Source organism: Thermophagus xiamenensis (genome assembly GCF_900112795.1).
Taxonomy (GTDB): Bacteria; Bacteroidota; Bacteroidia; order Bacteroidales; family Marinilabiliaceae; genus Thermophagus; species Thermophagus xiamenensis.
Genome location: NZ_FONA01000007.1, coordinates 1 through 57,671 on the forward strand (window position 1 = coordinate 1; position 57,671 = coordinate 57,671).

General features: G+C 41.2%; 31 protein-coding genes and 1 riboswitch (1 of these 32 running past the window's edge). Of the genes, 10 read left to right on the forward strand and 21 right to left on the reverse strand.

Going from position 1 to position 57,671, the window contains the following annotated elements:
- Window positions 1-330 precede the first annotated feature (330 nt).
- From BM130_RS05280 to aroB, 4 genes are all read right to left on the reverse strand, one after another.
- Window positions 331-1,395, reverse strand: coding sequence for a PorP/SprF family type IX secretion system membrane protein (locus tag BM130_RS05280; RefSeq protein WP_044138347.1), 1,065 nt, complete (start codon window positions 1,393-1,395; stop codon window positions 331-333).
- A 46-nt stretch (window positions 1,396-1,441) separates the two neighbouring features.
- Complete coding sequence (locus tag BM130_RS05285; RefSeq protein ID WP_010526278.1) at window positions 1,442-19,240, reverse strand: PKD domain-containing protein; 17,799 nt, start codon at window positions 19,238-19,240, stop codon at window positions 1,442-1,444.
- 560 nt (window positions 19,241-19,800) lie between these two features.
- Entirely contained in the window at window positions 19,801-21,036 is a 1,236-nt protein-coding gene (locus BM130_RS05295) for a 3-phosphoshikimate 1-carboxyvinyltransferase (protein WP_010526277.1), read from the reverse strand.
- Window positions 21,037-21,158: 122 nt separating this feature from the next.
- Window positions 21,159-22,214 (reverse strand): 3-dehydroquinate synthase, encoded by a 1,056-nt coding sequence (gene aroB, locus BM130_RS05300; protein ID WP_052298946.1) that lies wholly within the window; start codon window positions 22,212-22,214, stop codon window positions 21,159-21,161.
- A gap of 106 nt (window positions 22,215-22,320) precedes the next feature.
- Between aroB and BM130_RS05305 the strand changes: the two genes are divergently transcribed.
- From BM130_RS05305 to folE, 4 genes are all read left to right on the forward strand, one after another.
- Window positions 22,321-22,776: a hypothetical protein gene (locus BM130_RS05305; protein WP_010526275.1), complete on the forward strand. Its 456-nt coding sequence runs from the start codon at window positions 22,321-22,323 to the stop codon at window positions 22,774-22,776.
- Between the two features lie 202 nt (window positions 22,777-22,978).
- Entirely contained in the window at window positions 22,979-23,587 is a 609-nt protein-coding gene (locus BM130_RS05310) for a hypothetical protein (protein WP_010526274.1), read from the forward strand.
- 42 nt (window positions 23,588-23,629) lie between these two features.
- A complete protein-coding gene (dprA, locus tag BM130_RS05315) occupies window positions 23,630-24,760 on the forward strand; it encodes a DNA-processing protein DprA (protein WP_010526273.1) in 1,131 nt (376 codons plus the stop codon).
- 753 nt (window positions 24,761-25,513) lie between these two features.
- Window positions 25,514-26,137: a GTP cyclohydrolase I FolE gene (gene folE, locus BM130_RS05320; RefSeq protein ID WP_010526272.1), complete on the forward strand. Its 624-nt coding sequence runs from the start codon at window positions 25,514-25,516 to the stop codon at window positions 26,135-26,137.
- Here the strand turns inward: folE and BM130_RS05325 are convergent.
- Together BM130_RS05325 and BM130_RS05330 are read right to left on the reverse strand one after the other, a co-directional pair.
- Window positions 26,126-26,956 carry a DUF4249 domain-containing protein gene (locus tag BM130_RS05325; RefSeq protein ID WP_237706075.1) on the reverse strand — a complete coding sequence of 277 codons (831 nt, stop codon included), beginning with the start codon at window positions 26,954-26,956 and terminating at the stop codon, window positions 26,126-26,128. The two genes, folE and BM130_RS05325, sit on opposite strands and share 12 nt — an antisense overlap.
- Before the next feature lie 119 nt (window positions 26,957-27,075).
- A complete protein-coding gene (locus BM130_RS05330; RefSeq protein WP_010526270.1) occupies window positions 27,076-29,412 on the reverse strand; it encodes a TonB-dependent receptor in 2,337 nt (778 codons plus the stop codon).
- Window positions 29,413-29,958: 546 nt separating this feature from the next.
- On the opposite strand from BM130_RS05330, the gene BM130_RS15635 reads away from it, so the two are divergent.
- Both BM130_RS15635 and BM130_RS15640 read left to right on the forward strand, forming a co-directional pair.
- On the forward strand, window positions 29,959-30,345 hold the full coding sequence (locus tag BM130_RS15635) for an outer membrane beta-barrel protein (protein ID WP_010526269.1): 387 nt from the start codon (window positions 29,959-29,961) through the stop codon (window positions 30,343-30,345).
- Entirely contained in the window at window positions 30,303-30,617 is a 315-nt protein-coding gene (locus BM130_RS15640) for an outer membrane beta-barrel protein (protein ID WP_010526268.1), read from the forward strand. The genes BM130_RS15635 and BM130_RS15640 overlap by 43 nt, the downstream gene beginning before the upstream one ends.
- 151 nt (window positions 30,618-30,768) lie before the next feature.
- Here the strand turns inward: BM130_RS15640 and BM130_RS05340 are convergent, their stop codons facing one another.
- From BM130_RS05340 to BM130_RS05385, 10 genes are all read right to left on the reverse strand, one after another.
- Complete coding sequence (locus BM130_RS05340; RefSeq protein WP_010526267.1) at window positions 30,769-33,714, reverse strand: PEP/pyruvate-binding domain-containing protein; 2,946 nt, start codon at window positions 33,712-33,714, stop codon at window positions 30,769-30,771.
- 145 nt (window positions 33,715-33,859) lie between these two features.
- Window positions 33,860-34,336, reverse strand: coding sequence for an ExbD/TolR family protein (locus tag BM130_RS05345; RefSeq protein WP_010526266.1), 477 nt, complete (start codon window positions 34,334-34,336; stop codon window positions 33,860-33,862).
- Between the two features lies 1 nt (window position 34,337).
- Complete coding sequence (locus BM130_RS05350) at window positions 34,338-34,913, reverse strand: ExbD/TolR family protein (RefSeq protein WP_010526265.1); 576 nt, start codon at window positions 34,911-34,913, stop codon at window positions 34,338-34,340.
- A gap of 61 nt (window positions 34,914-34,974) precedes the next feature.
- Window positions 34,975-35,421, reverse strand: a complete 447-nt coding sequence (locus BM130_RS05355) for a hypothetical protein (RefSeq protein ID WP_010526264.1) — start codon at window positions 35,419-35,421, stop codon at window positions 34,975-34,977.
- 8 nt (window positions 35,422-35,429) lie between these two features.
- Window positions 35,430-36,260, reverse strand: coding sequence for a MotA/TolQ/ExbB proton channel family protein (locus tag BM130_RS05360; RefSeq protein ID WP_010526263.1), 831 nt, complete (start codon window positions 36,258-36,260; stop codon window positions 35,430-35,432).
- A 304-nt stretch (window positions 36,261-36,564) separates the two neighbouring features.
- On the reverse strand, window positions 36,565-37,599 hold the full coding sequence (locus BM130_RS05365; RefSeq protein ID WP_138956823.1) for an asparaginase: 1,035 nt from the start codon (window positions 37,597-37,599) through the stop codon (window positions 36,565-36,567).
- A gap of 8 nt (window positions 37,600-37,607) precedes the next feature.
- The gene (locus BM130_RS05370; RefSeq protein WP_010526261.1) at window positions 37,608-38,378 is read right to left on the reverse strand and encodes a TatD family hydrolase; all 771 of its coding nucleotides are present in this window, start codon (window positions 38,376-38,378) and stop codon (window positions 37,608-37,610) included.
- 107 nt (window positions 38,379-38,485) lie between these two features.
- Window positions 38,486-39,823, reverse strand: coding sequence for an NADP-specific glutamate dehydrogenase (gdhA, locus tag BM130_RS05375; protein WP_010526260.1), 1,338 nt, complete (start codon window positions 39,821-39,823; stop codon window positions 38,486-38,488).
- Between the two features lie 263 nt (window positions 39,824-40,086).
- Entirely contained in the window at window positions 40,087-40,590 is a 504-nt protein-coding gene (locus BM130_RS05380) for a YfiR family protein (protein WP_010526259.1), read from the reverse strand.
- Window positions 40,591-40,595: 5 nt separating this feature from the next.
- Window positions 40,596-42,413 (reverse strand): OmpL47-type beta-barrel domain-containing protein, encoded by a 1,818-nt coding sequence (locus BM130_RS05385; protein WP_010526258.1) that lies wholly within the window; start codon window positions 42,411-42,413, stop codon window positions 40,596-40,598.
- Window positions 42,414-42,657: 244 nt separating this feature from the next.
- On the opposite strand from BM130_RS05385, the gene BM130_RS05390 reads away from it, so the two are divergent.
- Window positions 42,658-43,578 carry a LacI family DNA-binding transcriptional regulator gene (locus BM130_RS05390; RefSeq protein WP_010526257.1) on the forward strand — a complete coding sequence of 307 codons (921 nt, stop codon included), beginning with the start codon at window positions 42,658-42,660 and terminating at the stop codon, window positions 43,576-43,578.
- Window positions 43,579-43,745: 167 nt separating this feature from the next.
- On the opposite strand, the gene BM130_RS05395 is transcribed toward BM130_RS05390, so the two are convergent.
- The 3 genes from BM130_RS05395 to BM130_RS05405 form a co-directional block, all read right to left on the reverse strand.
- Window positions 43,746-44,873, reverse strand: a complete 1,128-nt coding sequence (locus BM130_RS05395; protein ID WP_010526256.1) for a YncE family protein — start codon at window positions 44,871-44,873, stop codon at window positions 43,746-43,748.
- A 14-nt stretch (window positions 44,874-44,887) separates the two neighbouring features.
- Window positions 44,888-46,795 carry a TonB-dependent receptor gene (locus BM130_RS05400; protein ID WP_010526255.1) on the reverse strand — a complete coding sequence of 636 codons (1,908 nt, stop codon included), beginning with the start codon at window positions 46,793-46,795 and terminating at the stop codon, window positions 44,888-44,890.
- Window positions 46,796-46,896: 101 nt separating this feature from the next.
- Window positions 46,897-47,122, reverse strand: a riboswitch (cobalamin riboswitch).
- 422 nt (window positions 47,123-47,544) lie between these two features.
- Window positions 47,545-48,984 carry a carbon starvation CstA family protein gene (locus tag BM130_RS05405; protein WP_010526254.1) on the reverse strand — a complete coding sequence of 480 codons (1,440 nt, stop codon included), beginning with the start codon at window positions 48,982-48,984 and terminating at the stop codon, window positions 47,545-47,547.
- Between the two features lie 541 nt (window positions 48,985-49,525).
- Between BM130_RS05405 and BM130_RS05410 the strand changes: the two genes are divergently transcribed.
- The 3 genes from BM130_RS05410 to BM130_RS05420 all read left to right on the forward strand — a co-directional run bounded on the left by BM130_RS05410 (window position 49,526) and on the right by BM130_RS05420 (window position 54,957).
- Complete coding sequence (locus BM130_RS05410) at window positions 49,526-51,880, forward strand: TonB-dependent siderophore receptor (RefSeq protein ID WP_010526253.1); 2,355 nt, start codon at window positions 49,526-49,528, stop codon at window positions 51,878-51,880.
- Between the two features lie 138 nt (window positions 51,881-52,018).
- On the forward strand, window positions 52,019-53,167 hold the full coding sequence (locus tag BM130_RS05415) for a PepSY-associated TM helix domain-containing protein (protein ID WP_044138335.1): 1,149 nt from the start codon (window positions 52,019-52,021) through the stop codon (window positions 53,165-53,167).
- Between the two features lie 86 nt (window positions 53,168-53,253).
- Window positions 53,254-54,957 (forward strand): diflavin oxidoreductase, encoded by a 1,704-nt coding sequence (locus tag BM130_RS05420; protein ID WP_010526251.1) that lies wholly within the window; start codon window positions 53,254-53,256, stop codon window positions 54,955-54,957.
- A 113-nt stretch (window positions 54,958-55,070) separates the two neighbouring features.
- On the opposite strand, the gene BM130_RS05425 is transcribed toward BM130_RS05420, so the two are convergent.
- Complete coding sequence (locus tag BM130_RS05425) at window positions 55,071-56,636, reverse strand: RagB/SusD family nutrient uptake outer membrane protein (RefSeq protein ID WP_010526250.1); 1,566 nt, start codon at window positions 56,634-56,636, stop codon at window positions 55,071-55,073.
- 20 nt (window positions 56,637-56,656) lie between these two features.
- A protein-coding gene (locus BM130_RS05430) for a SusC/RagA family TonB-linked outer membrane protein (protein WP_010526249.1) crosses the window boundary here: on the reverse strand, window positions 56,657-57,671 show its end. Its footprint extends 2,063 nt past the window's final position; only the last 1,015 of its 3,078 coding nucleotides appear in the window; its start codon lies off the right edge, out of view; the stop codon is at window positions 56,657-56,659.

Consider the following 57,671-nt stretch of genomic DNA (forward strand, 5'->3'; position numbering starts at 1 on the left):
CCAAATCCAGATTGCTACAAATGGACCAGCAGCAATCTGAATTATTTGAAATTGTCAATAAACATTTTTAGGGTGTCCCAACGCTGAAAACAGGAGAGGTAGAAAAAAGAGATAATACAATTATCATCGATTAAATTGATTAAACCCAAACTTGCAGGCCGGCACAAGCCATTTCGTATGGGTTACCGGCACAGGCGGGTATTCTGCCACAGGTGCAAAAACAGAGGAAAATCTCAGGCAAAGATTATATTATTCGGACACAATTTTCAATACCCTTCCGGAAGACTACCGTAACAAAAGAACAAATACCGCACCTCACGATTTTTCCCGTCAAAAGATGGTTCTTCTATAGCGGCGTGTGGATTTTTTATTACGCATCCAACTGCTGCCAGAATCCGAACAAGGTATGGCACCGCGAGGCGATTTATTGACACCTGAAGTAGAAAAACGATATATAAGCGAAAATTCATTAGCCCCTCCGCTATGACCGGCAAGTTCCGATAATGTAAGGTCATAGCTATAGGCCAATCTCACACTTCCGATATTAAAGCCCACAATAAAGATCAAAGCATCGTTATTGGAAAGTTCGTCACTGCTGCCTATAGGTAACCCACGATACCACAATCCAAGTTCAAAAGGATTAATATACCAGTAACTCCCCATGTCCAGTTGTTGAAAATTGTCCTGCATACGATACATAAAAGCCAAGGTACCACTCACCTCATCTTTGTTTCTGGTTCTTTGTCTAAACCGAAATTTCCCGCCCCCATAAACAGTGGTTCGCAATGGCATGGAAGACTCTATATCGGTAAAACCCAAATCACTCTTAATAAGGTGGTCAACCACCACCCCTGCCCAGAAATCGTTACTGTAAACCATTGCAGAAGCGGCAGCATCGAATTTATTATAACTCTCCTTCTCAAAATCGCCGATGGCACTGGCCAAAATATCCCCTTCCGGTCCTATTTGATCGCGCCACAACAGCGATGCCGGATCAATCTTTCGCTCAAAATATTTAAAGTTAAGTCCCGGCCTTACATAAATGGAATGGGTTACAGGGAATTCATAGGCATAAACCATCCCTATATTTTGGGTAATAAGCTGTCCGCCACCCTGATCATCGCGCACAAAAACCAACCCGATACCACTATTATACTTATCAAAAAAATGATCGGCAGAGAAGGAAATAGTGCGATAAGTATTGGGTATACCGGGCCACTGATCCCGATAACTTAAAGCCACGCGACTTCCGTCGGTGAGCCCGGCAAACGACGGGCTCAAATACACAGGCGCGGCATATACCTGCGAAAAGGTGGGATCCTGGGCATTAAGAGGGCCAACAATTAGAAGGCAAAAACTTAATAAGCTAATTATATGTTTGAATTCTTGTTTCATTAGCATTTGCATCAATCAGGTTGTTGGTTAAAGTTAAAAATTGGCCTTACCTTACCAAAAGTACTGTACCCGTTTCTCTAAATTCTTTTCCGTTCATAAAAGTACCGCTGACTTTCCAGACATAAACGGCTTGCGGGGCCAGTTGTCCTTGATAAAAGCCATTCCATCCTTCTTCGATATCACGCGATTCAAAAATCAGCTGTCCCCATCGGTTAAATATCTGAAGATGGTAGGTATCAACATCTCTGTATACGGGTTTAAAGATATTATTGGTTTCATTAGGCCGGTTTTCAGAGCCACCATCGGGTCGCGGCTTAAAGGCATTGGGGAACTTAATGAAACCGTTGGCAATAGCTGTCACTGCCCCTTCAATGGTAATACTATCGGTACAATTGTATTCATTGGTAACATGAAGAGTCACATCATAAACGCCGGTTTCGGCATATTCATGCACCGGATGAGCCTCGGTAGAGGTATTACCATCGCCGAAGTCCCACAGATAATCGACGGCACCTACCGATAGGTCAAAGAAACGCACCTCATCACCGGGGACATACACCTGTTCAGGCGTAACACTAAAGGCGGCTTCAGGATGGTCGTACACCTTAATAATTTTTTGATAATATCCCTCGGTACCATCAGGACCGGGAACAGTTAATACAACAGGGAAATTACCGGCATATTCAAAGGTATGCACTGGATTCTGATCACCACTGCTATTTCCATCGCCAAAGTCCCAATGGTAATTACGTTCCTGCACACCAACCGAATAATTGGTAAAGTGAACGGTTAGTGGCCAACAACCTGAGTCCACATCGGTAATAAATCCGGCATCGGGCGTAGGACGATACTCAACACTGACATCATCATAAGAATCGCATTCATCAACAGTAATAATCCAGCGGAAGGTGTTGATGCCTTCACTTAATCCGGTAACCAGGGTGTTAAAGAAGGTTGGATCTTCGAACTCGCCGGTTCCTCCAACGATTTCCCAGTGAGCATCCAGTTCTCCCACATTATTGGCATTCAACAGCACTTCGGGGTCGTAAACCACAACATCCTCACCGGCGTAGGCATCGGTCTTGTTACTGCGAATGGTTACCGTACTTTCGGTTTCACATTCGTCGTATGAAATGGTCCATTTAAAGACATTATCACCAAAACCAATATCTCTTACGATAGAACTGGGTGAATTGGGATCGTCGAAAGTACCGGCACCACTCACAACCGTCCAGGTACCAATGGCGGGACTTGGTGGTGTATTACCGTTCAGCGTGGTATAGTTTTCACAGATGGTTTTATCATTTCCGGCATCGCTTTGTTCGGGTACTTTATTAAATATCTTAACAGTATCTCGGGAGAAACATTTAGATCCATTCCAAATTTCCCACATAAGAATGTTTTCACCAAAGCCAAGATCTTCGATGATGGTGGCTTCATCAGCAGGATTTTGGAAAGTTCCGGTACCCGAAACAATATACCATTCACCGGTACCATATACGGCCGGGTTGGCATCTAACTGCGCCCAGTCTTTACAGTCGGACACATCGGGCCCGGCATTGGCCTGAGTAGGTGTATTGTTTTCGATAACGAGGGTATCGGAAACACTACACTGTCCCATGCTAACGGTCCATTTAAGGCGTGTAATGCCAGGCACCAGATTGGAAATGGATGCCCGCGGATCAGTGACATCAGAGATATTACCACCGCCCTCGATAATGGACCATAGTCCTTCGCCATATTCGGGGGTTGCAGCCCTCAGGTCATGGTTGGGTTCACACACCTCAATATCACTTCCGGCAAAGGGCGTAGAAGGCAAATTGTTTACAATTAACACTTCATCCGAGGTACTGCAAATTCCGTTTTCCACCACCCAACGTAATACATTATCGCCTTTTGCCAGACCGGTAACAGTAGCTTTGGGATTATTAATGTCAGAACCAGCAATAGTAGCCGATCCAGCCACCACTTCCCAACGTCCTGTACCTATCTCGGGCTCAATAGCATCCAATACCGTCTCATCGTCACAAAGACGCTGGGTGTTACCGGCATAGGCGGTACTGGGCAAGGCATTAGTAATAGAGACCTCTGCATAAGTCTCACATCCCTTGTAATTAATGGTCCAGCGAAGGCGATTTGTTCCTTTTCTCAGATCTCTGACAGTGGTATTGGGATTGTTAATATCATCGAAATAGGCCTGACTGGTTCCTCCCACAACGGTCCAGGTACCGGTACCCGGCGAAGGATTATTTCCTTGCAAAATTTCAGAATCGGAACAGATGGTACGGTCGTCTCCCACCGTCGCCTGAATGGTATTATAATCAATTTGAACATCATCAAAAGATTTACATCCTTCGTGTTCAATGGTCCAACGGAATATGTTGGCACCAAATTTCAGGGAATCGACTCTGGCCGATGGGTCAGAAAGAGAAGAGAAATTGCCACCACCGTTTCTAATGGTCCAACTACCGGTTCCCACAACGGGATTATTGGCCGTAAGATAGATAAAATTGTCACAGGTAGCCATATTATCTCCGGCATCGGCAGTAGTAGGCTGATTATTAATAATGCGTACCGTATCCACATCGGTACATTCGCCATTGGTAATGGTCCAGGTCAAAAGATTTTCGCCCTGCTGCAGATTGCGAACCACAGTATAAGGATCCTCGGGATCTACAAATTCTGCGGATCCACTGCCGCCAATGACTCCCCATGTTCCTACGCCAGGCAAAGGATTATTGGCCTCCAATACAGTAGTATCAACACACAATGGCGTAGAAGCATCATACCGTATAACAGCTTCTTTAAAGTCGTTGCGGATAATAACATCATCAAAATCACTACAATTACCATTGGTAATGGTCCACCGGAATTTGTTTTCGCCCTGGCCCAGATTGGTAACTTTTGTATCGGGCTTAGTGGGATCTTCAATAGTACCGGAACCGGAGATCAATGACCACTCTCCGGTGTGATATACATCCAGGCTACCGGAAAGGGTCACACTGTCAACACAAACTGCGATATCCCGACCGGCATTGGGTATGGACGGCATATTGTTAACAATAGTGACCGTGTCATATGAAGAGCAGTACTCAGTAGAAACAACCCACATAAAACGATTAGTTCCACGTGCAATTTTACGGGCCATATTATCTTCAAATTCGGCAGCGCCTTCCAAAATTCTCCATTCACCGGTGCCATGATTGGGTACATTGGGTTCCAGTTTAACACTGTCGGTACAGATAGTCTGATCTTCTCCGGCATAGGCCTGCGTGGCAGTTCCATTAATTATTGTTACCGTATCTGTAGAATAACAAACATTTACACCGGAACCTTTTTCAATGGTATAAACAAATTTATTCTCTCCCTGTGACAATCCCACTACCTGGGTTTCAGGCTGGTCGGGAGTAACCAACGTACCACTTCCGGAGACAATAGTCCAGGAAACAGTACCCATATCGGGATCGGGAGTATTTCCCAACAAAGTATATGTATCACTACAGGTATAATCATCCAAACCGGCACGGGCTTCATCCGGACTGTTATTGATAACGATAATGGTATCGCTGGAGAAGGAAGTTCCCTGACCGTAGGAGATAGTCCAAACAAATTCATTTTCACCGGGCCCAATATCATAAACGCGTGTTTTTGGATCTCGTTCATTTTCAAATTTACCGGACCCAAAGCGCCCAAGTGTCCATTTCCCGATAGCATTATCGGGATCATTGGCATTCATATAGGTCTCATCCGAACAGATATAGATATCGGGCCCCGTTTCGGCTTCAATAACATCTCCATTGGTAATCTGAACCTCGTCATAAGCAGAACAATTCCCAATAGTCACAGTCCACCTGAAAATATTAGGCCCTCTCACCAGGTTCGTAATAAGGGTATTAGGATCGGAAGGATCCACAATATCTCCTCCTCCGGAAATAATGGACCACTCACCGGTAGCCCTATCGGGCAACTCAGCCTGCATAATAGCTTGACCACTGCCGTCCGAGATAATTTGATCACCACCGGCATCCACGTTATCAACGGCATTAACCAAAATGCTAACCTCGTCGGATGAGGAACATCCGGATTGATTGTGAACCACATTCCAACGTAAAATATTCTCACCTTTCGAGAGTTGGACTCCTACATTTGGGTTACTGGCATCGCCATCAAATACGGCGCCGCCACTACCCGATACAATGGTCCATAAACCTGAATAACCATCGGGGACCGGATCGGCCTTAAGATAAACAAAGCGGCTACAGGAAACAGTATCGCGTCCGGCAAATGCCTCAACCTGCTGATTAACAACTATCAGATCGGCAGAGGTAGAACAATTACCGTTATAAATAGTCCAACGATAAATATTGGTGCCTAAGCCAACGTTCTTCACTCTGGTCTTAGGATCATTTTCATCTACAAATTCACCACTACCTTGTACTACACTCCAACGTCCCACTTCATAGGGTGCGGGGTCATTTCCCGAAAGAATGGTATCGTTTTTACATATGCGCTGCTGGCTACCCACCGAGGCTTGAGTTGGGGTATTGCTGGTTATAACAATTTCATCAGAGCTTTCACAGCCATTTTTATATAGCGTCCATCTTAACCGGTTTTCACCATTCACCAAGCCACTAACCACGGCTTGATAAGAAGTACCATCTGAGAAGGTAGCAGACCCGGCAGCAGCATCCAGTGCTGTCCAATATCCGACAGCCCCTGTTGGTGGTTCAGTAGCCATCAGCTGAACGGTGTTATCGCATGTGGTAAAGTCATCACCGGCATCTACATCCAGCTGATTATTTCTTATAACAACCTCATCAAAAGTAGAACAATGACCATTTTTAGTGATAGTCCAGCGGATTACATTCTCGCCACGTGCAAGATTGGTAATCCTTACTTCGAAAGAATTCCCACCAATAGGCGTTATAGTAGCCCTACCTTTCTCAACAGACCAGACACCGCCCCCCTCGACGGGTTCATTGGCCAGAAGCATGGTATCGGTACCACACACATCAATAAGATCTTCAGCATATATTACGGCCTGGTCGGGTTCATCATTAATAATTTCTATTTCGGCATAATTCTCACAGCCGTTTTGAGTAATGGTCCAACGCAGAATGTTAGAACCTGGCGCTAAATCATACACAGTAGTAGAAGCAGAAGTGGCATCATCAAACACTCCACTTCCCGATTCTACTGACCACCGTCCACTGGTATTGTCATAGGCAGGGATAGGCGTACCATAAAGATTGCTTGAAGCGTCACAAGTAAGGGTTTGCTCAGCATCGGCAATAACCGTAATTGTATTATTACGTAAGGTTACTTCATCACTAATACTACATCCGTTGCCCCCTGTTGCCATATTAGTCACGGTCCACCGCAGAACCACATCCCCGCGACTAATGTTATTCACAACAGTATTCGGATCATGAGGTGAAACAATATCGGCATAGCCGGATACCAGTTCCCACGTACCCTGCCAGTTGGGATCAATAACAGAAGGATCAGCGGCATTCATGGTGGTTGAATTGCCACACAGCTGTTGATCGGTTCCGGCATCGGCCTGAGGTAAAGGATGTACTTCTACCTCAAGAGTGGAAGTGCTGGAAGAAACACCACAGTAGTTTTCCGGTGTGACGGTTATATCCCCAACAGTTGAATTCAACGCGGGATCAAGATCAACAATAATTTTTGCTGTCCCCTGGCCCGACACAATAGTAAAGCCTGTTGGTACCGTCCAGTTATAGGTGGAAGCATCTGTCACGGGTGTTACACTATAACTAATGCCTGTAGTACCCTGACATAGGTCTTCCGGACCGGAAATGGGGCCAATCGACTGAGGCAGCTCATCAACATTTATTTGCAAGGTTATATTTGGACCGGCACCACAACTATTTTCTGCATAGACCGAGATATTACCGGTTTGAGCTGTAGTAGAAAACTGAACCTCAATTTCCCGGGTACCATCACCGGAAATGATGGTGGCTCCGGTAGGTAATGACCATACGTAACTGGTAGCATTAGGAACAGGATCTACCGAGTAGGCATGGGTACTTCCCTGACAAACGATGTCATCGCCCACAATAGCGGTGGGCTGGTCGGGATATTCACGTACGGTAACCCTTACCAGTCCGGAAGCGGGTTGTGAGCATCCGTTGGCATCCTGAACGCTTACCAATTCATAATCTGTGGTTACTACAGGCGTCACAGACAATGTATAAAGGCTGGTGGTAATAGGCCCTACGGTACGCGACACACCATTTTCTGTGAAGGTTACCGTCCAGGGTCCTGTTCCGGCGGTAAAATCAAATGTAAGGTCGGTACTTTCTCCTTCGCATATTTCTGCATTACCTGTAAGGGTAACTGTCGGAAGTTCGTGAACAGTAATATTTGCAGTACCCGTTCCGGTATTGGAACAATAAGCATCGGACACACTTAACACCTGATAGGAGGAGTTTTCAACAGGTGAAACGGTAAAGAAATTTAGCGTTGTGGTATAGGTTTCATTCCAGGTGTTCGTGCCATCGGAAATGGTAACATTCCATGGGGCGGTACCGGTCAGTTCAATCCCTAAATCTCTGCTTTCGCCCAGGCAGAGTTCTCCATCCCCAAAGATAGTAGCCGTGGGCAAGGGATGTACTTCAACAGTGGCCGTACCCGAAGCGGTACCTTTATTACAGGTAGTACCTTGTTGAACAAATCCGGTAATAGTGTATTGCGTAATTCCGACACTTGGAATATTATTAGGTTGAAACTGGAAGGGCGAGCTATTAACCAGATAGGTCTCACCATCACTCAGTTGAACTTCGAGGGGACTAGCTGCCGGATCCCAATTGGATGTTACAATTTGGAGCCAGGGCAACTCACCTTCGCACAACTCTTCACTTCCGGTCATGGTACTCAATACCAACTGAGCTTCGGGCTGTTCAACTACTAATTGTTGTTCAATATAACAATCGGTATTGATATTAAATGTTCCGTCGCCGTATCCATCGGCAAAAGAGTCATTGTCATAATTAACCTCATTGACATTGCTGTCGTCAATCAGTCGAACGGTATAAGTTCCGGCAGGAAGATTGCTGAAAGTGAAGACTTCACCCGACAAAGGCGAATAGTTAGCAGCCGTACCGGAAGGCCCACCACTGAGCGTCACATAATAATTTCCGCCAATCTCTTTAGCAACGCCGCCATCCACAGATACTTCAATAATTCCTGTAGCGTCGCTGTAGCATTCCACATGTTGCGTAACAGCGGCATTCAACTGCAGAGCGGTAGGCTCCAGCAAGGTAACCGCTTTTCGTACTTCCACACCTTTGGCATCGATTCCGGAAACCTCATAATCACCTGCCGGCAGGTTATCGAAAACAGCATTATTCTGATTGGTTACCTGAGCTACCGTTCCAGCACCATTATATAAAGTAATGGATTGGTATGGCAAGGTTCCACCGGTCATGTCAACTTTAATTTGTCCGTTGGCGGAACCGCTACATACCCCAATACTGCGTTTGCTGATTTTCAGATCAAGCACGGCGTTGGGTTCTGAAACTACGATGTTTAATATTTCATCGGAACAACCGTTTTCGTCTTCCACATATACCCTATAAGTACCGGCGGTTAAATTCTCTACCACCTCAAGACCATCGGTGCCCGGGACAGGACTACCTAAGTCATCAAACCACAATATGGTATAGGAGCCGGTACCACCGGTAACATCTACTTCAATAGCTCCGTCGTTGCCGCCAGTAGAAGTAACATCATCCACATTTACCAGGACAACTTCTAAGGCTTCGGCCGGCTGTGGTATATTAATAGTACTTCCGTAAGTGGCTGCATAATCCAGAACGCATCCATTAGCATCTGTAATAACCACATTATAAACACCGGAACGAACATTACTTAAATCTTCAAGCGTAGGATCAGGAATACTGGCCGGACCTGTCCATTGGAAAGAATAGGGTGCCGTTCCCCCTGCCACGGTAATATCTATCGAACCGGTAGCATTGCCGCGACAGTCTACTCCACCAACAGTAACATCTGTTACCTCAATAGCAGAAGTGGGTTCCTCAACCACAAAAGTTCTGGTAACAGAACAAGAGGTACCCGCAATAACATCCGAAACCACCAAGGTATAGCTGCCGGCTTTAAGGCCGGTTATGTTGGCGTCATTGGAAGAAAAGCCGTCCGGACCACTCCACAGATAATGATATGTTCCGGAACCACCTGTAACATTAACACTTATAGCCCCTGTGGCCGCACCAAAACAACGAACATGCGTAATGTTGCTTCCCACAGAAATGGTATTGGCAACATTCACCGTAATATCGGAAATGGTAAATGTACAGGGTCCGTCAGGATTACTATCGGTAACAATAACCTGATAGGTACCGGCAGACAGTCCACTTTGATCTTCTTCAGAAACGGATAAACCACTACCATCAACAGTAGACCAGCTATAGGAATAAGGTGCCACCCCGCCAGAAACGGTAATATCAACAGAACCATTGTTAGCACCGGGACAGGTTTCGGACTCAACCGAATAAGTAACGGCCAAAGGTTTTGAAAGGGTTACCGATTTACTGATATTGCAGTTATGAGCATTCCCCACATCCACCATAGTAACGGTGTATTCACCACCTGGTAAATTAGTCTGTGTGGTAATAGTAGGTGAAGAGGTATCGACACCAGGCCCTGCCCAAATGAATTCATAACTTCCTGTTCCACCTGTAGGTGAAACAATAGAAATAGAATTTTCCTGCAAACAATTGGAAGGATCCACATCAAGTGCAAAATCCAGAGGATCGGGTTCATTCACCGTAAAGCTCCTGGTAACAGAACAACCATCGGCATCAGAGATAACCACAGTATATTCACCCCCCGGCAAACCTGTTTGATGCCATGCCCCCTGAGTAATATAGGGTGATGCATCCCACGTGAGGGTATAACTTCCTGAACCTCCCGTAATGGAAGTAATATTAATTTCACCGTCAGGCGTTCCACCACCACAATCTATGTGCGAGATATAGCTGTCGATCACAAAGGGATCAGGTTCGGAAACTTCAACCTCCAATGTAGTTGAATAAGGATTTCCACTAACAGAACATATTTGCGAGAGATCTGTAACAACTACATGATAGGTTCCAGCTGCCAGACCACTCAAATCCTGAGAAGTAGAAGTAGCAGGGTCATCCCAGCTATAACTGAAATTATCACTTCCCCCCGTAACCGTCAAATCAATAATACCATTGCTTCCACCATTACATTGAACGGCAGAAACATCGGCCGAAAGAACCGGCTTCCCATAAAGAGTTATACTTTTGGTTATTGAACAATTCCGATGATCGGTAACCGTTACGCTATATGTACCTCCAACGGTAATGTCAGTAATTTCTGTATCCGAGACTTGAGTAAATCCTCCCGGCCCACTCCAGCTAAAGGTATATGGTGCCGTTCCCCCTGTAAGGCCACTCAAAGTAATCGAACGGGAATAATCGGAAGAACAATCAAGAGAAGTACTCAAGGTGAAATCAATGCCCAATGGTTGAGCCACATAAAAGCTTTCGGTTACTTCGCACCCATCAGCATCAATGGCGGTTACCATATATGTGCCGGCAGTCAAACCGGTCCATTGACCATCGTTGTCTACATCGGCAACACCATCCAGATAATACGTTACAGGAGGTACTGCCCCAACCACATCATCTACAATGATAGCACCGTTGGCACCACCATTACAACTAACCTGTACAACAGAAGCATCTAAATAGAGTACTTTTCCATTATTTACCTGATAATTACGAACCAAAGAGCACCCACCTCGATCCAAATCGGTCAGCGTTAACGTGTAATTACCACTGGTTAAACCACTTAAATCTTGTGTGATAGCATACACGCCCGGTCCGCCATCCTTAATCCATTGGTAAGCGTAGTTACCGGATCCCCCTTCAATAGTAATATCTATTGCACCATCAGCAGCTCCCGAACAGGAAACATCCGTAACAACAGCCTGAATATCGATATATGACAGGCTCACAACATCGGAATAACTACATGCTGAAGGGTCAGAAGAGTTTGCATCCGAAATTATCAAATCATAATTTCCTGCCGGAATACCGGTAATATCATTGATAACATAAGGTTGCGCCGAAGAGGTACGCATCCAAACCAAACTGTTTCCGGTATCTTGATTAATAAGTTCTATGCGATACGCATATTCACTCGTGGCATTTTGCAACCCTCCGGAAACTTCTATTTCCAGCTCACCACCCGAACCATCAGACTCACATTCTATTTGAGCAGCGATATTGTCAACCACCAGTTGCCCGGGTTCATTAATAGTAGCCGAAGCAGATGCCGTACATCCATTAGCATCCTGTACATTAAAGGAATTAACTCCAGCTGAAAGGCCTGATACAACGAAAGTGCCTGAGCCCGACCAATTAAGATAGGTAGCGCTACCGGTAAGATCATAAGGTCCTGTTCCACCTTCAACCCGCAGGGTTACCTCTCCGGAATTATCTCCATAGCAAGTAGTAATATCTTTTTGTCCGGATAAGATGAGTTCAAGTTCTTCTGGCTGAGTAATAACAATTTCGGACGAAGTGGCAGTACATCCATACAGATTACCGGTAACAGTTACCCGATAAGTTCCAACGGGAAGATTATTTACAGTTGGTGTTGTTGCCGGACCGGAAGAAGGATAAGGATCCCAACCGCTACCATTGAATACTTCCCAGGCATAACTATAATTGCTACCCCAGCCACCGGTTACATTCGTAACGGTAATCTCACCATCGTCGCTGCCAAAACAGGAAAGATTTTTTGAATCGATATCAAAAGTTATGGGATCGGGTTCGTCAATATCAAATGAAGTCTCAACGTTACAACCCAAATCATCAATAACCATTAACCGATAACCCGTACCAGCAGTAAGAGAAGCAACCGTTTCAGCACTACCTGCATTCACCGTTCCGGAAATAACACCTCCTCCGGGCGGAATAATAAAGTAGTCATAAGTATTGGGTGAAACAGAAGCATCAGGAGTACCTCCTGAAACACTGAAAGTTATAGTACCATCGGCAGCCCCGACACAAGTAGCGTCATGGATGATGGAAAAGTTAAGATCAAGTTGATCAGGAAGATCAAAGATTATGGTTTCCGTATAGGATGTACCTACATTATCCACAACTTCAGCCAGATAGGTTCCTTCACCCAGGTTGTTAAAGGTGGCATTGTCGGCACCAGAAGCAGCTGGGGGAATAAGGACACCGGCCCTACTTAACGTAATAGAAGCGTAAGGAGTGACGCCTCCAACAGCAGTTAAATTAATAGTACCGTTTGTTGCACCGAAACAAGGTCCTGGCGCACTGGTTGAAATACTCAGCCCCAAAGGAGAATCAGGATCGGTAACAACTATGGGATCGGAAACAACTGTGCAACCCAGGTCATCGGTCACCTCAACGGAATAAGTTCCGGCAACAAGATTGGGCTGAACATAAACATTATTGGCCAGTCCGGTTACAGGATTTCCAGTACCCTCTTCAATACCACTCCAGACGATAGAAACAAAGGAACCACTACCACCGGTGATTTCAATTTCAATAGAACCATCGCTTCCCCCGGTGGTGGTGACATGATGAATGTTTATCGGATTAATCTCAATCTCGGCAGTTGGTTGGTTAACCGTTACTTCCACAAAATCAAAACAATAGTCACTATTCAAAGACCCACTGTTATCCCAGGCTTCAATCCGGTAATCACCGGCCGAAAGCGACGTAAAAGTATAGGGCGCACCTGTAATATTGGAATGGGAAGCCTGAGCTACCCAAGATCCTGCAACATCTTTATATAAAACATAATTAACCCCTGAAGAGGACAATCCTCCGGATGCCGTTGCAGTTATCTCAGCGTCATTGCCATCAAAGCAAGTAACATGATTGTCAACTATAGCACTCAAAGAGAAAGCAGTGGCAGGTTGAGTAATAGTTACAGAAGTATTGGCAGTACAACCATTAATGTCACGGACATCAATAGTGTAGGTGCCTGCTACCAGATTATCAAAAGTATAGTCATTAGTATGGTTAGTTACCCAAGTAGTTCCACCATCAATACTAAATTCATAATTTCCCGAACCACCAGAAGCGGTAACAGCAAGGCTTCCACTATTTCCACCTCGACACAAAACATTTTGTATAACGGTCCCTGACAGGGAAAGAGCAGAGGCTGGCTCTGTAACAACAATCCCTGAATACATTGCAACACAACCACTTCCATCAGTTACCCTGACTTCATAAGTTCCGGCAGGAAGATTGTCAAATGTATTAGAGGTCTGATCAGGTCTTGTTTCTGGCCCGGAGACGATGGAATAAACATAATTACCATCTCCTCCTGAAGCTGTAATGCTAATGCTTCCATCATTACCCGCCAAACAAGAAACAGGGGATGTTGAAGTATTGGAAATAGTCAGTTGAGAAGGTTGAGTAATTTCGACGGGGCTAGCCAACGAAGCGGTACACCCATTTCCATCCCTAACCGTTACACTATAGGAACCGGCAACAAGTCCGGAAAAGATTTTGTCAGAATCAAACGCCCCTCCATTTAAAGAATATTCGAAAGTACCACTTCCACCGGAAGCCACCACCTCAAACTGACCGGTAGCATTTCCATAGCAATCAACATCAATATGAGATCCCGGCACTTCAGATATGGTTAACTCCGAAGGCTCGGAAAGTACAATGGCCGAAGCTAACTGATACTCACATCTGGGATAATGAGCGTCCCGAACATAAACATTATAAGAGCCGGCCGTCAATGCGGAAAAAGTTCGTTGACTTCCACCCGGAGCATCCGGACTTAACCAGTTAACCCGATCAATAGAAAATTGATATTCGGCCGAAGGATCCCCACCGGTAGCTTCAACCACGAACTGTCCGCTGGCAGCCCCGTGGCAGTCAACATGTGTCCGGCTGATCTCCGTCAAAGAGATAGCAGGTACGGTTTCAATTTCTATGGTTTCCTCTATCCAACATCCATTGGCATCGGTAACCCGAACAGTGTAGAAGCCCGCCGGCATTTTTTCAATAATGGTCCCATCACCCGAAGGCGTAACGGTACTTCCGCTGGCATCTGTCCATTGCACATCATAACCAGAAGGATAAGTTACTAAATCGGCAAAGGCCGTCCCATCGGAGATAGTCACCCATGCCTCACCTTCACAATCTACCCCGGCAGTGCAACCAGCACATCCAGTGGGTGAACTACCAGTAACAACGGAGAGTCCGGAAGCGGGCTCAGAAATGTTCACTTCCACAGGTACCGGAAGCGTACAACCGATGGCATCTTCTACTTGAACATAATAAACGTGAGCTCCCAGCCCTGTAAATATTCCCGAATTATTATCATCGACGAGCGTAGAAAGAGAAGCATTCTGGTAAAGGAAGAACCTATAGGGACCACTACCACCCGAAGCGGTGACAACAATTTCGCCATTGGTGTCGCCAGTACAGGATACATTTTGTTTGGTGAAAGAGGCGGTAACATTATTTTCCCGCACCTCGACAGTTCCATTCATCCACTGAGAACAACCAGAAGGTGAAGGCCATATGGCAAGCACGGTGTAGTCACCGGGTACTGTCACCGGTGGAAAAGTAATAGCACCGGCACTGGCATTACCTGGAATGGTTTCAACAGGTGAAGAGACATCACCATTGCGGATCAGAAGATAATCTACTCCATCCTGAGAATCATCCACCCCAATCACCACATTATCACCCGGACAAAAGTGGCCGGGATAAGCAGATGTGGAACTATTGGGAGTAATATTATAAACCGCAGGAGTTTCTTTCACCGTAAATATTTTGGTACGTTCCGAGTTACACCCTGTGGCGGGATCGGTATACACATATTGGATAGGATGATCTCCGGGGATGACGGAAGAAGGATCAAACTCAGCCACACCATCGTCGGAAGTAAGATTATTAATGCCTGCACCAAAGAAATTACCAAGGCCGGTCAATCCACCACTCACAAAACTGCCTTCCAACGTTACCGGGGCATCGGACTGACAATATTCCACCGGATCTGTCATTCCGGCAAAGGTTACACCAGGCGTCTCATGCACCGTAACAACCTTTGACACTGATGTTACACAACCGGTATTGGCAGTATTGTCAAAGGTATAAGTAATGGTATAGGTACCATATCCGACCTGTACAGGGTCAAAATAGAGAGGGTCACCGGATGTACCTGTGTATGTGTAAGATGTCACATGGGTGGTATCAGCACCATCATTAAAATAGAGAGGTGAGCGGCCAACGGCATTGAGCGTAGCAGAAAAGGTATAAACAGCACCGGCAATACCTCCATTATTGGGCTCTATTAAAAAGGGTCCGGCATCATTGTCGCAATACTCGTCACTCAATCCGGAAATATCAAGAGTCGGTACAGGAATTACATTGACATCAATGGAATAAGAATCAGAACATGAACCCGTATTGATAGTATAAGTAATAGTATAAGTTTTGCCCGGTACCACATCCGGATGAGAGGGATTAAAATAATACCCGGACACGCCAAGTCCGGAAGAAGTATTAATGGTAAAAATACCCCCCGGCTGACTGGGTATTAGTTGAACAGGACTTTGAGTTTCACAAAACTGGGTAGATGGAGCATCAATGGTAAAGGTAGCATCAACCACATCAGCAACAGTTACCTCTTGTTCAATCACATTATCACATACCCCATCATTATAGGTAAATCGGAAGAGATAGTCACCCGGTCCCAGTCCTTCGGTTGATGGATCGAAAGAAAAAGGATTAGAACTTGAATTGCTGGAATGAGTATATAGTAATGACGGGCTGGCAGGATTATTATTGTTAAATATTTCCAAAGTACCGCTTACTCCGGTTGAGGGAACTTCATCACCATACACATTAATAGGACCATCGGAAGCACAATAAAGAGCATTTAATCCCGGGAACTCAAGGGTAGTACCAATTTGAATCGAATGGGTAACCACCCCTGTACACGTGGTAGAGGGATCGGTATAAGTATAGGTAATGGTATGATTACCATTTCCAGCAACCGAAGGGTCAAACTGAGCTGTTCCCGCACCGGTATTAGTCACACCAGGACCTGAAAAAGATCCATCGCCAATAGGGAGACCAGTATCATCAAAAATACCGCGCAAATCAATAGGGTCATTCGATTGGCAGAAGAGCAGGTCTCCCGCAGGGAAAGCTTTCCATGAATAGGTGGCAGCAGCACTAGAACGGTATTCAAAATCAATCTCATCGGCAAGGTCTGGATGTAAATCGACCGTAAGCATGTCTTCACCGATGCAACCTGTATTAGGATCAGTGTAATGGTAAACCAAATCAAAGGTACCACCTCCTGTTAAATCAATGGCATTATCCACTTCTAATGTTGCAGTACCATCACCATTGTCACGGAACCAAGACCTGGTACCACCTACTATTTCCCAGGAGCCATTACTGTTTTGAGGGATACTATTCAAAGTAGTGGAACCATCACCATAACAATAATCTGTTTGATTTATATGGATATTAACATTTGGTTCGGGGTTAACATCCAGAGGTTTGGTAATACTATTCTCACACCCGGTGGTGGTATTGGTAAAAGTATAGGTAACATCATGTCGACCGACACCGGCCGTGATAGGATCGAAGAAATTACCGGTCACCCCGGTTCCGGTAAAGTTACCACCGGTATTGGGAGAAGCCGGAATCAACTCGACAGTACCGCCGTTTATACAAATGTCGTAATCCCCACCATCAGGTTCAAAATCAATCGTTGGGAGCGGATTAACAACAACTTCGATTTCTTTGGTGGCAACACAACCATATTCATTTTCAACAGTAACAGAATAAGTTCTGGTTTCATTAGGATTAAAAGATACCGACTTAGTGGTTCCCAAAGAGTTACTCCAAACATAATCAAATGGTCCGGAGGTATTGGAAACATTAACATCCAAAGTAACCTCACTTCCGACACATACACTGGTAGTTGAATTCCCCGAAACAGTAGAAACAGGATTGGGACTTGCATCAAAAGTAAAGACGGGATTGGGACGAACATAAAACTGAACCCGGCCCACATCCATTACCGGGTCACATCCCGAAGCATCGGTCAGGTTGGTCAATGTGTATGTAACATCGGTTGAAGGATCAACAGAAATCGTATAGGTATTGGAATAAAGGTCATTTACTACAATTGGGGGATCTCCCGCATTATTGGTAATCTCAAAAGAGAAAGGTTGAGTACCTGTTAGTGTAACATTAATATTGAAATCCACAGAAGCTCCTTCACAACGGCTATTGGGTGTAGAAGTAGTGATAACAGCCGAAGGTGGAGTAGCCTCCTCAATGGTTGGTCTGCCGTTCATTATTATTGAACAGCCTGCGGTAGTTGAAGCTACCACCCGGTAGGTTCCTTCGGTTACATTAACCCAGGTTAAAGGCCCACCATCGCCAGTTACCGGAGACCCCACATCCGTATACCCGGAGCCAAGATCTCTCTGAAGCTGATATTGAATACCGGATTCAGAACCATCAAGAGTAAGTTCTACACCGGTAGGTACCGTTCCGGCACAATAAGAAAATTTATTGGCAGAAAGCTCAAAAAAAGCTGGCAGAGCCTGAATTTCCAAAGAACCGGGGATGGTAACAACACAATCATGCCGTTCGGCTTCTATAGTGTAAGTCCCGGGCGTGGTTAAATTACCAAAAGTGATGGTGCCATTGTTTCCATTCCTATAAGCACCTGTTCGCACCCCATTACGCAATAAATAATATTGCACATCGGAACCTTCGGTATTATCAATAGTCAGATCAGAACCCGGACAGGCAGGACTGGACGAACTAATAGTTGGTGTCGTTGCCGGCGGTGTACTAATGTAAAACGAACCGCCCATCTTCTCTTCGCCATGACATCCCAATGCAACAACATAATACTCGCCGGGACCTTCATTTATTCCCGTAAAGATATGATCACCGCCGTCACCGGTCCATCGGGTACCCGAAACTTCAGAGGTGGTGCTGCCATCATTGTATACAATGTAATATTCCACACCGCTGTCAGAATTAAATAAAGTAATATCATTAAGCGATGCCGGATCACATACACTGGTCCCTGTAACTGTTTTGGACGAAGGATCGGGTAAAACCGTAAAAGATATGGGGCTCGGCAAATCAGCCGGATCCATGGCACAACCACCACCATTAGCCTCAACGGAGGTAATTTCAATCGTGGCATCAGAATCAAGGGTGTAAGTGACCGTATTCGGACTTCCGGAAACGGCATTCACAGTATATGTAATTGTTGAGGTTCCATCCTCCAATTGGACTTCCCAGTCACCGGTAGCTCCGGAAAGAGTAAAATTAATATCTACCTGCTCTCCCTCACAAATGGTAGAAGGGTCGGGCGTTGAAAGCGTCACTGCAGGAGCAGTCCCTGACACAAAGTAGGTAATAGAATTGCTTTTAGGAGTATTATTATATTGTATGGTATATGAAGTGTAAAAAGAGTCAAAACCCGTAAAGATATCATCTTCATTAGTACTGGTAGAACCATCATCAATGGTTATTGTAGATTGGCCACCATCCGGCACCGTAGAAGTTACAACAAAAGTTCCACCTGACCGCACGCCCCCTCCCCCGGGTAATCCCATGGCATCCAATACCTCTTTACCGGTAAGATACCCTTTGGCACAAACGGTGTTTTGCCCGGAAGTCATATGAACAGAAAAAACAGCAAGGCCTAGAAAGAGTAATACTCTCTTAAAAAACAAAAATGGAATTTGTTTAATATTTTTTGGTAAACCTTTCCTCATCCGCGTAAATATTTTGATCCCGGCAAACTGGGGTTAGTAATTAGTTAAGATCATTTATTAAACAACAGAGCATCCTTAACGATACCTCAAATCGGAAAAATAATTTATCAGAAATGGATCATCCACGGACCATAATAGGGTCTCAATAAATCTTTTTTTAATTAATAGCCATATTCTTTAAAAAGGAAAAATTTAAAAACACTTTCAATCTTCTTTGCTATTGCATATATATTTCAACAATGCTTCTACGGCATGTACACTATGCAAAATCATTGCAAAAAAGCATCAAAAGTTTTTACGTAGAAAGTATAAAAAGGTTGGGGAAAAAGAATGATAAGAAAAAAAGAAAAGTTATTTTAACCACCAAAGGGATTATTTATCAGGCCCCAATATCATTAAATATGAATAAAATCTATCCAAGCCATAGGCCAAATATTAACTAACTATAAAAATGGCCGCGTTGGGGTTACTTGGCAACTTTAAAAGTCAAACTTAGAAAAGAGTTCCGCAAAAGAGACTATTACATTCAGAATATTATCAAACAAAAAAGGCCTTTTCAGCTAAGAAGAGATCAAGGAAAAACCTCCCTTTTTTAAATCTTCCCAATAACTTGGATACGATTTAGAAACTACTGAAGGATTTTGAATTTTCATCTTACCAATTATTAAAGAAGCCGGAGCAAAAGCCATGGCCATTCGGTGATCCTGATAAGTTTGAATATGTGGCGGTTCTGTTATTTCTTCTTTCGCACCATTCCATACTAGATTGTCAACATTATTGGTTGAAAAAACAAAGCCTAGTTTTCGTGCCTCCTTAATCATGGCATTAATTCGGTCTGTCTCCTTGATCTTCAACGTATGAAGACCCTTCAAGTGAAAAGGAACATCCAAACAGGCACAGGTCACAGCAAATGTTTGGGCCAGATCGGGTTGGTCGGTAAAATCATATTCAAACCGTTCCACCGATTTACCTGACTTAGTGAGCTCTATACCACCGTCAATAAATTTATGATTAACCCCCAACGGCACAAAAAGGTCAGCCACTCTGGCGTCGCCCTGTAAACTGTTTTGTTTTAGTCCTTTTAAAATAATCTTTGTGCCAAGCTTACTCAAAGCTGCTATCTGGAACCAATAAGAAGCGGCACTCCAATCGGCTTCGACCGTGACCTGTTCCGGAGGTATCATGGTTTGCTCAGGAACAGAAATAACGTTCGCATTCCATTCTGCCTTTACTCCATATTGTTCCAATAATTTAAGAGTAAGTAAAATGTAAGGTTTGGAAGTAATATCGCCAATAAGCTTCAAAATGATACCGTCTTTTACAACAGGAGCAATCATCAACAAAGCAGAGATATATTGACTGCTGATATTGCCGGGTAATTCAATGGTTTTACCTTGCAATGCACTGCCAAAGATCCGAAGAGGGGGATATCCCTCCTTTTCCATATATTCAATTTTAGCACCCAATTGTCGCAAAGCATCCACCAAAACGCCGATAGGTCTTTCTTTCATACGCTCACTTCCGGTAATCACCCATTCACCAACGATACGAGATAAAAAAGCCGTTAAAAAGCGCATAGTAGTTCCTGCGGCACCCACATTGAAAAAAGAAGCATTAGAATGGAGCGAAGTATAAAGAGCCCGCGTATCATCACTATCGGAAAGATTTTTAATTGGCCGGGCACTGTATGATATAGCATTAAGAATCAATAATCGATTACTAATGCTTTTGGATGAAGGCAATTCTATGGTTACTGTTTTCTTTTCTTTTGGGGGTATAATTACTAATGATTCCATCGTTTTTTAGTTTCGAGTATCAAGCCCTAATATTACAAACAGTTCTTATCATGTTAGTTATTGTAAGGATATTTCCATAATTTTCCTGGAAATCATCAACTATCCACAATCTATTCCACCAATTAAAGACTTAGCGCTGTTTTTATTTCTTCTTTACTGCAATCTACGTTAATGACCGGCTCGCCCACCTTATCCAAAAGGGTAAAGTTAATTCTTTCGCCTATATTCTTTTTGTCATGAAGCATCAACGCGTAAAGGTCTTCAAAATCAGATTCTCCAAAAGGGTGGAAACCATAGAGCTTGTTAATATAATCTTCGACCTTTTTGCGCACCGAGGACGGAAATCCCAATTTATTTTCGGCCATACGAAGTTCAACGATCATTCCCCATGCAACAGCAAAACCATGAAGAACAGGCCTTCCTTTTTTCATTGATAAACTTTCAAAGGCATGCCCCACAGTATGTCCTAAATTTAAGGCCTTTCTAATACCACCTTCCAGAGGATCACTATCAACGTAACGGTCTTTGACCAATACCGATTCAGCAACCAATGCCGAAAGTTTGTCCGAAGAGATATCAGACAAAGTAATTTTAAGCAATCTGTCAAGAGCTTCAGGTTTATCAATAAGAGCATGCTTAATCATCTCTGCATATCCTGAAAGAAGGTTATGCTGATCAAGCGTGTTAAGAAAAGGTGTATAAATTAAGACCATTTCAGCTTGTCGAAATGCACCAATCTCATTTTTAAAACCATTAAAATTTATTCCCGTTTTACCACCTACCGAGGCATCCACCATAGAGAGCAAAGTGGTAGGTATGTTAATAAAAGGAATTCCTCTTTTATAAGTAGCGGCAGCAAAGCCTCCCAAGTCGCAAGGCATACCTCCCCCCAAATTTATAAGAAGCGAATGTCGAGTTGCACCTCTCTCTGAGAGAAACCGCCATACCGAAGATAGGGATTCAATATTTTTAAAGTCATCGCCGGCATTAATCCTACAAGTGCGCTCAGCCGAAACACCCTTAACATCCTTAATGAAGTTAAAACAATGACGAAAAGTATGCTCATCGGCAAGGACAAAAATTTTGTCGGGAGCAATATTCTTAATAAGCTGTTCCAGATCGGACTTAGGATCGTCACAAAGAGAAACAGAGGCCGATTTTGAAGGTATTGGTCGCATGCTCAAAATAATATTAATTAGTAAGATTGTTGCAAAAATAAGGTTTTTTTTGTGTCTGAACTTTTTATCTTTGTTCAGCACAAAGACAATTTAAAGTTATTTGGAAATGATCTCGAATAAAAAAGAATCAAACAAGGCCTTGATAATTTTTACCGGAACATGGACGCTGCTAATAATAATATTTGCTCTTTCATTTTCGGAAGTTATCACCATTCCAATGTGGTCACAACTTTTAATCCTCGGCTTAATAGCACTTTCGGGTCTTTTCTTTTATTTAGGAGGCTTTTTCTTTATTCAAATTGAAGTTGAAAACAATAAAAATTTACTGGTAAAACATTATAATCTTTTTCCAATAGGGAGAAAATTTAAAGCATTTAAAATTCCGTTGCATCAAATTTATCGACATGAGATAAAATCAAAAATGGCAGGCCTTTTTTACTGGTTAACCATTTACCAAAGAATGCAAGGTGGGATAGCCAAATATCCTCCAGTAGGTCTATCGGCTACAAACAAAAAGAACAGACTCAAAATAGACCAATACCTTTCTAAATTAGAGAAATAATGCTCAACATAATCATTAAGTATTGTCAGAGAATTTACAACCGAAATTTATATGCTTTATTGTACCAACAAAGGGGCATGACCAGAAAAGTTAGCCTTAAATATTAGTTCAGCCAAGCGAGTTACTTTGGACCAATTGGTAAAAAATTAACTAGTAAGAAACTAAAATATTAAACGCCCAGCGCGAAAATGTCAGGTTAAATATGGGAAAACGTTGTTTTATTGCTCTGTTTATTTTATTGTTAGGCATAAAATCAAACTCTTTTGCCCAATATAATAAGCAACGATGGATTATCAGCCCCAAAATTTCTTTTGCCGATTATTCAGACAAGAATAACTATGAAAACTATTCAATTAGCAAAATACCACCCTTATCTTTTTTTGTGGAAAAAGGACTCAATTCTTTTTTTAGTGCAGGAGGATTTATAGGATACAAAAGAGACAAATATGTTAATGATACTATATCAACCAATGTTTTAAAATATCGCACATATACAACGGGGGCAGTAGCCACCATACATTATGCCAAATGGATTGAAAGATTAAGCGGTTATTCCATATTTTTAGGTGATTTTGATCTATATATCTCAGGGGCCATGCAAATGGCCTTTAACAAGACGGAAGAGAAACATGTTTGGGATTCAGAAACCGGGCAATACAAAGACCTCCCCATAAAGAAGGATATAGATTTTAGAATTCGCCCGATATTTGGCATTCGCTATTTTTTAACCGATCGATTTTGCATGTTATTGGAAGTGGGTCGAGGAAATCCGGGAATGGTTACTACCGGTGTTTCCTGGTTCATTGAGTAAAATTTTGTTTTACTTTATCGCAACCAATCCAGGCAAAATATCGTGGATCAAAGTTTGTTAAAATACCGGATTGCCTTAAGCCTAATCAAAGGGATAGGCCCAAAGCTGGCTCGTAATTTAATAGCTTACCTAAAATCAGAAGCCGCTTTTTTCGAAGAAAAATTACCCACTCTTCGAAAAGTACCGGGTATTGGGCCCACATTGGAACAATTGCTTCGCAACATTGATCGAAAAAGCTTATTAAATCAAGCTGAGGAAGAATGTCTTTTTATACAAAAGCACCACATAACTCCGATATTTTTTTCAGATCAAGACTATCCACGTCGCCTTTCTTATTGTGATGATGCCCCACTGATGCTTTATATCAAGGGGAAAAAATGCTACGATGCTGCACGAACTATCGCCATAGTTGGGACGCGGACACCAACAGACGAAGGGTTGGAGTTATGTGAAAAATTAGTAAGTGACCTTGCCGAACGACATCCCGGAACCGTTATTGTCAGCGGTTTGGCATACGGAATTGATGTATGTGCCCATAAAACTGCCCTTAAAAAACATTTACCTACTATTGGTGTATTAGGTCACGGACTAGACCGCATATATCCATTTATGCATCGACAAATAGCTCGTGAAATGTTAGGAGAAGGGGCGCTGATAACCGAATTTAGAAGCAAAACTAAGCCGGATCGCCATAACTTTGTTCAACGCAACCGCATTATTGCCGGACTCTCGGATGCAGTAGTGGTGGTTCAATCGGCCGTTAAAGGCGGAGCTTTAATAACCGCACAATTGGCTTCAGATTATAATAGAGACGTTTTGGCCTTTCCCGGACGGCCCAGTGATACTTACTCTAAAGGGTGCAATTATTTAATTAAATCAAATGTTGCAGCCTTAATTGAGTCAGCCGAAGACCTTGAATATATTTTAGGATGGGAGCCAGGAGTCCAACATCCTGAATCAGTACAAGGCAACTTATTTACCACTTTAGATAGTGAAGAACAACAAAAGGTTATGGAAACCTTAATGGCCGAAAAAGAATTAAACATGAATATCTTAAGCCTTAAATGCGGCATCCCTGTAAGCAAATTATCTTCTATTCTACTTGAATTGGAATTTAAAGGATTAGTAAAAAGTAAGCCCGGTGGTATTTACCGAGCGATTTTGTCTTCCTGACCAGAAATAATCAATAGCAAGGACAGGTAATCTGAAGAACTAAAAAAAACGGGCATAACCAAATAAGTTTGTCGAAACAAGAACATGTATAAATAGGCAGAAGTGCCCAGGCAGAAGGCAGAAGAAGTCAATAGTCATTAGTAAACAGTCATTAGTGTTGGTTTCACTTGAGATATTGACCAATCACAAAAATAAATTATTTTAAATGCCACTCTCCCAATAAATTAGATTAAAATTATACAAATAAACGACAAGGTTCAAAAAATCCTTATTTGGAATAAACCAAAATAATGTGGTATGACCCTCTTTTTTCTCGCATCTCTTTTGTACTTTTGTTCATTAATCACACAATTTGCTGAGGTTCCATTTGCTTATAATGAAATGGGCATGACCAAAAAGGTTTGTCACGACAAGAACATGTATAAATAGGCAGAAGTGCACAGGCAGAAGGCAGAAGAAGTGGTTAGTCATTAGTCAACAAGTGGTTAGTATTCAATAACCAATGACTAACTTTAAAAACTAATAATTCAATAAAATAAGTAAATTTTATACGAATGAAACGAGCATGGCGACTTTTTGCCACAAAAGTACATGTATAAAAACTAAGGCAGAAGTGCACAGGCAGAAGGCAGAAGAAGTGATTAGTCATTAGTCAACAAGTGGTTAGTGTTGAATAACTAATGACTAACGACTAATCACTAATGACTAATTTTAAGCACCAATAGTTCAATGAAATAAGTAAATTTTATAAGGATGAAACAAACACTTAATGGTGAAAACGGATACGCTAAAATTGAATCGTTCGATGATAAAATAACGTCCCAGCTCAGTTATCATTATTCGGAAATTCTCAAACTTATAGGTGAAGATATAACACGCGAGGGTTTGGAAAAAACTCCATTACGGGTAGCCAAAGCACTTCAGTTTCTTACTCAGGGTTATAATATGGATCCAGAGAAAATTATCCGCTCAGCCATGTTTAAAGAAGACTACCAACAAATGGTAGTTGTAAAGGATATAGAACTATACAGCATGTGCGAGCACCATATGCTACCCTTTTTTGGCAAAGCTCATGTTGCATATATACCCAGACATCACATCACAGGCCTGAGCAAAATTGCCCGAGTAGTAGAAGCCTACGCTCGTCGGTTGCAAGTACAAGAACGATTAACGACCCAAATTAAAGAATGTATTCACAAAACGCTTAATCCGCTAGGCGTGGCTGTAGTCATTGAAGCCCAGCATATGTGCATGCAAATGAGGGGCGTACAAAAACAACATTCAGTAACCACTACATCTGATTTTACAGGTGCTTTTCTGAAGAATATGGCCACGCGCGAAGAGTTCTTCAATATAATAGGCTCTTCACTTCACTAGATTTGTTTCATCAAATTCAAAAGTAGCGTATTTGGCAGAAAAAGCTGCAAAAAAACCCAACCCACCATTTGTTATATTCCCTTCAGCATTAGCAGGAGGGCCACTAAACAAAGGATATCTGAATCGATTCTCCTCCTGAACGGCCTCAATGAATTCAAAATACTCTTTAGTTATTCCACACATTTGAAGAGTTATAACATCACCCACAGAAAACACTTCGTGATCTTCACTATCAGCGATCGATTGAACCCAAACACCATTGGCTACTCCTCCATCAAAAAACTGGTCGCTTACTACACTATATTCTCCTAACCGATCCGAAATTAAAGTACGGTTTTTAAAAATCCGAAATAAATAATAATCATCAGTATCAGGATTATCTTTAGCATAAAGCAATACTTTCCATACCTCCCATGAGTCATCATATACAATTCTAATTGAATCGGGCTGAGTTACCGAAGGCATATAACAGGAAGCTGAATATACTTCATCCTCGCCATCTCCATTAATGTCAACCTCTGAAATAAAAAGGCTATAAGTTTTTCCCGGTTGTCCAACAATACCTCCCAAAGAAATGTAATAGCCGGGATACTCATCTGATTCGGAGAGATACTCGTTTCGATCGCCATCGGAAAGCATAACTGTTGCACCCGAAACCGGAGGAGAAATGGTGTCTGACAAAAAAGGAATCGACTGGGTAAGCCTTACATAATGATATTCCTGGTCGCTCATAACCATGCCTTCTACAACTAGTCGTTTCGAAGTGGTTTCCAGTTCAATATCAATATATTCGGTACAGGAACTAAAAAATAGCAACAAACAAAAAGACAAGTTTTTTAAAAATAACATCACCCCGATACTACAATCTGTAAATTTATTTTTAAAATCGAGTCGATGTCTAACAATATATGCATTTTTGCTTCCGTCCATAACAATAATTAAAATTCAAATTTATAAGAAACAGAAGGAACTACAGAGAAAAGATAGGTTTTCTCTGCCCTAATTTTATAAGGATTCTCTTCGTCACTCACAAAATTAATTGCCCAGGCATTTTTTCGCCCATAAACGTTATAAATAGAAAAAATCCATTCTCCGCCTTTTTTGCCTCCCTTTTTGCTACGGAGAGTTAAAGATAAATCGAGTCGATGATAATCAGGCATTCGTTCACCATTTCTTTCAGAATATAAAGGGACCGATTCGCCGCTAACTTCATATCTTCCGACAGGCATTGTTACCGGTGCACCGGTATAATATACCCAATTACCTGAAACTGAAACACGCGAAGAAATACGGTAATTCATAAAAGCAGACAAATCATGAGTATGGTCATAATGTGAAAGATAAGGTCTTCCCTGATTGATATCGGGTGCAACGCGTTCCGATTTTAAAAAGGTATAACCTACCCAACCGTTAAAACGGATTGTATTCCATCTCGACATAATTTCAAATCCTCTAGCCCAGGCTTTACCCTGCCTTACCTCACTCTCGATAGTTTCGTTGAGAATTAGATCAGGATGATCTTTAAAATCGATAGTATTTTCCATCCACTTATTAAAAAATTCCACACTATTTTCGAAAACCCTATTTCTTGAAGAATGAAACAACCCCAGTGAGACTTGATCGGCTACTTGAGGTTTAACATTGGGTGAAGAAGGGAACCATACATCCAAAGGAGTAGATGATGTGGAATTGCTGGCTAGCTGGATATATTGGCGAGTACGGCTATAACTAAGTTTAGCCGACCATCGGGATGAGAACAGTATCGAAACCCCGGCCCGAGGTTCCAAACCATGGTATTCATTAAATATTTCTCCTGAAGAATAGTAAATAGTATCAACGACATTATAACTGTCATCAAATTTAAAAAGTTTCCCTTTACCAATATTCTGAAACAAAGAGTAGCGTAAGCCGAGTCTCAAAACAAGCCATGGGACCACTTCACTGGTATGACTAATATAAATACCATGTTCGAGCGAATTATTTCGAGGAAGTTTAATACTTTGGATCAAAGAATTTTCATCCATTGCGGAAACATCTCCCGGATCAATACGGTGATAAATGGTTCTGTTACCAAATCGAAAGGTTTGAGATGGATTAATATACCAGGAAAAATCAGCCCCCAACATATAATCATTAAACTGGGACACCCATTCCAAATCATCAATATCATTTTCGGTAGTCCCCAAAAAATAATCATATCTGCTCCTTACCAAAGTAAAATTGGCAAATAATGAAGGCGAAAAAACATGATTCCAGCGGAAAGTGAACGTAGTGTTTCCATAATCGAGTTGTGCCAATTTATCAGAGAACACATCTCGCCCGATATAACTACTCAAAAAAATTCTGTTTTTCTCGTTTACAATCCAATTAAATTTCAGATTAGCATCATAGAAATAGAGTTTATTATCATGAATTTCCTCATCAGGCGCAAGGGGTAAAAACAAATCCAAATAAGAACGTCTTCCACTCACAAAAAAAGATGATTTATCTTTAACCACAGGCCCCTCCAAGTTCAATCTACTGGAAATAAGTCCTATTCCTGCCGAACCTTTAACCTTTTTCATATTTCCTTCCTTGGTATGAACATCTAAAACGGATGATAACCGTCCCCCTTCCGACGCAGGGAAATCACCCTTGTATAAATCAATACTTTTCACTGCATCGTTATTAAAAACAGAGAAAAAACCCAACAAATGTCCGGCATTATACACAATAGCCTCATCCATAAGCAGTAAATTCTGATCAGGATTCCCTCCTCTAACGGTGAAATTACTTGAGCCCTCACTGGTAGCCGAAACTCCTGGTAACATTTGAATGGCTTTCATAGGATCGGTTTCCCCCATTAAAACAGGTATGGTACGTATAGAAGACGATTCCATTTTTTCGAGACCTATTAAAGGATAACGGGAAGAATGTACATTGCCTTCTCCTTTAATTTTCACTTCACCCAGCTCTTGTGTAATTGGTTCCAATTCAACAGTAATTACTGAACTCTCACCAACTTCCTTTTCAAGATTTTTGTATCCCAGAAAGCCAAATTGCAAAATTTGGTTTTCCCCCTCTATTTCTATAGAAAAATAACCATAAACATTAGTAACAGTTCCTTTTCCCGTCCCTTTAATAACAATTGTAGCACCAACCAACATTTCACCAGTCTCTCTATCTTTTACATACCCACTTACGGTCACCTTTTTTTGAAATGACCTATTTCCAAAAACATCAGCTATTGGGAAATACATGTAGAACCATGCAATTAAAAAAATATAATATCGCATATTCCGTTCATTCAATTGTAAATAATCTATTTCAGGGAGAATTACTCAACCATTTCGGATTGGGCTACAAAAGAAACTTAAATTTGTCATACCATACAAGTTCCATTAGGCCAATAAATTCAACAATCTTAACACCAACAGGCAAGAAAATCAAACTAATGAATTCACAATTTACGAATTACTTTTCTTTATACCCCTTAAAATTAAGATACAATAGGGGTAAATGTACAAAATATGGAAAGAATAACATTCATTAATTTAATATCCTAACAAAAGCAATGGCATAATTTTTGTTAAAATATCCTAACGTTTTTCATCTATAGCTACTTGTTTTTAAAGATAGCCTCCTGAAGTAATGATAAAAAAAACCACATGAAATAAGCCTAAAAATAAGTTTATCACATAAAGGTGTGCTTAAGCCTAAGCACTGTATTAAATATTAAGCCAGGAACAATATATAAGATAGCATCTTGCTGTCAGTGTAAAAAATAAATTCTTTAGATACCCCGAAAATAATTCTATCAATCCAACCTAAAAATAAAAACTATGAAAAAGAAACTATTTTACATCTCGGTAATTCTAATAACAAGCGTAATGATTTCGAGCCATACCTTAGCTCAAGATCGTTTTGCCTTGGGAATAAAAGCAGGCTACAATTCCTCCAAATTCCGGACCGACAATGCAGAAGACATAATAAAAGGTTCAGAAAATTATACTTTTCAGGATGCCAAAGAGGAAGCCAAAGCTGGACTTATGCTCGGTGCTTTCGCCCGCATCAGACTTATTAACAATTTATCATTTCAACCTGAAGTGCTATACGTGAAAAAAGGTGGGAAAACAACCACAACCACTACTTTGGGAAATGCCACCATCAATTCAACTTATCACACATGGGATATTCCATTGTTAGCTCACTTAAAATTATTGATTTAAAAATCTTTAATATTTACGGTCTTGGCGGTCCCGTAGCATCATTTACGTCCAAAGAGAAAAACAACTGGAACTCAAGCATTACAGATATTGAAGAATTTTCCGATAACATGAAAACAGCCCAGTGGAGTTTTCAGGCCGGCGGGGGTATTGAAATTGGAAAATTTAATCTGGACGTAAGATACTCTTGGGGTATAAATGATTCTTCCACAAAACTTGAAAGGGTAAACAATAACCTTACTTTTTCAATAGCCTATAAAATTTTAAACTTATAGGCAAATATTGATATTTAGAACTTAAACAAATTATTTAAAAACGGACCGGCCCTTATTTAATCCGGCCGGTCATATTTTATAAAAGACACTTTTTCGTGGTAATTAAACACACCAACATTTATAATACAACCAGACTAATCTGCCAAATAACTTAATCAAAGACTATTACACCAATATTATTTTTTCCATCTATCAGAGTAGAAAATGGCTTTGGGAACCTTACATGCCTAACCAAACCGGTATCTTCTTCTGCGGGATGACTATCCAAAAGTTCAAGATTAATATAACCTTCTCCAATGGAAGGATTTACAGTAAGATAACCCACTTTTAGAGAGGTTAAATTCTGAAAGAAATGAGTTCCCTGACTGGGTTCCACATGATAATCTTCCAATCCCATTTCCACAATAGTTCTTGCTCCGGCAATTTGTCCCCATCTAACCGGCACTCCGAGCCACGGGTCTTGAGATCCCCATCTACCAGGGCCTATCAACAAATAAGATCTGCCTTTATTTTGTAACTTATCATTAATTTTTTCAATATGGTTGGCTATTTCTCTATTAAGAGAAGGTTTAAAGGTATCAGTTTTAACATAAACAACATCAGTTATATCATGAATTTCGCCATTTCCCAGCGCCGACTGAGAATAAAGAAAGCAATCCTTAGGATCAAAATTTGACAGATCGGGGCCGATAGGGTTTTTGGTGCTAACTACCGGCCTAATTTGTAACAAATAAAAAATGGGTTTTCCATCCGGAGTCTGAAGATCGACGGCAAATTCTATTTCAACAGGCTGTTTCATTTCATCCTGTCCTATTTCCAAAATTTTTCTGCAAATATCAGCCAACGGGAAAGCATCGTACTTAAGGATATTAGCAAAAGTAATGAGCCGAACACCTTCAGCCATTAATCCATCTCTAATCATATGGTTCTGCATATCAAAAACTGAAGCTATCCATTTCAACGAGCCATCCTCTTCCGCATCGCCAACATTTAGCTTGAGAATATTTATTCCGTCATTTACAGAAGGTTCAAATTTTTTTGCATCCAAATCGAGCGCAAAAAAAGTCTTTTGCGTTTCTCTAACAGCCATTTCCGGTGTGGATAACTGCAGAACTTTTTGCGGAAATTTAGGCGAAAAACGTAACGATATTCCACCCTCTACAATGTGTCTTCCTAAGCCCAAAGCAACATTAACAACACCATCTTCAGGCTTTTCTGGAGGAATAGGGTAAAAATTGACCGATCGAGCTACACCCGAGAAGGTTGGATAAAAACGATTGCCATGGGCCTGCCCAACAACTTCCTGAAGAACGATACCCATACGTTCTTCATCTATTAAATTTGTGGTACCCTCCATATAAGCCCTGCTCGACTTATAATATACAGAAGCATAAACACCCTTAATGGCATCCATAATCTGACGCACCATCACCTCTTCTTTGGATGGGGCAATCATATAAGTTGAATAAATTCCGGCGAAAGGCTGATAATGACTATCTTCAAGAACACTAGAGGAACGAATGGCAATAGGGCGTTTAACTACCTTAACAAATTTTAGAAGATCATAGGAAAGATGGTCCGGGAGTTTTCCTTTAACAAAATGATTAAAAATCTCTTCATCTGAAGCATCAGATAGCCCTATAGAATAAAGGTTATTTTCCTCCATGAAATTTTCAAAAACATCGATGCCCAAAACAATAGTACGGGGAATCATAATACTCACACCAGGATATTGGTTGAGTTGAGAATGCCTTTTAATAAGTGAGTTTAGAAAGGCCAGACCTCTTGCTTTACCACCTATAGATCCCTGTCCAATTCGGGAAAAGGTTACATATTCATCATAGCGTTCACGATCGAAAGAGGCAATAATGCCCCGTCCTTTACTTTTTCTAAATGCTGCAATCAATCGTACCAGTTTTTCCTTGTGAACTGCCATATCAGTATCATCTTCCACATTCATCTGTTTCACCACATTAGCAATAGGGAACAGGGCTCTGGCAGTCAACCATTTGGAAACATGATCTCGCTTAAAATGATATAAAAGTGAATTATCAGGGATTTCCATCAAGCGAGCCTGCAATTCTTTTAGGTTACTGGCTCTACCAATTTCCTGACCTGTTGAAGGATCAATAAAAATAAAATCACCAAAAGCCAAATAGGTATTTAAAAAGTCTTTAAGCTCTTGTAAAAGAAATTTCGACTGCTTATGAATAAATCCCACTTTTAGAAGTTTAGCTTCTTCTGCTATTCTAATATCCGATGATTGAAGCAGAATGGGTAAATAAGGATTATCGTTTTTAACCCTTTTAGCCAACTGAATACCGGCACCTTGCTCTTTTGTTCCTTCATGTTTAAAAGAAACGTCTGAAATAATACCCAATAAATTACTTTTATATTTATTGTAATAGCTTTCAGCCTCTTCATAAGTTCTAGCCAGAAGGATTTTGGGTCGACCACGCATGCGCATCATCTTTTGATGCTCATTAAGTCCTTCTTGCATGAATTTTTGAGATTGCCTAAAAACAATTTTATATATGAGTGGCAAATAACTGGAATAAAACCTTACAGAATCCTCAATCAAAAGAATAGCCTGAACCCCTACCTCAGTAATATCATATGGAGCATTCATTCTATCTTCGATCAATTTAATAATAGCTAAAAGAAGATTTGCATTACCGAGCCAACAAAAAACATAATCTATGGCACTGGTATCTTCACGCTCTAATTGGATTGATACTTCGCGGGAAAAAGGGGTTAAAACAACAATAGGAATTTTAGGATATGAATCTTTTATTCGTCTTGATAGCGAAAATGGGTCCATTTCCCCCACGCTAAGCATAGTAATAATCAAATCAACCTGTTCCTTCTCCAATACCTTAAAAGCCTCACCGGCGGAAGAAACTTGTATAAAATGGGGCGGATACCTTAAACTTAATGCTACATATTCATTAAAAATTTGTTCATCAATCCGGCCATCCTCCTCAAGCATAAAAGCATCATAGGAACTACAGATCAATAAAACCTTATGAATACGCTTTTGCATTAATTGCTCAAATGCAGTCTCAGAAAAATTGGGGTATGTAAAATGCCAATCCATAAAAAATCAAGTAAGGACACTGAACTTAATTAGAAAAATAAGACCATTCAAAATAAAAACAATCATTTTCGAAATCAAAAAAGGCTGCCTCAAAAAATCAAGAGACAGCCTTCTTTATGTATTTTAAAACTTAAAGAAAGTTCATTTACATAGGAACCTGATTAACTTTCCTTGCGGAATAGCTAATTTTAAGCGCTTGCGCTTCCCTCAAAGCCTGCTTAACATCGGTAATAATCCCCATTGGTGTGTCGAAATCGGCTTTAATAGAAACGGTCATTTTTGCCCGGTCACTTTCACGCATCGATTCACGTTCCTGAACAATATAACTGCGAATATCATCGACCGTAGCAAATTGATCGTTTAACTGCAACCGTGGCTCGGTCCCGAAAGTAGATTGATATTGTCTTTGCGGGACACCGACATAAATATAAGTCACCAATGTTTTTTTCTCGAGCTTGGTTAATTCAGTGGCCTCTGGCTGTTTCAATTGAATTTTCAACGCTACTTCTTTCATGGTAGTACTAACCATGAAGAAAAACAAAAGCATAAAAACGATGTCGGGAAGCGAGGCTGTATTGATAGCCTGTTGGCCACCTCCTCTTTTCTTTCTGAATTTAGCCATATTATTTGCCTCCTATATTTTTAGGTTCAGCCTCGGAAATCCGTTGAGGATAAATATCCCGGATAGCTTCCTGTTTATCATCTTCCAATTCACTAAACTTTTTCCCAAATTTCCGCATGGCCAACTCATCCCGAAGTTCATTATAAGCGGCAGCCAATTCATTTTGTACCGACAAGTACATCTGATATTGTGTTCCCCTGTCATTTTGAAGGGAAATAACACCTTTCGAGACAGGCACAACGCCAAAATAAGGAACTTCGATCTCTTCTTTTTCCGGTAAAGAAGGATCATCCATAGGATTTTCAATAAATTCCTTAGCTGCTTCTCTGAGCTGACTCAAATCCATGGGCTTTTTCTCCACCAAAAGCTTGTTCTGGGCATTAATAAGCACCTCAAACACATTCCGTTCTTTTATGGGCGGAGGTGTTTCTTCCGTATCCGGTACCGGTGGCGGAAGCATCCTGGACAAGCCTGAATCTGTGTCCATGGTTGTTGTCACGAGGAAGAAAATGAGCAACAGAAAGGCAATATCTGCCATCGATCCTGCATTCACTTCCTGAATATCTCTTTTTCCCATAGAATTTTATTAATTTAAATCAAGAGGGAAAGATTACCTCCCCTCTTATAATAAAATGATATTATTTAAAAATACGGGACACCTCAGTATAAAGGATCGCCAAAAATACGCCTCCTAAAAGGAAATACACACTATACAAAAAGGTATCTCCTAAGATCAGCATACTTGGCACATTATCTGGGCCTTTATATCCAACCAATGGTAAAGGCGTGCCGTCACCCATACTATAAGCGACCAAAACAATAATTCCTAATATCGCGATGGATATTAAAGATTTAACGGCCGATTGAGGATGGATTATTAAGTTTAAAATTTCAAAAATTATGGTAACGGCAGCAGCACCAATCAATAATATTTTCCCCCAATTCAGAATAGATTCTGTATAAACAGGTGTTGGTAAAGCAGCATCTTCCACTTCACCTCCGAAGTAAAAAAGACCTGCAAAAACAACTGTTATAGCAAGGAGGATGTATAATACAAAATTTAAATATTTTGAAAGCTTAGTCATAAGGACAATTATTTATTTTTCATGTTATACTTAACAAGGATGTCCATCAAAGAAATAGAAGCATCTTCCATTGAATTAACAATACTATCAATTTTAGACACCAGATAGTTGTAGAACACCTGCAGAATAATGGCAACAATCAAACCTGATACAGTAGTAATAAGAGCCACTTTAATACCACCGGCAACAGCAGTAGCTGAAACGTCACCCATAGCCTGGATACTATCAAATGCATCAATCATACCAATTACTGTACCCATGAAACCAAGCATAGGAGCAATAGCGATGAACAAGGAAATCCAGGTAAGTCCTTTTTCCAGCAAACCCATCTGAACAGAGCCATAAGAAACAACAGATTTTTCGACTACCTCAAGGCCTTCGTCAAACCTATCGAGTCCTTGATAGAATATAGAAGCCACTGGCCCACGGGTATTGCGGCATACTTCCTTGGCAGCTTCAACTCCACCTTCATTTAATGCTTCTTCAACTTTCTGCAGAAGTTTCTTGGTGTTAGTAGATGCAAGATTGAGATAAATGATTCTTTCAATGGTAATAGCCAATCCGAAAATAAGTGCTAAGAGTACAAAACTCATAAACATTGCACCCCCTTCAATAAATTTGGCTTTAATTTGTTTGTGAAGTCCCTGAAGTTCTTCACTCTCATCTTGAGCAACGGCTGCCCCTTCATCAACCATCTCTTCTGCTGCTGCGCCTGCCTCAGCAACCTGTTGACTTGTAGTATCTTCGGCCATCGACTGCTCTTCTCCCTGAGCATAAATGGATGATGCACTTATGCTAAGCATCCCAAAAACTGCCAAAAACGCAAATAGCTTTTTCATAATCTGTAATAAATTTTGATTTGTATTGGTTTGTTAATACTCAAATATAGTTAATTCACACTATTAAATTCAGGTCAACAAATTTAAAATCAATTCATAAAAACGCAAAATTTTTATAAAGCTTCCATTTTTATGGCTTGCAAATTACAAAAAAAAAGTCAAATACCATGTTATGCATTTAAATTACTTTAATCATTAAACCATTTTTTAAATGGCTAAGGTACCTAAAATACAAAAAACTACACATAAGTAAGAGTACTAAAAAAAGAACTAACCTAAATGGGAAACACCTTGGATATTTTTGTTATGGATTTACCGGTTTAATTTCCCCTTTAAGAGATCTGTTCAAATCGGCGATTAACTCTTCGGTTGAAGAACGATTTCCCAATAGGTACATTAACTTGGTCAATGCAGCTTCTGTCGTTATATCATGACCACTAATTACTCCCATATTCAAAAGATGTCGGCCAGTTTCGTACCGCCACATTTCCACATTGCCGGCCAGACATTGTGTAACATTGATAATAATAATGCCTCTATCAATGGCATCTCTCAATGCCCTAATAAACCATTCGGCTGTAGGAGCATTGCCCGAACCGTAAGTTTCGAGCACCACGCCTCTCAAACCTGGGGTCTCAAGAACTGAACGAACCACATTTTCTGTAATTCCGGGAAAAATCTTTAATAACGAAACATTATTATCCATTCGTGTTGAAACGGAAAAAGTACCCTTAAGCGTTGTGTAACGGATATAAGGATAGTTATATTTTATGTGTAGTCCTACTTCAGCTAACGGGGGATAATTATCGGACCGAAAAGCACGAAAATGCTCAGCATTGTATTTGGTTGTTCTGTTTCCACGAAATAATTTATCTTGAAAATAAATGCATACTTCAGGCACCAATGATTGTCCGTTTTTATGAGCGGCAGCAATTTCCAGTGCGGTGAGCAAATTTTCTTTACCATCGGTACGAATGGCTCCCAAAGGCAGCTGACTTCCGGTAAGAATTACCGGCTTTTGCAAATTGTGCAGCAAAAAGCTCAATGCACTGGCAGTATAAGCCATGGTATCAGTACCATGCAATACCACAAATCCATCATACAAAGAATAATTTTCTTCAATAATTTTCACCAGTTTTCTCCAAATCTCAGGCGACATTTCCGAGGAATCGACGATAGGATTAAATGAAATACTGCGAACACCGAAGTCGAATTTTTTTAACTCCGGAACTTTTCGAGATATATTTTCAAAATCAAAAGGAACCAAAGCATTTGTTTCGGCATCGATAGCCATACCAATGGTTCCTCCTGTATAAATAATCAATACTTGTTTATTCATAGCCAGCATTATAATTGCAGCCCAAATAACTGAGCTGTATTACGGGTAGTAATTCTATCCAACTCTTCCGTGGTCAAAGCAAAAATTTCCGCCAGCTTTTTTAAAGTATACGTCAGAAAAGCAGGTTGATTTCGTTTTCCGCGAAACGGAACAGGGGTTAGATAAGGGGCATCTGTTTCAATTATCAGACGGTCGGGCCCTAATTTTTGCACCACATTACCGAGTCCGGAATTTTTAAACGTCACTATACCATTTATCCCCAACATAAAATTTTCATACTCAAGGGCCCGGGCAGCCTGACTCTCATCACCCGAAAAACTATGAAATACACCTTTTAAACGATGGTCATAAACTTTTTCCATTTCTTCAAACACCGCATCAAAAGCCTCCCGAACGTGAATTACAACCGGTTTTTCTGTTTCCCGAGCCCATTGCAATTGGGTTCTGAAGACTTGTCGTTGCTCTTTTTCACGGGACTTATCCCAATACAAATCGATACCTATTTCACCGATGGCCACGAAGTCTTTTTTCTCCAACCATTGTTCAATGATTCCCAATTGCTCTAGAAAATTTTCTTTGACGGAAGTGGGATGAAGGCCCATCATGGCAAGGCAATAGCCAGGATAGGTTGCTTCGGTATTCAATATTGACGAGATAGTTTGCTCGTCGATATTTGGCATTAAAATTTTTGTCACGCCAGCCTCTTTAGCCCTTAATACAACCTCGTCTCTGTCTTGGTCAAATTCAGGTAAAAAAATATGTGAATGTGAATCAATCATTTATAAAAGAACAATTACTCTTTTAAAAAATCCCCAATAAACTGAATGAACAAAGGTAAACTTCTTCCTCCACTCTAAAAAGAGACCAGCCTTTCAATTTTGCCAAATCATACCACTCCTTGCGCAAGCATTGCTTCGGCAACCTTAACAAAACCTCCTATATTGGCGCCTTTTACGTAATTAATTTTACCATTATTCTCTTTTCCATATTTCACACAAGTAGCATGAATATTTTTCATGATTTGATGCAATCGGGTGTCCACTTCTTCCCTGCTCCAACCAAGCCGCATACTGTTTTGACTCATTTCAAGTCCTGACACAGCAACACCACCGGCATTAACGGCCTTACCCGGGGCAAACAAGGTATTTTTTACTGCATAGGAAACGGCCTCGGCGGTACATCCCATATTAGAAGCCTCCGCAATCAACCGACAACCGTTTTCAACCAACATTTTGGCATCATCTTCGTTAAGTTCGTTTTGTATAGCACAGGGAATGGCTATATCCACTTTTTGCTCCCAAGGTTTTTTGCCTTTGAAAAACTCAACACCATACTTCTGGGCATAAGGCTCAACAATATCCTGATTAGATGCCCTCAATTCCAACATATAATCAATTTTACTTCCAGAGATACCATCAGGATCATAGACGTATCCATCTGGACCAGAAATGGTTACCACTTTAGCCCCCAACTCAGTAGCTTTGAGGGTAGCTCCCCACGCAACATTGCCAAAGCCGGAAATGGCAACGGTCTTACCTTCCAGTGTTTCATTCACTTGTTTTAGCATTTCCTGCACAAAGTAAACGGCACCAAACCCTGTAGCTTCAGGACGAATGAGGCTTCCGCCAAATTCCCGGCCTTTACCTGTAAGCACACCGGTAAATTCGTTTTTTAATTTTTTATACATCCCAAACAGATAGCCTATTTCGCGGCCACCTACGCCAATATCTCCGGCTGGAACATCGGTGTTGGGCCCGATATGACGGAACAACTCAGACATAAAAGCCTGGCAGAAGCGCATAATTTCGTTATCAGATTTTCCTTTGGGACTAAAATCACTTCCACCCTTTCCGCCCCCCATGGGTAAAGAAGTCAAACTATTCTTAAAGGTTTGTTCAAACCCTAAAAACTTAAGCCCACTAAGAGTAACGCTTGGGTGAAAGCGAAGGCCTCCTTTATATGGTCCCAAAGCTGAATTGAACTCAACTCGATAGCCACGATTCACCTGAACCTCACCTTTATCATCTACCCACGGAACACGAAACATTACCACCCGTTCGGGCTCAGTCATTCGTTCCAATATTTTGGCTTTCTGATAGCGGGGATTTTCCATATAGAAGTCCCAGACGGTTTCAACAACTTCCTGTACGGCTTGAAGGAATTCATCTTCGCCAGGATTTTTCCTCCTGACGCTGTCCATAAAAGATTGCAATTTGTTCTCCATATGTTCGGATTTTAAATATCAGAATCTGTCTTCAAAAATAGAGATATTTTTTATACGAAGTAACAAATTGAAAGTTTTTATTTCTGCAAACACCAACTACTTTTAATTCTGATTTTCTGATATTTAAAACCAAACATTTTTATGCATGACAAAAATCACCTTATAACAAACAAAAAAGCAACGATAAATCGTAAGGCAATTACAGGGATTGACACAATACAATTCTTTGTTTTTTAGCAGGCGAGAGGCAATTCATCTTTTAATTATTTAGAAGTTCCCATTTGCTCCAGGCGTGCACTGACAGATAAATTTCTTTTCTCTGCATTGGCTTTACTATATTCAAAACTGATTTTACCTCCACGAATAACAAAGTTAATTACTGCACCCTGCTCAATCATTCCCTCTTTTTCAGTAACCAGCAAAACAGATTTTCCCTCCAGTTTTTCCAAAACTTCGGGCATCTGTCGGCTTTGCCAGTGCCCCACAAACATGATATGTGGGCTTTGCACTTCCGAAGCAGACATATAATTGCGTACTATAATCGGCTGATTCCCTACCTTTTTGCCGGCGGTAATTTCTTTTAGTTTTTCGTATACCGATGTATGTCCCAACACTTCAATCACAAAATTCCCTGACCGTCTTTCTTCAGGCCATTCAATGTAACGAGTAAAATTGAACAAGTAGAGCGATATATAATTTTCTTCCTGAGCGGCTGTACCGAAAGAAACCAGCCCCAAAAGAAAAATCAGCAATTGCTTTTGTAACATAAAGTTTATTTTTCTATAGCAAATTTGATAGTTTTAACAGCTTTGTTTTGCAGAGCATCAACAGCCTCAATGACAACCTCATAGTTTGCCGGAATCAGCCCTTCAACGGGTAGCTTATTTGAGAGAATTCCACCGTTAATGCTGTATTGAAGCGTTTCTTCGCCGGTAATATTATCTGTTGCTCCCAAATACAATTTTGTATTGGAAGGATAAATAGTGAACTTTTCACCCCTCACCACTTTTTCGCCTATTGGTTCCACACTGAAATGAAAGTAAATTACCGGAGGTTCATCATCCATAACAAAAACCATTTCCTGAGGTTCTTCGGCATTGTTAACCTGGTCTACCGAACTCCATTCCAATCGATTTAAGCCATGTTTCCAATCATTAAAAGGTTCGCCGTATAAACTTTCTTTCCCATTCAGTTTGAAAATAACCTTTTTGACTCCACTTTCCTTATCAATAGTCGAAATTTTGGCAAGAGTATTTCGGGATATAAATATGGTATCCCTGTTTCGGAAGAGAGGGCCGTTAAAAGTAACCTTAGAGGTTGGTGGTACCCTATCAATGAAAAACGACTCTACTTTTTCCTTGGCCGTATTGTTAACCCAATCCTGTGCCGAATAGCTTATTTTTACCAAATTATCACCTTTGGGCATGAAGGCTTCTGTATACTTCTCTTTGGTAAGAAAAGAATTATAACTGTAAAGTATTTCCTTAACTCCTGATTTGTCATCTTTAGCCGAGAGGACAACCCTAGTTCTGCCCGAAATATAATTATGCTTGCCCTGATAAAGGTCCCCCTCAAAACGCAAACTCACAACAGGGGCTTCTCGGTCGATATAGTAGTCGAACACAATATCTTCTTCAGTATCTTTTTTATTTCCTGAAGAGATGGTTCCTATAACCTTTGGTTCCTCCTTATTTCCGACCTGGTCCTCGGCATAGAAGGTAATGGTTGATTGATCATCGCTAAGCAGCGATACCGGAATAGGTTTTTGATATACCAGAAACTCACCATCATTAATGGCATAAAAGATATTTTTCACACCTGAAACGGTATCTTTACTTTCCAAGATTATCAAGGCATCAGGTGCTACTACACCGTCTTTATTAATCCCTTCAATGCTATGGTCCGAAACAGGGGCCGTCTTATCCACCACAAAAGTCATCTGTTGAGGCTTTTCTGCATTACCAACATTATCCAGAGCATAAAACAGAACTTCATATTTTTTCTCCGCTTCAAAATTGAGAGGGTTTTCTTTTAAACTTTTATAATCCGACCCGTTTATAGAATAGAAAAAGTCAGCAAGCCCCGACATTTCATCCTTCCCTTTAAAAGTAATTTCCTTCCCATTACCCACAAAAATTATTTCACCGGTTCTATACAAAGAGGTTTGACCAAATACCATTTTGGAAACAGGCGGAATTCCATCGGCATATACATCAAAAATGATATCCTGATGAGGATACTTTACTTTATGAGTAGTGGTATCCACAGCCCAGGGCGATCGAATGGTATTCCATCCTTCAGTATCCAAATACATTGGGTTGGCATACTGGCTGGTTGAAGTACTTTCCAATAACCAACTTTCGGCCTCCTCATCGGGCGAAGTGGATATCTTAAGATAAAGAGGAAGACTCTTATTAATGTACAACTTTCCGTCAGCACCTTTATAAATTACTTTTTTATGCTTTAAAGGTTCTTGAGCCATGATTTTTTGGGGCACGAACAACAATGCCAACAGTGTAACAAAAATATTTATTAGTTTGGGTTTTAAGAAGGGGGTTAAAGGTTCCTGCAGAAAGTAGTTTATAGACATAGTTAGACAAGTTTTTGATTTTTTATGGCATACGACACACCCCCGCTCATAGCAATGCTTTTTTGTCATGAGCCATTGAACCGTTGATAAACCAACATATTTTTTCGATTAATCAATTTATTTTGACAATGTTTACATCGTAATTAATCCGGCTTTCCTTCTACAACAAATTAAATAGGTGGACATATCCCCGGCAGAGTATCAGGAATAATTATATCTTTGTCTTAACTAAACATATTTAGCCATGCCTCACGTTACATTAAACATGGTAGCCCGCAAAGCTGGGGTATCAAAAACCACCGCTTCGTTAGTACTCAACGGGAAAGCGGACAGATTAAACATTGCTTCAGGCACTCAGGAACGTGTAAAACAAATTGCTAAAGAACTAAATTATCAGCCCGGACATTTTAATCCGGGACGATTAAATGGCAAAACAGGCATTATAGGCGTAGTTGCATCACAATTTTCATCCTACCCGAACAACTTATGGTTTAACCATGTGGTCACCATTTTACAGCTTAATAAATATGTGGCAATACCAATCCTTTTAAGAGAAGAGACTAGAACATTAAACAATATTGTTGCTGCCGATGGTTATCTCCTTTTAGACGAAAAGGCGGTTTCATTATTCGAAAAAGTGAAAAATTCGGATACCAAAGCCATTTGTTGCGGATTTCAAACGGAAAAGGAAGATTTTAAATGCATCCATCCCAACTGGCGGGATATGGTCAATGAAATGGTAGCAGCACTCTACCAATACAATAGGAAAGCAATTGGTTTAGTGACAAAAGATTCTCAAAAAATATCCACTCAAACAATTATTAACACCTATAGAGAAAATTATTGCGATCGCTTCGATATTCAAGAAAACATCTGTTATATTTCGGAAAACCAATACACTTCCGAAGCCATAGCCAAAGCATGCATGAGTTTGGTAGACAAAGGGGTCAATGGCGTAATTTTTGAGTCTGGCGACATGGTCCAAAAGGCTTTATTAGAAAGAAACATCAGGCAACTTTTAACCACCCGAAAGGTGCTTTTTGCCTGTTATGGGGAAAGGCCGGAATTTAATGTTTTCGAACAGGATGGCTTACTGATAATTCCGGAAAACATAGAGGCCATGGCCCAAGAAACCGTCAACAATGTGTTAAAAAAAACTACTTAACATTAAGATACAAAAAAAGACAAATCAAAATAAAATCCCCCGGGCATTTAAACAGGTTGAACCAGGATAAAATTGGGCCGGGTAAACTGTCTTTGAATGTCTTATGGCAAAACAAATCAAATTAGCACAAACAGCGGAAAATGCCCGGGGGATAGATTATCCGGTATTTATTCAGACACGAAAATAAAATTACAAGGACCAATGCCTATATTTTCGATGTAGGTCTCTAATTTATTCCCATTTACATCATACACCTCAACACTTCCGGGTGAAGTATAATCTGGAGCAATACCTACATAAAGATTCCCGGTGGCAGGATCCACACTCATGCCATTAACGGCTACATCAGCAAATTTATCAACCGGCAACTCAGTAGCATCGATGTTCACTTCCCAAATTCCAGGATATCCGTATCCTCCTCCAAAATAAATACTCTGACCATCGGCAGCCATTGCCATTCGGGTGGGTTTGCCATAGATGGCTTCATCCACCTCCAAAGTTTTTTCTACCTCATAGGTATTGGTATTTATCTGATGCAGGGCTCCGGGTGTGGAACGGACTACCTCCCAGGTTTCCATGTCATATTCATTATATCCTGCAGTGAGAACCCACACATCGCCATTGACATCTTCTACCACATCCTGAGGACAGTCGTGAACCTTTATCGTTTCTTTTACTGAATAATCGGATAGATCTATAACCGAAACAGTATCGTTAGCACCATAACCACCACTGTTCGCTACCCATAATTCATCATTGATAACGGCCATTCCTTCCGGGCCGGCACTCACATCTATTGTGTTGATTACCGTCAACTGCTGCGGATCAATTACGACGATCTGTCCATCATTCCCCCACTGAGAGACATAAACCAATCCAGCATACACCACGGCATACCTAGGATTATCTATGCCATCCTCAATTTCATAGACATATTCAAAATTCTTATTATTAACCACCATGATACTTCCTGACCCATTTAATACCAGAAAAGAAAGGGTGTCTACAGAAACCATATCCTGCAAAACATCTCCCAATACCTGGGTATTATTTCTTTCGGTAAAAATATCCCCCATCACAGTATCCTCTGCAATGTATGAAACTGATGCGTTGCTTACACCAAAGGCCCCTTGATTCAAAACAAAGACACCATTGGTAAAGTCGCCTCTATCAATTGCACCGTTGTTGTTATCGTCATCTTCGCACGATGTCAGCATCACCGCCAGCGATAAACCAAAAATCTTCAATATGTTCTGTAGTGAACGCTTCCTGCTAAAAAATTCCAATCGTTTCATTCTTATCAACTTTTTTAAATAGTTAAACTCAGTGTAATTCTATAGTTTCGCGGCGGCATGGCATACCAAGCCACCACCTGGTAAGCGGTATCCGTAATATTATTAACCTTAAAGGAGAGGTCAGCACCAACATTCAAAAGCTTTAATTTATATCCGACCATGCCGTTCAACAGCGTATAGGCTTCCAAAGTGTTTTTATAATCGTAATACCTTTCGCCGGTGTAGACACCTGAAAGCGTGACATAAAACGGTCGGCAAGCAAAGCTCAAGACCGTGTTCACCTTATGCTTCGGGGTATAGATCATTTGTTGATCATTGTATTCATCATCGGTAGTTAAGGTTGAGCTCACATAGGTATAAAACACGCGGACGGCCAAGGTGTTAACACCTGCTTGTGAGGTAAGCTGCAACCCTGCCTCCACACCTAGCGTTTCGCCGGTTTGTTTATTCCGTGGCATCCATTTCCCGCCATCCTCCGGAAGCCATACGATAATATCATTGGTTCGTGAAGCAAACAGAGCGGTGGTCACCTCTGTTTTAACCGTTTCACTCATCGAAAAGGAGAAATCGATGCCCATATCTCCCGACCATCCGGCTTCTGCCTTCAAATCGAGATTACCCATGGAATAGCCATCATCTTTCCAGTAAAGATCATTCAGGTTAGGAATTCGGTAATTTTTTGAGACCGTCCCTTTAATGGTTGCCCAATTCACTAACGGATGCTCCAGTCCCAACGAGAAAACCACCGGTTGTTCATTCCCGTTGGTTAACTCTTCGCGCACACTCAATACTGCAGCACCACGTCCATTGGCCCAGCCATAACGCCCCGACACAAAAGCCGACAGGCGGTGACGCGTTACATCACCTATATATCCGTCTGACCATGCCAGTTCGTTAGTGTAATTCACCCCAGCATTGATGGAATGAAGCACCCCGACCCGATATTTATATTCGGCCTCACTAATCCACGATCTGGAATTATTGTCGGCCTGAGGGTCCACATAGTCGGGATTGGAGTAGAGAACCTTGTTGCGAATCAATCCCTGTTTGAGTTGAAACGTTCCTCTTTGTCCGTAATATTTAAAGTTGGCCGAGACCAGAAAATTCTTATCCTTCTGATTGGTATCGTCGGGCTGGCGGCTGGTCATAAGGGTTTGCAAATCCTTGTTGTAGTCCTGAAACCACAGCCCAGTTGTCATCATCGACCGATCGGAAATGCGCCATTGATTTTCCTGTAAAACGCCATATTGTTCAACACCGGCATTGGTCTGAGTTTCTTTGGGATGACCGATACGAGAAGTATTAATGAAGGAAAAATCATTATCGGCCTGCTGTCCAAAGACCGCCAGCCGACCGGCAAATCCGGAATTTCCCATCTTCACATCGGCAGCGGCGGCGCCAAATCCGAAACTGCCGGTTGAAGCTGAAACATTCAAGCCATTCTTCATCCCCAAAAGATCCTTGCCCGACAAATGGATAACCCCCGAAACAGCACCACTGCCAAACAGGGTTCCGGAACCTCCCCGCTGCACTTCCACATGATTAAAAAAGCGCACCGGCATAACCGAAAGGTTTACGCCACCATTCATGGGGCTTTGAATATTCAATCCGTTCCACAAAACGGCCGTATGATTGGTTCTCCCTCCACGCATACTGAGGGATGTGAGGCCGCCAACACCATACGTTTTTATATCAATGCCCGATGCGGCAGATAATAGAGATGAGAGAGATTCCTCTTGATGAAGATTCATCAACGAAGAATCGGGCGAAGTCACAGAAGCACCCACCGCAAATTCCCTTAGGCGGGTAGATGTTACACGCACCTCTTTTAATCGCACGGGTTCCTCCTGAAAAAGATCCTGTGCGCTGACCCACATCGGGAATATCAGTGAAATGCAAATCCCAGAATACTTCAACAACATAGTTACAAATGATTAAACAGATTTAATCATTCGCAACATCCGGTACAGTGAAAATAGAACGGAAAAAACTGTTCATATCTTCGCTTTTTCACCCGAAAGCTACGAATTTAGATTTACTGGCAGGTCTTCTGGCTTGCTCCGGTTTGAACCGCCTTCCCAAAAGCTGTGGTTATGATTAATCACAGTTTTCAGTGGCAGGGGGTATTGTTCAAACCTTTTAAAGAGCTTACAGCTGCGGGGACAGCTCCGGACTTTAACCGGATTCCCTTTTAATCATTCTCTCGGAAGTAAATACGAGAGCAATGAACCAGTTTTATGTCGACAAATGTAATATTTTTTTCTTTCTTGCAAAAGAAAATTTTTTGTGCTTTTCGAACAAAAAATTCGATGCAAATCTTTTTATTTTTTATGCGCATGAAATGATAAAATTATGCGGAAGAAATTTTTTATCATGCGCATCTTTTCCCTGTTAGAATACGCATCTTTTTTTCAATTCATGGGCAACCTTTCACTATTCCACAAGTATCCCTAAAACAATAAATGCGCATACTTTCTCCCATTGATAAGCATTGATTACAATCTCTAAAGTATTAACTAGTTATTAGCAGAATGGAATTCACATGACCAATAAGTTTACAGTGCATAGTTTTTAGTTACCCGCTATTTTAGACCGTAAATATTCACCTACTGCCTACCGGCCTATTGATCTTATAACCTAACCTTGTCATGCTCGTTTAATGCGAGAAGTCTCACCCTCGCTGCCTGCTGGCACTTATCAGGAACCAAATAAAAGCGGCTACAGCCAAGAGTATTCCCAGTGGAATGCCTACTGATGGGTCCAAAAAGAATCCTCCGTTTTTCACGGGGGCTACGATAAGATAGGTGACACATACCGAAGTCATAAAAACCGCAGGCAATGAAAGCATCCAGTGAGGTTTCCCAACTTTAACCAGATACATGGCACCCGCCCATAGAACCACCACGGCCAACACCTGATTGGAAAGTCCCAGATATTTCCAGATGGTGGCAAATTCCAGCTGAGACAATACAAAACCAACGGCAAACAAGGGAATACTCACCCACAAACGCTTACGAATGGACGACTGGTCCAGCTTCAGAACATCGGCGATGGTGAGTCGGGCACTCCGAAAAGCTGTATCTCCCGTGGTTATAGGACAGGCAATCACCCCAATGATGGCAAAGACGGCACCAACGGCTCCCAGCCAGCTGCGACTAATCTCATTAACAACCCAGGCAGGATTATGCCCATCCATCTGCATGGTGCTGTTCAATCCTTCGGGACCATCAAAAAAGTTCATGGCAGCAGTAGCCCAAATAATGGCTACAATCCCTTCGGCTATCATGGCACCATAAAAAACATGCCGACCGTAACTCTCTTTCTTAATGCACCGCGCCATCATGGGCGCCTGGGTAGAATGGAAACCACTTAAAGCACCACACGAAATCACAATAAACATCATTGGGAAAAGGATATTCTCCGCTGGATTATGATGCCAATTTTTCAGTTTGGAAAAAGATATTTCTTTCATTGTCAGCTCCCCGACAAAACCATAATAAATCATTGCCCCGGCAATTCCGATGGCCATGATTAGCAATGCTGCACCAAATAAAGGATAGATCCGACCTATGATCTTATTGATGGGCAACAAAGTGGCTATGAGATAGTAAGCAAAGATGACATACAACCATAATTTTAAGCCCCCGTTGGTAAGGGTTGTCAACAGTTCGGCCGGACCAGAGACAAAGGCCACACCTACAAAGATCAATAGCAACAATGAAAAGAGCCGCATGAAATTTTGGAATCCAGGACCAAGATATTTTCCTACAATCTCAGGAATACTGGCCCCCTCATTACGCACCGACAGCATCCCAGAAAAATAATCATGAACAGCCCCCATAAATATGCAACCAAACACAATCCACACATAAGCCATTGGTCCATACATAGCGCCCAGTATTGCCCCAAAGATAGGCCCCAGACCGGCAATATTCAGAAACTCAATGGTAAATACCTTCCATGTGGGCATGGGAACATAATCCACACCATTATTTATTTTTAGTGCAGGTGTTTCATTTTTATCGGAAGCACCAAAAAAACCTTCTACAAATTTGCCGTAAATAAAGAAACCAGCAATTAACCCAACAATTGACAATATAAAAGTAACCATAATAATGAATAATTATTATTTCAGAAGTTTCAACAGAATAAAAACAAAAGGTTTTACTTACTCATAGTTGTTAAAATTTGAAAAACGAAATTAAAAAAAATACCCTTAGGTTATAATTCAACCTGCAACATTTATGTATCTATGGATAAATTTTACGCAAAACACTTCCTTCTCGGTTATCCCTAATATTAGGGAATATGACAATCTTAAATAACTCCACATAAGTTAAAAGAAAGAAATAATGCAATAGGTATTATTTAGCACAAAGGCCTAATAAACAACTTTTAATCCCTACCAATAAAAACGAATCAAGACATAAATAGGCAAAAAATTTCCACAGTTTTATATCAAACCGGCAATTAACAATACGCTATTTGGAATAATTCAAAATAACAAGAAATAGGGATTGACCGTCCTTTCATCGAAGTCTACTTTTGTGCTCATAAAATATCTCGGTCTCACAGGTCAAATTTAATTATCATCCAGAAACATTATAGACGAATAATCACACACGCATATAAATAATTAAAAATCAAGAAATATGAAATTCATTCTATTCGTATCATTATTCATACAATTTTCAATATTTGTAAATGCTCAAACGGGCTCTATTCGTGGTCGCATCATCATGCCCATAGAAGAGGAAGCACCCATCAATATAGGTATCAAAGGAACCACCATTGGTACCATAACCAATGCCAACGGGGAATACCTGCTGGAAAACCTTCGACCGGGTCGATATACTTTACAGGCTTCCTACGTTGGTTACAAGCCTCAAGAAGTTGTTGTTCACGTGGTGGCTGGTGAACAAACCATAGCACCAGCCATAAAAATGGAACGCACAGAAAAAGAAATAGCAGAAGTTTTGGTTGTTGGCAACCACCAGTCCGATTATTCCATCCAGGAACCTTCGCAATCGCTTAGAAACAATGTTCCCTTACTAAAAATGTCACAAAATGTTCAAATCATCAGCGAAGAGGTGCTTGCCGACCAACAACTCACCGAAATGTTGGAAAGTGTAAGCCGTAATACGAGCGGCGCCCAAATGATTGAGCACTGGGGAACTTTTGCACGTATCAACATGCGTGGCTTTAAAATTCCTGCCTTTCGCAATGGAATGAATGTAGACTTGCCCTGGGGCCCTCTTACCGAAGATTTGTCGATTGTTGAACGCATCGAATTTGTGAAAGGACCGGCAGGATTTATGCTCTCATCGGGTGAACCGGGTGGCTTCTATAATGTGGTAACCAAAAAGCCCGCGCTTACACCCAAAAACAATGCCAGTGTCATGGTCGGTTCCTTCAATACTCTCAGAGCCACCATTGATTTGGGAGGACATTTTTCCGGCAGGAACAATTTGCTATATCGATTCAATGCAATGGCATCAACCAAGAATTCGCACCGAGACCATGAGTTTAACGACCGATATACCCTGAATCCTTCCATTCAATATCACTTTAGCGACAATACAACCATTACTGGAGAGTATATCTATCAGTACTCCAGGTTATCGGTAGTTGGTGCGGCCTATGTTTTTGCCCCGGATGGGATGGGGACTCTGCCCCGTGATTTTACTCTGGCCGAACCCAATATTGACCCCACTGATATACGGGAACATAACCTGTTTGTAACGCTTAATCATAAACTTGGAAACCGATGGCAGCTTACAGCTCAACTGGGATATCTTGACTACAAACTGGTCGGTTCATCCCTTTGGCCAGATTCGGTAACTTCAGACGGTTTGGTTTACCGTGGCTTGGGTATATGGGATGCCATAAGCAATGTCAAATCAGGGCAGGCTTATATTGAAGGAAATACTTTCACCGGTAAGATTGGTCATCACATTCTCGCAGGTATCGATATGAATAGCAAAACCTACTATGCCGACTGGTTCCAATCGGGACCATTGGCCGGAGTAAATAACCCTCTCAACATCTACAACCCCGTCCATTATGTACCCACCTCCCAAATGCCAGTTTTCGACCGCAGTTTGAGCATACGCCAACGCGCCTACAACGGCAGTTATCCTGCATCCCAAACCATACAATCTTCTTCTGCCTATTTCCAGGATGAGCTTATATTCTTTTCAGATAGACTCCGACTGACACTAGCCGGTCGATACACCAATTATCGTACATCAGTTTATGGTGCCAATACCGATGATCAAGTATTTACCCCCAGAGCAGGTATCAGTTTTTCCTTTGATGACAATACCTCTGTTTACGGACTGTGGGACCAGACCTTTATCCCCGAAGCTGGAACCGACAAGGAAGGAAATGCTTTTAAACCCGTAGAAGCAATTGACATGGAGGCAGGCATCAAACGAAAATGGGGTAATGGAAAATGGATCTCATCAATAACCTTTTTTCAGATCACCAAACAAAACGTATTAACCACCGACCCTGAAGATGTTAATTATCAGATCCAATTAGGTGAAGCCCAATCCGAAGGGATAGAGTTCGACTTACAAGGGAATATCCTTCCCGGTCTTAACCTTATTCTCAATTATGCCTACACCGATGTAGAAATTACTAAAGACACGAATCCGGAAGTGGTAGGAACTAAGTTGGCAGGTCATGCCCGACATATGACCAACGGGTGGTTAAAATATAGTTCGAACGGTTGGCTACCCAAAGGATGGGGAATCGGGTTGGGCTATCAGTATCAGGTGGACCGCTCTTCCTGGTCGTGGGGGGCCGATAATGAAGCCATGTTGCCCGATTATTTCCGGTTGGACGGCGCCCTCTTTTGGGAGAATAATGCTATCGCTGTACGATTAAATGTCAACAACTTACTTGACGAATATCTCTATTCGGGAGGTAGTTACGGGAATTTTTACTACTGGCAAACAGAACCGGGAATCAACTATCGGTTGAGCATCAATTACCGCTTCTAAACCGGATGTTAATATTTAAAACAACGCATGGATAATCAACAAATATCCCTGACAGCACATGCAAACAAACCAACCGTCAGATTCATTAACGCAGGAATGGGTTTTAAACTCATTCCTTTCTCTATAAAACAGGCAATCATGATTAAAAAAATAATTTTTCAGATTCATCTGTGGCTTGGACTTCTCTCAGGAATTGTGGTGTTCATTGTGTCCATTACCGGGAGCATTTATGTTTTCCAGCCCGAAATCACGAAGTGGTTGCGAAGGGATGCCATATATAACGACTATTCGAATGGAAAATCTGCCTTGACTCAGAAGCAATTATGGGAAATAGCCCGCAGCGAATTGCCCGAAGGGGAAGCGATATCCTGGGTAAATATATACAACGACCCCCGAAAAAATCAAATATTCTACAGTTACGCCAGCAATCCTGATGCCCTCACCTATTTCGGGTTTATCGACCACTACAAGGCATTATACATCAACCCTTATACGGGGGAGGTCGTAAAGATTTACAATGAAAAGACTAACTTTTTCAACATTGTTAAGTTTCTGCACTGGAGTCTGCTTCTGGAAACCTCCATTGGTCAGCCCATAGTAGGATGGGCCACCATCATCTTTGTGATATTGCTAATTACCGGACTGGTTTTATGGTGGCCACGTAGTTTTAGATCGGCCAAAAACATATTTCTGTTCAAATGGAAAAAAACAACGGGTTGGTATAAAAGATTCTACGATCTGCATAACATTCTGGGTTTCTGGAGTTTTATGGGCGCTTTAATAATTGCCTTGACTGGATTGGTTTGGGCATTTAAATGGTTCCAGGCAGCGGTATATGTGGCAGCTGCTGGTACAACCACGCCACCCAGTCAACCGCAAGCAGCATCGGAACTCCGTCCCATCGAAGCAGTCAGCCCCATCGACAAAGCATTGACAACAGCCAGAAAAAGTTATTCCGATGCCGCCGCTTTTCGTATCACTCCACCTTCTGACAGCACCGGAGTCATCAACTTCTATGTACAACAAAAAGAAGGCGTTTATTATATCAATCATCAGCTGCAATTTGACCAATATTCGGGAGAATTATTGTCAGAACGTAAACATGATGAGAAGAATGCAGGGGAAAAACTAATCCATGCCAATTATGATATCCATACTGGTGCAATACTGGGATTGCCCGGTAAAATTCTGGCCTTTTTCGTCAGTCTAATTGCTGCATCCCTACCGGTTACAGGGTTTATGATGTGGTGGAAGAGAACTAAACGAAAACAGAATTCGTTATTCTAAGCTGTTTTAATTGGAAAACACCATTCAACATGCTCTTTTAAAGTACCATTTCCCATTTTAAAACTCATAAAGTAACGCAACATATTATGGTAAAAAAGTTACTATCCTGGCTGTTTAAAACTGCAGATTCCCTTAACGAAAACCAACCTACAGACACCGAAATCACCATACTTTACGGTAGCCATTCGGGCAATTCAGAATTTATAGCCCGCGAAACGGCACGTTATTTTAAAATGCAGGGAATTGAAGCCGGGATAAAAAACATGGCCCATTACACTGTATCTCAATTGTCATCAGAAAATACCATTCTAATAGTAGTAAGCACCTATGGTGAAGGCGATCCACCACCGGGAACCGAATCATTTTTTAAAGAACTGGAGTATACAAACATGTCGCTCCGACATCTGCAATACAGTGTTTGTGCCTTGGGGGATTCCGATTACGAGCACTTCTGTCAGGCCGGTAAAATTGTTGATCAAAAACTGAAAGAACTGGGAGCTGTACCCCTCCTCGCAAGAAAGGATTGTGATTTAAATTTCAGAGATACCGCTACCGATTGGATCAAAAATGTGCATCGACTTTATATAAAAAACAAGCATTCACACAATTACCAACAAGACGATTGCATAAAAACAGGAACATCCGTTGAAATTTCCGATTTGAGCACTCCGCTTAATAACCACATAAAAAAACAGAACCCCGCTGTAAGTATCCATTCAGCCCATATCATTAATAAAGTTCTATTAAATCCGGGTTCTTCATCTGAAATATATCACATTGAAGCAAAAATAGATCCTGAAACCACTCATTACAGACCTGGCGACACCATTTCGGTTATTCCCCGAAACCCTTCCCCGATTGTAAAAAGCATTCTGAACCATTTTCGTATTTCACCCGACTACGAAGTACCTTTTAAAGGAGAATTGTCAACAGCAGGTGAACTTTTACAAACACAATTGGAAATCACCACTCTAAGCAAAAATACCATTAAAGCCTACGCCAATGCAACTAACCATAAAGCATTAAAAGCTTTATTGGAAAATGAAAACAAACTTAACTATTATATTAAACAACATGATTTATTTGATTTAATCACCGATTTCCCAAATGGATTAAAAATAGAAGATTTCATTAATATACCGGAAAAAATACGTCCCCGTTACTATTCCATAGCTTCCAGTCAGGAAAAAAATCCTCACGAACTTCATTTGACCGTTAAACAAATTCGGTTTCACCAAAGAAAACGCGTCTATTATGGTGCATGTTCAAACCATTTATCATGGCTAAAAAAAGGAGAAAAATTTCCCTTCAAGCTGGTTCCCAATGAAGGCTTCCGACTACCTTCAGACCCCAAAATTCCTGTTATTATGATTGGCGCAGGGACCGGCATCGCCCCATTTATAGGCTTTCTGCATCACCGAAGCATTAATAACACCAATAAAAACTGGTTGATTTTTGGGGAGAAAACCAAAAATTCAGATTTCCTTTACAACAAACAAATTATTGAATGGAAGCGTCAAGGCCTGCTTCAACATTTAGACATGGCATTTTCACGAGAGCCTTCAACCCGACAGTATGTACAAGATAAAATTCTGGAAAAAGCGGACCTGATGGTTCAATGGATTAACGAGGGAGCACGAATTTATGTATGTGGATCCGTGCGCATGGGGGAAGGCGTTAAACAAGCAATAAATCATTTGCCACTAAACAAGCCCAAAGATATTAATCGATCATCTACCATACTAGAACTATTAAAATATCAGGGACAGTACTATGAGGACCTATATTAAGATCTATTGAACCCCTAATCCCAAAATTGAAAAGTGTTTCATAAAAAAGGGATTGTCCCATTTTTTCGGAACAATCCCTTTTGCTATTCGGCACGGGTCAAAAAAATGCGCTCTTAGAAGCCCGGATTTTGGTCTTCCTGAGTAATTGCGTTATTAGAAGAAATTTCGGTTTGAGGAATGGGGAAATGTTCATGTTTCCCGGCAACAAACCCCAAAGGACCTAACACCTCTGCCGCATCGCCCCAACGAATCAAGTCCCAGTAACGACTACCTTCGAAAGCCAGTTCAAGTTGGCGCTCTTTCTTAATAGCCTCTCTCAACTCCTCTTTCGACATGGGGCTATCATAAGTGGCTAATTCTGCTCTGGCCCTTACTTTATTTAATTCAACTCGAGCACTGGCTTCATCATCGTCTTCATTGTAAGCTTCAGCAGCCATCAAAAGCACATCAGCATAACGAATGAGTCGCCAGTTGGTGGTATAGTTGAGCTCAGGTATAGCAGCACCACTAGTATTTGTCTGATCTGAATAGGTTACATACTTCAACCGCAAATAGCCTTCATAATCATGAGCAGGAACCGGATTCCCGTCATCATCAGTGTCAGGATTAATTTCACCACCAGCGGCAATAAATTCTTCTTCGCTCATAAGTGTTGCCTGATAACGCGGGCCATTATCCCCCATCTCTTCAAAGGCAGCACCAATAGAAGCGGTAGGAAGGTTAAAGCCCCATCCGGGAATAATTCCTAAAACATCCAAATTACCAAAGAATGGAGATCGAGGTCCCATTAATTGAACATGAATATTAGATTCATGTTCACCAGCCCATCCAAAATTACCCCAGTCATATCCTTCCTGAGAGGTATAAAGAACTTCAAAAACCGACTCAACACCTAATTCCCCAACTCGTTTCCATACATCACCAAAATTTGGCTCAAGATCATATTCACCAGAAGAAATAACTTGTGATAATACAGTGTGTGCCTCATTCCATTTTTCCTGATACAAATAAATTTTCCCCAAAATAGACTGGGCAGTACCTTTTGAAACCCTAAATTTATGACTATCTTCCAATTCAGACTTCAAAGGAAGAATATCAATAGCTTCAATAAGGTCAGATTCTATACTCTCATAAATTTGCTCTTTTGGGGTCCGTGGTTTGTGGTAATCATCCACAGATGTTGGATTAACTGTAAAAAATGGGACATCCCCATACAGTGTCACCAATTCGAAATAATTCCAGGCACGCAAAGCTTTAGCTTCAGCAATAATTTGCTCCCGGAAATCATTTTCGGGCTCGATCCGCTCAATAATGGTATTACATTGATTAATAGCCTTATAAAAACCTTCCCAAATAGCCGTGGTTACAGTATTATCAGCTTCATTTTTAAAGTCATCCAAATTTTGATATGGTAATTGATCACTTTCGGAAGAACCGGCATTACAGTCGTCGGCGGGCAAATTTTTGGCAAAGAATGCACTGTTCCAATCCCTACCATAATTCCATTGCATCAAATCATAAACGCCAATAATAGTGGCCAGAACTTCCTCATCTGTTGATGGATAGATATCACTTGACAATCTGCCAGCGGGCTCAACATCAAGGAAATCATCACTACAAGCCGGCAGTAAGATAATTATTAAAGCCGGCATCCATTTTAAGAAATTATATGGTTTCATATTTCTATCGAATTTAAAAATTAGAAATTAACAGATATACCAAACATCATTTTGCGAGGAATGGGATAAACACCACGATCTACGCCAAGACTTTGGTTATTAGTACTTCCAGCCTCAGGATCCAGACCCTCATAATCGGTAAAAGTGAAATAATCATCTAAAGAAATAAAGACTCTGGTATTTGTGATTCCCCAATTTTGAATTAAACTTTTGGGTAAAGAATAACCTAATTGAATTTGTTTAATTCTCATGTAAGAACCATCCTGTACCATTAAATCGCTGCGGTATATGTATTCACTACTACCATCGGGCTTAGGCATAGATGCATTGGTATTTTCCGGTGTCCACCGTTCGGTAAAAAAGTATTTAGGTTTGTTTGAAAGCGGACGGTCAGGACGGTACCAGGCGGTATAAATGTCATTGCCATGCGAGCCCTGTAAAAATAATCTGAAATCAAAATCTTTATAATCGAGATTAAGTGTCGCTCCATAAAGGAAATCAGGATGAGGATCACCTATCTTTGTCAGGTCAGCAGAAGTAATGGCGCCATCTCCGCTAACATCGACCACATTCGGCAAACCGGTAGTCTCATCAATACCATCGGTTTTATATCCATTAAAATACCAGATAGGCTCCCCTTCTTCGAACCAAGTCAAATCATAACCTCGAACATTGGCACCAGCAATAGGAGCATCCTGATCCAATCGGGTCACTTCATTTTTTAATGTTGAAAAGTTAACATTGGCAGATAAATTCAAATCACCAAAGCTATCATTATAACCAAGTTCAAACTCAAAACCGGAATTTGAAACATCACCACCATTCACAAAAGGAAAATCATTCCCAACAGAAAGAGGGAACATTCCCACAACAATCAAATCTTTGGTGACTTTATCGAAATAGTCTGCGGAGAATGTTAATTGTCCATTAAACATTCGGGTATCGACCCCTACTGAAAGCTGTTCAGTACGTTCCCATTTAAGGTCATCATTAGGAAGTTTCTCTATTTGGGCACCGGAAAAATATCCATCCTCG

Bases quoted from the DNA above. Each gene is read 5' to 3' on its own strand.
- BM130_RS05280 (WP_044138347.1), bottom strand. From the start codon at position 1,395: ATGAAACAAGAATTCAAACATATAATTAGCTTATTAAGTTTTTGCCTT.
- BM130_RS05285 (WP_010526278.1), bottom strand. From the start codon at position 19,240: ATGAGGAAAGGTTTACCAAAAAATATTAAACAAATTCCATTTTTGTTT.
- BM130_RS05295 (WP_010526277.1), bottom strand. From the start codon at position 21,036: ATGGAATCATTAGTAATTATACCCCCAAAAGAAAAGAAAACAGTAACC.
- aroB (WP_052298946.1), bottom strand. From the start codon at position 22,214: ATGCGACCAATACCTTCAAAATCGGCCTCTGTTTCTCTTTGTGACGAT.
- BM130_RS05305 (WP_010526275.1), top strand. From the start codon at position 22,321: ATGATCTCGAATAAAAAAGAATCAAACAAGGCCTTGATAATTTTTACC.
- BM130_RS05310 (WP_010526274.1), top strand. From the start codon at position 22,979: ATGGGAAAACGTTGTTTTATTGCTCTGTTTATTTTATTGTTAGGCATA.
- folE (WP_010526272.1), top strand. From the start codon at position 25,514: ATGAAACAAACACTTAATGGTGAAAACGGATACGCTAAAATTGAATCG.
- BM130_RS05330 (WP_010526270.1), bottom strand. From the start codon at position 29,412: ATGCGATATTATATTTTTTTAATTGCATGGTTCTACATGTATTTCCCA.
- BM130_RS15635 (WP_010526269.1), top strand. From the start codon at position 29,959: ATGAAAAAGAAACTATTTTACATCTCGGTAATTCTAATAACAAGCGTA.
- BM130_RS15640 (WP_010526268.1), top strand. From the start codon at position 30,303: ATGGGATATTCCATTGTTAGCTCACTTAAAATTATTGATTTAAAAATC.
- BM130_RS05340 (WP_010526267.1), bottom strand. From the start codon at position 33,714: ATGGATTGGCATTTTACATACCCCAATTTTTCTGAGACTGCATTTGAG.
- BM130_RS05345 (WP_010526266.1), bottom strand. From the start codon at position 34,336: ATGGCTAAATTCAGAAAGAAAAGAGGAGGTGGCCAACAGGCTATCAAT.
- BM130_RS05350 (WP_010526265.1), bottom strand. From the start codon at position 34,913: ATGGGAAAAAGAGATATTCAGGAAGTGAATGCAGGATCGATGGCAGAT.
- BM130_RS05355 (WP_010526264.1), bottom strand. From the start codon at position 35,421: ATGACTAAGCTTTCAAAATATTTAAATTTTGTATTATACATCCTCCTT.
- BM130_RS05360 (WP_010526263.1), bottom strand. From the start codon at position 36,260: ATGAAAAAGCTATTTGCGTTTTTGGCAGTTTTTGGGATGCTTAGCATA.
- BM130_RS05365 (WP_138956823.1), bottom strand. From the start codon at position 37,599: ATGAATAAACAAGTATTGATTATTTATACAGGAGGAACCATTGGTATG.
- BM130_RS05370 (WP_010526261.1), bottom strand. From the start codon at position 38,378: ATGATTGATTCACATTCACATATTTTTTTACCTGAATTTGACCAAGAC.
- gdhA (WP_010526260.1), bottom strand. From the start codon at position 39,823: ATGGAGAACAAATTGCAATCTTTTATGGACAGCGTCAGGAGGAAAAAT.
- BM130_RS05380 (WP_010526259.1), bottom strand. From the start codon at position 40,590: ATGTTACAAAAGCAATTGCTGATTTTTCTTTTGGGGCTGGTTTCTTTC.
- BM130_RS05385 (WP_010526258.1), bottom strand. From the start codon at position 42,413: ATGTCTATAAACTACTTTCTGCAGGAACCTTTAACCCCCTTCTTAAAA.
- BM130_RS05390 (WP_010526257.1), top strand. From the start codon at position 42,658: ATGCCTCACGTTACATTAAACATGGTAGCCCGCAAAGCTGGGGTATCA.
- BM130_RS05395 (WP_010526256.1), bottom strand. From the start codon at position 44,873: ATGAAACGATTGGAATTTTTTAGCAGGAAGCGTTCACTACAGAACATA.
- BM130_RS05400 (WP_010526255.1), bottom strand. From the start codon at position 46,795: ATGTTGTTGAAGTATTCTGGGATTTGCATTTCACTGATATTCCCGATG.
- BM130_RS05405 (WP_010526254.1), bottom strand. From the start codon at position 48,984: ATGGTTACTTTTATATTGTCAATTGTTGGGTTAATTGCTGGTTTCTTT.
- BM130_RS05410 (WP_010526253.1), top strand. From the start codon at position 49,526: ATGAAATTCATTCTATTCGTATCATTATTCATACAATTTTCAATATTT.
- BM130_RS05415 (WP_044138335.1), top strand. From the start codon at position 52,019: ATGATTAAAAAAATAATTTTTCAGATTCATCTGTGGCTTGGACTTCTC.
- BM130_RS05420 (WP_010526251.1), top strand. From the start codon at position 53,254: ATGGTAAAAAAGTTACTATCCTGGCTGTTTAAAACTGCAGATTCCCTT.
- BM130_RS05425 (WP_010526250.1), bottom strand. From the start codon at position 56,636: ATGAAACCATATAATTTCTTAAAATGGATGCCGGCTTTAATAATTATC.